This is a genomic window from Arthrobacter sp. MYb227 (assembly GCF_002975435.1).
Classification (GTDB): Bacteria; Actinomycetota; Actinomycetes; order Actinomycetales; family Micrococcaceae; genus Paeniglutamicibacter.
Genome location: NZ_PCPT01000007.1, coordinates 57,672 through 115,342, shown reverse-complemented (window position 1 = coordinate 115,342; position 57,671 = coordinate 57,672). Strand labels below are relative to the sequence as shown.

The 57,671-nt window shown below is 52.7% G+C and carries 43 protein-coding genes and 1 tRNA gene (2 of these 44 cut by a window edge); 6 read left to right on the top strand and 38 right to left on the bottom strand.

Annotated features, from left to right (window positions below):
• Nucleotides 1-700 carry the 3' portion of a Na+/H+ antiporter NhaA gene (nhaA, locus tag CQ018_RS14210; protein ID WP_105550670.1) on the top strand. 629 nt of this gene lie to the left of the window's left edge, so the window shows 700 of its 1,329 coding nt (coding positions 630-1,329); its start codon lies off the left edge, out of view; the stop codon is at nt 698-700.
• A gap of 100 nt (nt 701-800) precedes the next feature.
• On the opposite strand, the gene sufU is transcribed toward nhaA, so the two are convergent.
• From sufU to CQ018_RS14175, 7 genes are all read right to left on the bottom strand, one after another.
• Nucleotides 801-1,250 carry a Fe-S cluster assembly sulfur transfer protein SufU gene (gene sufU, locus CQ018_RS14205; protein ID WP_105550669.1) on the bottom strand — a complete coding sequence of 150 codons (450 nt, stop codon included), beginning with the start codon at nt 1,248-1,250 and terminating at the stop codon, nt 801-803.
• A complete protein-coding gene (locus tag CQ018_RS14200) occupies nt 1,247-2,566 on the bottom strand; it encodes a SufS family cysteine desulfurase (protein ID WP_105550668.1) in 1,320 nt (439 codons plus the stop codon). Before CQ018_RS14200 ends, sufU begins: the two co-directional genes overlap by 4 nt.
• A gap of 371 nt (nt 2,567-2,937) precedes the next feature.
• Nucleotides 2,938-3,519 carry an aminoacyl-tRNA hydrolase gene (gene pth / locus CQ018_RS14195; protein WP_105550667.1) on the bottom strand — a complete coding sequence of 194 codons (582 nt, stop codon included), beginning with the start codon at nt 3,517-3,519 and terminating at the stop codon, nt 2,938-2,940.
• A 21-nt stretch (nt 3,520-3,540) separates the two neighbouring features.
• Nucleotides 3,541-4,116, bottom strand: coding sequence for a 50S ribosomal protein L25/general stress protein Ctc (locus tag CQ018_RS14190; RefSeq protein WP_105550666.1), 576 nt, complete (start codon nt 4,114-4,116; stop codon nt 3,541-3,543).
• 298 nt (nt 4,117-4,414) lie between these two features.
• Nucleotides 4,415-5,395 carry a ribose-phosphate diphosphokinase gene (locus CQ018_RS14185; RefSeq protein WP_105550665.1) on the bottom strand — a complete coding sequence of 327 codons (981 nt, stop codon included), beginning with the start codon at nt 5,393-5,395 and terminating at the stop codon, nt 4,415-4,417.
• A 44-nt stretch (nt 5,396-5,439) separates the two neighbouring features.
• Entirely contained in the window at nt 5,440-6,903 is a 1,464-nt protein-coding gene (gene glmU, locus CQ018_RS14180) for a bifunctional UDP-N-acetylglucosamine diphosphorylase/glucosamine-1-phosphate N-acetyltransferase GlmU (protein WP_374954207.1), read from the bottom strand.
• Nucleotides 6,904-7,000: 97 nt separating this feature from the next.
• Nucleotides 7,001-7,072, bottom strand: a tRNA-Gln gene (locus tag CQ018_RS14175).
• 142 nt (nt 7,073-7,214) lie between these two features.
• Between CQ018_RS14175 and CQ018_RS14170 the strand changes: the two genes are divergently transcribed.
• The 3 genes from CQ018_RS14170 (at nt 7,215) to CQ018_RS14160 (ending at nt 11,038) form a co-directional block, all read left to right on the top strand.
• Nucleotides 7,215-7,871: a TetR/AcrR family transcriptional regulator gene (locus tag CQ018_RS14170; protein WP_258142627.1), complete on the top strand. Its 657-nt coding sequence runs from the start codon at nt 7,215-7,217 to the stop codon at nt 7,869-7,871.
• A gap of 105 nt (nt 7,872-7,976) precedes the next feature.
• The gene (locus CQ018_RS14165; RefSeq protein WP_105550662.1) at nt 7,977-8,561 is read left to right on the top strand and encodes an acyltransferase; all 585 of its coding nucleotides are present in this window, start codon (nt 7,977-7,979) and stop codon (nt 8,559-8,561) included.
• Between the two features lie 869 nt (nt 8,562-9,430).
• Nucleotides 9,431-11,038: a glycoside hydrolase family 16 protein gene (locus CQ018_RS14160; protein ID WP_146111920.1), complete on the top strand. Its 1,608-nt coding sequence runs from the start codon at nt 9,431-9,433 to the stop codon at nt 11,036-11,038.
• 43 nt (nt 11,039-11,081) lie between these two features.
• Here CQ018_RS14160 and CQ018_RS14155 read toward each other — a convergent pair whose 3' ends face one another.
• From CQ018_RS14155 to CQ018_RS14115, 10 genes are all read right to left on the bottom strand, one after another.
• The gene (locus CQ018_RS14155; RefSeq protein WP_181149908.1) at nt 11,082-12,656 is read right to left on the bottom strand and encodes a lipopolysaccharide biosynthesis protein; all 1,575 of its coding nucleotides are present in this window, start codon (nt 12,654-12,656) and stop codon (nt 11,082-11,084) included.
• On the bottom strand, nt 12,653-13,936 hold the full coding sequence (locus tag CQ018_RS19900; RefSeq protein WP_146111919.1) for an O-antigen ligase: 1,284 nt from the start codon (nt 13,934-13,936) through the stop codon (nt 12,653-12,655). The genes CQ018_RS14155 and CQ018_RS19900 overlap by 4 nt, the downstream gene beginning before the upstream one ends.
• Before the next feature lie 23 nt (nt 13,937-13,959).
• On the bottom strand, nt 13,960-14,919 hold the full coding sequence (locus CQ018_RS14150; protein ID WP_105550659.1) for a glycosyltransferase family 2 protein: 960 nt from the start codon (nt 14,917-14,919) through the stop codon (nt 13,960-13,962).
• Nucleotides 14,916-15,677 carry a CDP-alcohol phosphatidyltransferase family protein gene (locus CQ018_RS14145; RefSeq protein ID WP_105550658.1) on the bottom strand — a complete coding sequence of 254 codons (762 nt, stop codon included), beginning with the start codon at nt 15,675-15,677 and terminating at the stop codon, nt 14,916-14,918. The genes CQ018_RS14150 and CQ018_RS14145 overlap by 4 nt, the downstream gene beginning before the upstream one ends.
• Before the next feature lie 76 nt (nt 15,678-15,753).
• Nucleotides 15,754-19,200 (bottom strand): fibrinogen-like YCDxxxxGGGW domain-containing protein, encoded by a 3,447-nt coding sequence (locus CQ018_RS14140; RefSeq protein WP_105550657.1) that lies wholly within the window; start codon nt 19,198-19,200, stop codon nt 15,754-15,756.
• A gap of 21 nt (nt 19,201-19,221) precedes the next feature.
• Nucleotides 19,222-19,992, bottom strand: coding sequence for a hypothetical protein (locus CQ018_RS14135; protein WP_181149907.1), 771 nt, complete (start codon nt 19,990-19,992; stop codon nt 19,222-19,224).
• The gene (locus CQ018_RS14130; RefSeq protein WP_105550655.1) at nt 19,989-20,696 is read right to left on the bottom strand and encodes a glycosyltransferase; all 708 of its coding nucleotides are present in this window, start codon (nt 20,694-20,696) and stop codon (nt 19,989-19,991) included. The genes CQ018_RS14135 and CQ018_RS14130 overlap by 4 nt, the downstream gene beginning before the upstream one ends.
• Complete coding sequence (pssD, locus tag CQ018_RS14125) at nt 20,693-21,142, bottom strand: PssD/Cps14F family polysaccharide biosynthesis glycosyltransferase (protein ID WP_105550654.1); 450 nt, start codon at nt 21,140-21,142, stop codon at nt 20,693-20,695. Before pssD ends, CQ018_RS14130 begins: the two co-directional genes overlap by 4 nt.
• Before the next feature lie 30 nt (nt 21,143-21,172).
• Complete coding sequence (locus CQ018_RS14120; RefSeq protein WP_219844063.1) at nt 21,173-22,390, bottom strand: hypothetical protein; 1,218 nt, start codon at nt 22,388-22,390, stop codon at nt 21,173-21,175.
• A gap of 570 nt (nt 22,391-22,960) precedes the next feature.
• Complete coding sequence (locus CQ018_RS14115) at nt 22,961-23,392, bottom strand: adenylyltransferase/cytidyltransferase family protein (RefSeq protein WP_258142633.1); 432 nt, start codon at nt 23,390-23,392, stop codon at nt 22,961-22,963.
• A gap of 1,065 nt (nt 23,393-24,457) precedes the next feature.
• Here CQ018_RS14115 and CQ018_RS14110 point away from each other — a divergent pair.
• A complete protein-coding gene (locus CQ018_RS14110; protein WP_105550652.1) occupies nt 24,458-24,916 on the top strand; it encodes a VanZ family protein in 459 nt (152 codons plus the stop codon).
• A gap of 73 nt (nt 24,917-24,989) precedes the next feature.
• On the top strand, nt 24,990-27,743 hold the full coding sequence (locus CQ018_RS14105; protein WP_181149905.1) for a WecB/TagA/CpsF family glycosyltransferase: 2,754 nt from the start codon (nt 24,990-24,992) through the stop codon (nt 27,741-27,743).
• Between the two features lie 53 nt (nt 27,744-27,796).
• On the opposite strand, the gene CQ018_RS14100 is transcribed toward CQ018_RS14105, so the two are convergent.
• The 21 genes from CQ018_RS14100 to rsmA all read right to left on the bottom strand — a co-directional run.
• The gene (locus tag CQ018_RS14100; protein ID WP_258142626.1) at nt 27,797-29,185 is read right to left on the bottom strand and encodes a hypothetical protein; all 1,389 of its coding nucleotides are present in this window, start codon (nt 29,183-29,185) and stop codon (nt 27,797-27,799) included.
• 1 nt (nt 29,186) lies between these two features.
• Complete coding sequence (locus tag CQ018_RS14095; RefSeq protein WP_105550650.1) at nt 29,187-29,942, bottom strand: hypothetical protein; 756 nt, start codon at nt 29,940-29,942, stop codon at nt 29,187-29,189.
• 113 nt (nt 29,943-30,055) lie between these two features.
• Nucleotides 30,056-31,438: an O-antigen ligase gene (locus CQ018_RS14090; RefSeq protein WP_105550649.1), complete on the bottom strand. Its 1,383-nt coding sequence runs from the start codon at nt 31,436-31,438 to the stop codon at nt 30,056-30,058.
• A complete protein-coding gene (locus tag CQ018_RS14085) occupies nt 31,435-32,358 on the bottom strand; it encodes a DUF6492 family protein (RefSeq protein WP_105550648.1) in 924 nt (307 codons plus the stop codon). Before CQ018_RS14085 ends, CQ018_RS14090 begins: the two co-directional genes overlap by 4 nt.
• Before the next feature lie 504 nt (nt 32,359-32,862).
• On the bottom strand, nt 32,863-33,873 hold the full coding sequence (locus tag CQ018_RS14080) for a glycosyltransferase family 4 protein (RefSeq protein ID WP_146111918.1): 1,011 nt from the start codon (nt 33,871-33,873) through the stop codon (nt 32,863-32,865).
• Nucleotides 33,874-34,187: 314 nt separating this feature from the next.
• Nucleotides 34,188-35,321 carry a glycosyltransferase family A protein gene (locus tag CQ018_RS14075; protein ID WP_105550646.1) on the bottom strand — a complete coding sequence of 378 codons (1,134 nt, stop codon included), beginning with the start codon at nt 35,319-35,321 and terminating at the stop codon, nt 34,188-34,190.
• A gap of 3 nt (nt 35,322-35,324) precedes the next feature.
• Nucleotides 35,325-36,815: a lipopolysaccharide biosynthesis protein gene (locus tag CQ018_RS14070; RefSeq protein ID WP_105550645.1), complete on the bottom strand. Its 1,491-nt coding sequence runs from the start codon at nt 36,813-36,815 to the stop codon at nt 35,325-35,327.
• Complete coding sequence (locus CQ018_RS14065) at nt 36,815-37,993, bottom strand: glycosyltransferase (protein WP_105550644.1); 1,179 nt, start codon at nt 37,991-37,993, stop codon at nt 36,815-36,817. Before CQ018_RS14065 ends, CQ018_RS14070 begins: the two co-directional genes overlap by 1 nt.
• Nucleotides 37,990-39,147, bottom strand: a complete 1,158-nt coding sequence (locus CQ018_RS14060; protein WP_105550643.1) for a DegT/DnrJ/EryC1/StrS aminotransferase family protein — start codon at nt 39,145-39,147, stop codon at nt 37,990-37,992. The genes CQ018_RS14065 and CQ018_RS14060 overlap by 4 nt, the downstream gene beginning before the upstream one ends.
• The gene (locus tag CQ018_RS14055) at nt 39,144-40,349 is read right to left on the bottom strand and encodes a glycosyltransferase family 4 protein (protein ID WP_105550642.1); all 1,206 of its coding nucleotides are present in this window, start codon (nt 40,347-40,349) and stop codon (nt 39,144-39,146) included. Before CQ018_RS14055 ends, CQ018_RS14060 begins: the two co-directional genes overlap by 4 nt.
• Nucleotides 40,350-40,371: 22 nt before the next feature.
• The gene (locus tag CQ018_RS14050; RefSeq protein WP_105550641.1) at nt 40,372-41,073 is read right to left on the bottom strand and encodes a NeuD/PglB/VioB family sugar acetyltransferase; all 702 of its coding nucleotides are present in this window, start codon (nt 41,071-41,073) and stop codon (nt 40,372-40,374) included.
• A 2-nt stretch (nt 41,074-41,075) separates the two neighbouring features.
• Nucleotides 41,076-42,242, bottom strand: a complete 1,167-nt coding sequence (locus CQ018_RS14045) for a DegT/DnrJ/EryC1/StrS aminotransferase family protein (RefSeq protein ID WP_258142625.1) — start codon at nt 42,240-42,242, stop codon at nt 41,076-41,078.
• Nucleotides 42,239-43,285 carry an NAD-dependent epimerase/dehydratase family protein gene (locus CQ018_RS14040; protein ID WP_105550640.1) on the bottom strand — a complete coding sequence of 349 codons (1,047 nt, stop codon included), beginning with the start codon at nt 43,283-43,285 and terminating at the stop codon, nt 42,239-42,241. Before CQ018_RS14040 ends, CQ018_RS14045 begins: the two co-directional genes overlap by 4 nt.
• 32 nt (nt 43,286-43,317) lie before the next feature.
• A complete protein-coding gene (locus CQ018_RS14035) occupies nt 43,318-44,400 on the bottom strand; it encodes a Gfo/Idh/MocA family protein (RefSeq protein ID WP_105550639.1) in 1,083 nt (360 codons plus the stop codon).
• The gene (locus CQ018_RS14030) at nt 44,400-45,890 is read right to left on the bottom strand and encodes a sugar transferase (protein WP_105550638.1); all 1,491 of its coding nucleotides are present in this window, start codon (nt 45,888-45,890) and stop codon (nt 44,400-44,402) included. Before CQ018_RS14030 ends, CQ018_RS14035 begins: the two co-directional genes overlap by 1 nt.
• A 715-nt stretch (nt 45,891-46,605) precedes the next feature.
• Nucleotides 46,606-48,942, bottom strand: coding sequence for a helix-turn-helix transcriptional regulator (locus CQ018_RS14025; protein ID WP_219844062.1), 2,337 nt, complete (start codon nt 48,940-48,942; stop codon nt 46,606-46,608).
• Between the two features lie 302 nt (nt 48,943-49,244).
• The gene (locus CQ018_RS14020; RefSeq protein ID WP_181149903.1) at nt 49,245-51,263 is read right to left on the bottom strand and encodes a helix-turn-helix transcriptional regulator; all 2,019 of its coding nucleotides are present in this window, start codon (nt 51,261-51,263) and stop codon (nt 49,245-49,247) included.
• Between the two features lie 224 nt (nt 51,264-51,487).
• Complete coding sequence (locus CQ018_RS14015; protein WP_146111917.1) at nt 51,488-54,253, bottom strand: helix-turn-helix transcriptional regulator; 2,766 nt, start codon at nt 54,251-54,253, stop codon at nt 51,488-51,490.
• A 150-nt stretch (nt 54,254-54,403) separates the two neighbouring features.
• Entirely contained in the window at nt 54,404-56,212 is a 1,809-nt protein-coding gene (locus tag CQ018_RS14010) for an ABC-F family ATP-binding cassette domain-containing protein (RefSeq protein WP_105550634.1), read from the bottom strand.
• Between the two features lie 17 nt (nt 56,213-56,229).
• Complete coding sequence (locus CQ018_RS14005; protein WP_105550633.1) at nt 56,230-57,171, bottom strand: 4-(cytidine 5'-diphospho)-2-C-methyl-D-erythritol kinase; 942 nt, start codon at nt 57,169-57,171, stop codon at nt 56,230-56,232.
• Nucleotides 57,168-57,671, bottom strand: partial view of a 16S rRNA (adenine(1518)-N(6)/adenine(1519)-N(6))-dimethyltransferase RsmA gene (gene rsmA, locus CQ018_RS14000; protein WP_105550632.1) — the 3' portion only. The gene runs 378 nt beyond the window's last position; the window shows 504 of its 882 coding nt (coding positions 379-882); its start codon lies beyond the right edge, outside the window; its stop codon occupies nt 57,168-57,170. The genes CQ018_RS14005 and rsmA overlap by 4 nt, the downstream gene beginning before the upstream one ends.

The following is a 57,671-nucleotide window of genomic DNA, read 5'->3' as shown; positions in this document are numbered from 1 at the left end:
GGCACCGATCGCGCTCTACACCTTCCTGACCCACAAGTGGCCCAAGTTCTTCGCCTCCAAGCGTTGGGCACCGTGGCTGATCCTGTTGCCCTTGGGCATCATGACTTGGGCCTTGGTGTTTGGTTCCGGTATTCACGCGACCATCGCCGGTGTTGTGCTTGGCTTCTGTGTTCCGGTCTTGCGCCGTGATGAACCAGAAAAGCCGGGTCTAGCCGAGAAGTTTGAGCACCGTTTCCGCCCACTTTCCAGTGGTTTCTGTGTCCCCGTCTTCGCATTCTTCGCAGCCGGTGTTGCAATTGGTGGTGCCGATGGAATTGCTTCGGCACTCGGTGACCCGGTGCTGTGGGGCATTGTGTTGGGTCTGATCTTCGGTAAGCCGCTGGGCATCATGGGTTCAACGTGGCTGGTCACTCGCAGCGCCAAGGCGAACCTTGACCCGGATGTGAAGTGGGGAGATCTCTTTGGTGTCACCCTGCTCGCGGGTATCGGATTCACCGTCTCGTTGCTAGTTTCCGAGCTTTCGTTCGGTCTTGCCTCACCACACTATGATCACGCCAAGGTAGCTATTCTCATGGGTTCGCTCGCCGCTGCGGTCTTGGGTTCGTTGTGGTTGATCCCGCGTAACCGTCGCTATAAGCAGATCGCACAGCGCAATGCCGTCGATAAAGACCATGACGGCATCCCGGATATCTTCCAATAGGCCTTAGGCACTAAGTATTAAACGTAAGTGTGGCTCCGTACCAAGATTTTCTTGGTACGGAGCCACACTTACGTTGTCAATAAGTCGCTATGTCGGGTTCTTAGCTGTTAGCGGCAAGGAGCGCAGCTTCCGCGGCGACCCAGGCCAACATCGCGCATTTGACCCGAGCCGGGAACTTGGAGACGCCAGCAAAGGCCGCCGCATCTTCAAGAATTTCTTCATCTCCGGCCATGGTGCCGCGTGATCGCATGAGTTCTCGGAATTCTCCAAGCACGTTCAAGAATTCTTCGCGTTCATGCCCGCTGGCAAGTTCGGTAAGCACCGAGGCCGAGGCCATGGAGATCGAACAACCATCTCCTTCCCAGGAAACATCTTTAATGATGCTGCCCTCCATATGGACGCGCAGGCGAATCTGATCGCCGCATACGGGATTGTGCTGCATCGACTCGCCGGTTTGGGTGCCCGGGGCGCCCTCAAGCAGACCATCGCCTTTCCGGGCCTTGGCATGGTCAAGAATGATCTGCTGGTACAGCTGGTCTAGTTCGCTCATGAGCTCACTCCAAAGTATCCGCGCACGTCGGCCACGGCGTTGAGCAACGCGTCGATGTCGCTAGTGGTGTTGTAAAGATAAGTACTTGCCCTGGTGCTCGAGTTCACGCCTAGTGCGCGGTGCAGGGGCTGAGCACAGTGGTGACCTACGCGCACGGCAATGCCGCGCGCATCGAGGAACTGGCCAACATCGTGTGGGTGTACCCCTTGCACGGCAAAGGGAGCGGTACCAATCCGGGTAACCCCGGTTCCGGGGCCCAGAAGCGTAACTCCATCGATGCTCTGCAATCCGCTGATCATGCGTTGGCCCAGGTGTTCTTCCCAGGCTTCGATGCGGTTCATACCGACTTCATCGAGATACCCAACGGCAGTTGCTAGCCCGTGGGCCTGGGCGATGCGCTGGGTACCTGCTTCAAAGCGCATGGGTGAGGGAAGATACTCGGCTTTTTCCATGGTGACCGAGGTGATCATTGAACCACCGGTCAAAAACGGTGGCATGGCATCAAGAAGTTCTGCTCGCCCATAGAGTCCGCCGATTCCTGTGGGGCCGAGCATCTTGTGTCCGGAGAACGCCATGAAATCTATTCCCAGTGCCTTGACGTCGACCGGTAGGTGCGGAACCGATTGACAGCCATCCAAGACTGTTAGCGCGCCAACTGTAGCTGCTAGGGCAACCAACTTGGGAACCTCGGTGATGGTGCCCAAGACGTTCGAGACGTGGGTGAAGGCAAGGATGCGGGTGCGTTCGGTGATGATCTCACCGGCTAATTCCATGCGCAGCACACCATGCTCATCCACTGGAATGTATTTCAGCGTGGCACCGGTGCGGAAAGCCAGTTCCTGCCATGGGATAAGGTTTGCGTGGTGTTCGAGCTCGGTCACGACGATTTCATCCCCCGGGCCCAGCGCAAATTGGCGTGCAGCTTCGCCCCCGAGACCGGCACTGGCATTGGCGAACGAGTAGGTGATGAGGTTTAACGCCTCGGTAGCGTTTGAGGTCCAGACAAGCTCATTGTCTTTGGCACCAATAAAGCGCGCAACCGTGCTGCGGGCTTGTTCAAAGATATCCGTTGCTTCCACCGACAAAGAGTGGGCTCCACGGTGAACTGCCGCGTTAAAGGTCTCGTAGTACTGCTGTTCTGCCTCATAGACGCAGGTGGGCTTCTGTGAGGTAGCACCGGAATCTAGATAGATCAGCGCCGAACCGTTGATAGTACGTTCAAGGATGGGGAAATCGGCACGTAGGCGCGATGCTTCGATGTCGTTGATCGGTTGGATACTGTCATCGTGATTTGGGTGCGTGGCACTAGATGTCATGGAATCCTCCGAAGTCTGCGTTCATGCCGTGCCGAGTGCCGAACTGCTGACAAAGCAGATTTCAACTAGCACTCATTTGTGATTACGGCATCATTTTCTTCGCTAATTATTCCACGTATCACGGTGAGGCCGCACGTAAGCCGTGCCTTACCGACCAATTTTAGGGAACAAAAAAGAGGCCGGAAACAGGTTGGGGGTGGCCCAGTCTCGGAGGCCGCCTGTTACCGGCCCCTTGCTTTGGGACCAAAATGGCACTAGTTCAGTGTATGAGCAACATGATAATCGAACAAATCGATCAGTACCCGGCGAGTCTTCCCACCACAGAGAGGTGCTCGCCCGGAATCTTGTTCACACATTTCGATCATTGGGTATTACGTAGTATTAATTTTCTTCTGTGCAGCATCCCAGCCCGATCGAACAATTTCTTCGACAGCGTCTGCCGAGTTGTCGATCAAAAACGGCAGCGACTTTTTCTCGTCCTTCGAAAAATCTTTCAGAACGTAGTCTGCTGTTTCCATGCGTCCGGGTGGACGTCCCACTCCTACGCGTACACGCAGGTAGTCTTTGGTGCCCAACGCCTTAGAAATATCGCGTAGGCCATTGTGCCCACCTTCACCGCCGCCGAGCTTAAGCTTCACAGCGTCGAAGGGAATATCGATCTCATCATGAACCGCAATCACGTGGTCCGGCGAAACACCAAAGAACTTAGCGAGGTTTCCTACCGGTCCTCCAGAGAGGTTCATATACGTCATGGGCTTAGCCAAAATAAGTTTTGGTCCACCAATCCCCAACCGGCCCTCAAGAATTTGAGCGCGCGAGCTGTGGGTTTTGAATTTTCCACCAATTCTGGTGGCTAATTCATCAACAACCATCTGTCCGACATTGTGCCTGTTATGCATGTAGCCGGGCCCGGGGTTTCCGAGCCCGGCTACAAGCCAGGTATCGCTAGTCATGCGATGAAGAATACCTGAAGACTACTCGGCAGATGCTACTTCTTCATCTTCCGAAGACGACGCTGCTGCATCGATGGTTGCAACAACAACGTCGCCTGGGATGGCAAGTGCGGTGCCCTCAGGGAGGATCAGGTCCGAAGCAAGGATCTGCGAGCCGGCCTTGACGCCAGCGATGTTTGCAACAACGTGCTCCGGGATGGCGATAGCTTCTGCTTCAACTGCGATAACAGCGTGGTCCAGGGACAGTGCAGAGCCAGCGGTGAGTTCGCCTTCGATGCGAACGGAAACCTCAACGATAACCTTCTCGCCCTTCTTGACGATCAGCAGGTCAAGGTGGTCAACGGTCTGACGCAGTGCGTGACGCTGGATGTCCTTCACCAGGGTGATGGTTTCTTCGCCCTCAACCGAGATGTTCAGCAGGGCGTTGGAGCCGCGAACAGCAAGGGTGGTTGCAGCTGCCGGAAGCAGGATGCGAACAGCTTCGGTACCGTGACCGTAGATAACTGCAGGGATCTGGCCTGCGCGGCGGGCCTGTCGTGCGGCACCCTTACCGAAGTCGGTGCGCAGTGAGGCGTCAAGCTTGATGGTGTTAGCCATGATGTTCTCCTAAAGGAAGATGATGAATTGGTTCTTGCCCCGCTCGGGCCTAGAAGCATCACCATCCGATTCCTTTTCAAGGAGAAGGACGCTAGTGCGTTTCTAGCCTCGTCGATAACGGACCCACATTCTCATGTGGTTCCCTCGCCTGGGCACAATCAACTATTTTAGCAGGCTTGGTGCTCCACCAAGAAATCACTGGTCAGCGCCCGGAGCACTGGGCCTCATTTTAACGCCATAGGGGCCCTCCCACGCCGGCGGCGCGGAAGAACCCCATATGAATACGTAACTCTAAACTTTAGGCGTTGCCGTCAAAGAGGCTGGTCACCGAGCCGTCTTCGAATACTTCCTTGATGGCGCGTGCCAGCAATGGAGCAATCGAAAGGACCTTCAGGGTCGGGAATCGCTTGGATTCCGGAATCGGAAGGGTGTTGGTAACAACTACTTCGCGGGCACCACATTCGGCCAGACGCTGAGTTGCCGGATCCGAGAAGACTGCGTGCGTTGCCGCGATGATGACATCCTTGGCTCCGGCGTCCTTCAAAACCTTGACCGCACCGGCAATGGTGCCACCGGTGTCGATCATGTCATCGATCAAGACACAGGTACGACCCTCAACCTGACCAACAACGGTCTTGGATTCGGCTTGGTTCGGAACCGTGAGGTCACGAGACTTGTGGACGAATGCCAGCGGTGCACCGCCAAGACGCTCGGCCCACTGCTCGGCCACGCGTACGCGACCGGTATCCGGGGAGACAACGGTCACCGGCTCGTCGCCCACAGCATCGCGGATGTAGTCGGCGAGTAGCGGGATACCGAAGAGGTGATCAACCGGGCCATCGAAGAAGCCCTGGATTTGCGCGGTGTGCAGATCCACGCTCATGATGCGATCCGCACCGGCAACCTTGAACATATCCGCCACAAGGCGTGCCGAGATCGGCTCGCGGCCACGGCCCTTCTTGTCCTGACGTGCGTAAGGGTAGAACGGTGCAACTACAGTAATGCGGCGGGCGGAGGCGCGCTTCATGGAGTCAACCATGATCAGCTGTTCCATCAACCAGTTATTTAGCGGTGCCGGGTGGGCCTGGATGATGAAGACTTCCTTGCCACGTACAGATTCACCCGAGCGTACGTAGATCTCGCCATTGGCGAAGTCGTAGGCGCTGACCGGAAGCAGTTCGGTACCAAGAGCCGCTGCAACTTCTTCGGCTAGTTCCGGGTGGGCACGCCCTGAAGCTAGTACCAGCTTCTTATCGACGTTATGGCTCAATTCGCTCATGGGATCGCTTTCTCGCTCGAACGGGGATCGAAGGTGATGTTTTTTTACTTCGCCGGTTCCGTTGATTCGCCAGAATCAAGGGCCGACTTGAAGGCAGCTTCTGCGGCGGGGGTGCCTGGGCGCTTGGATAGCGTCCAGCCCTCGGCATTTCGTTGCGGTGCCACGGTGAGGGCAAGTGCCCCCGCCGGAACGTTTTTGCGCACGATCGCGCCGGCCCCCGTGTATGCGCCATCCCCGATGGTAACTGGGGCGACGAATACGGTGTTGGAGGCGGTACGTACGTGCGAGCCAATAACCGTGCGGTGCTTATTAACACCGTCGTAGTTGGCTGTGATGTTGCCACAACCGATGTTTGTGTATTCACCGATTTCGGCATCCCCGGCGTAGCCGAGGTGCGAGAGCTTCGATCCACGACCAACAACGATGTTCTTGGTTTCGTAGAAAGCGCCGATTTTTGCATCGGGGCCAAGGTTCGTCTTCGGGCGCAGGTAAGCAAAGGGGCCTACCGATGCGTTTTCGGCAATCTTTGAATCGGTAACGTCCGAGCGGACTACCTTTGCACCGCGACCCACAAGGGTGTTGGTGATGGTGCTGTCCGGTCCGATGATTGCATCGGTGCCGATAGCAGTGGAACCATGCAGCTGGGTACCGGGCTTGATGGTGACATCACTGGAAAGAGCAACCTCAACATCGATCCAGGTGCTATCCGGGTCAATGATGGAAACTCCGGCGCGCATCCAAGCTTCGAGCGTGCGGCGGTTCATTTCCTTACCCAATGCTGCAAGTTGTACTCGATCGTTGGCGCCTTCAACCTGCCAGGCGTCCTCGGTAACAACTGCTGCCACGCGGCCACCGTTGGTGCGAGCAATGCCCAGCACATCGGTCAGGTACATTTCACCTTGAGCGTTCTCGGTGGTGACCTCGGTAAGCGCCGAGCGTAGAACCTGCGCATCAAATGCGTAGATTCCGGAGTTTACTTCGCGGATGGCATGCTCTGCTGCACTTGCATCCTTGTGTTCGCGAATGCCAAGAACCGTGTCATCATCGGCGCGCAGGATACGGCCGTATCCTGTTGCATCTTCAAGCAAGGCCGTAAGGACTGTTACTGCGTTACCATCACGATCATGGGCAATGACGAGTTCGGAAAGAAGTTCGGTGGTCAGTAGCGGGACATCGCCGTAGGTGACTACTACAGTGCCTTCAAGATTTTCATCGAGCTGTTCCAAGCCCTGCTGAACCGCACGGCCAGTTCCGGGAATCTCGTCCTGGTCGGCAATGAGGAGGTCTGGATTGATCTGCAGCAGGTGCTCAACGACGCGATCACGTTCGTGACGGACCACTGCTACAAGCTTCTGTGGTTCTAGTCCACGGGCCGCGGCGAGCGCGTGGCCCACCATGGAACGTCCGCCGATTTCGTGAAGGATCTTGGGCTTCGCCGATTTCATTCGGGTTCCTGCGCCTGCGGCGAGGACGATGACGGCTGCTGGTGCGTTGGCTTGAACGCTCAAGATTGGTACTCCCATGTACTTTGACTAGCCGGACCGGCCGAGCCTGGCTTCACCAGTCTATCCCGGGAATTAACCGGAAATTCGTTTGTGTGATGCGTTCCGCCCATAGGATTCGAACCTATACTCCACAGCTCCAAAGGCTGGGGTGCTGCCATTACACCAGGGCGGATTGTGCGTGGAGTTACCCTCACTGACACAGTCAACTATTCTGCCACGTCTGACCCCCTTGACGCGACTTGAGGATAACTCGCGTGTCATCGACGCTTTTTATTGGCCCTCACTCCCGCCGTTTCCTGCGTAACATAATGACCATGAGCCCTTCCTCACGCCCGCGCACACGTACCCGCATGACAGGTGTGCAACGCCGTCTGCAGCTTCTGGAAATTTCTAGATCGCTATTTTCATTGCGTGGTGTCGATGGTACAACCATTGAAGAAATTGCTACGGCCGCCGGAGTTTCCAAGCCGGTTGTTTATGAGCACTTTGGTTCCAAAGAAGCCCTCTATATGGAGGTGGTGACAAATGAGTACCGAGAGCTTTTGACACGCATCACCGAGTCTCTCTCCGGAGATGACTCCTCACGAGTCTTCCTAGAGAAGGCAGCCCTGGCGCTGCTCACCTATATTGAGGACAGCACCGAGGGGTTCCGCATCTTGGTCCGGGACGCTCCCCCATCACAACCCGAGGGCACCTACTCGACGCTGCTGACCAAGGTCACCGAACAGGTCGAGCATATTTTGGCTGACGAGTTCTCCCGTCGCGGGTTTAGTGCCGAGGATGGCTCGATTTACGCACAGATGCTCGTTGGGATGGTTGCCATGACGGCACAATGGTGGCTTGATGCAAGAAACCCCGATAAGCGCACGGTTGCCGCGCATGTAGTGAATCTTGCCTGGTACGGATTGACCGGTCTGCGCAAAGAACCGGGGTTACGTGAAGGACAATCCGGTGAACCCGAACAGCTTTAGCCAATAAGATTCCCGCATATAGCCTCTTGCCTCAACACCGCCTCTTGGCCCATGGTTAGGAATAGACGGGATCATTCCGTAACGAACCGCCTGGGGGTAGATAACATGATTCATGTTGAGCCAAGTGCCGATGTTGCCTTTGATGCATTTTTGGGCGCCGGAACAAATATCTGGCACCTGGCACAAGTGAGGGAAAAGGCAGTGCTTGGCGCCGAATGCAATGTTGGGCGCGGAGCCTACATCGGCCCGGGGGTCCACTTAGGTGATCGTTGCAAGATCCAAAACTATGCGCTGGTCTATGAACCAGCGGTCCTTGCTGATGGGGTATTCATTGGCCCAGCCGTTGTCTTGACCAATGACTTATTTCCTCGCGCAATTAATCCCAATGGGACCTTGAAGACCGGGGACGACTGGGACCTGGTGGGTGTAAATATCGAAACAGGAGCCTCCATTGGCGCTAGGGCTGTATGCATTGCCCCGCTTCGCATTGGCAAATGGGCAACGATCGCGGCCGGCGCTGTGGTCACCAAGGATGTGCCGGATTATGCGGTAGTTGCCGGGGTGCCAGCCAAGCGCGTGGGATGGGTTGGTGAAGCTGGCCATCCGCTGGCGTTCGTTGACGGATCGTGGATTTGTCCGGTCACCAAAAACCGATATGTGGAAAGTGATGGCGCCTTGCAGGCGGAGTAAATCGTCAGCCCCCCCCAGTCGCACTGGTGCCGTATTTCCTTAAAGTGCCTCGTCATGGTCGTGGCGCTTACCAAAACTCATATTCGGGGTACCGGACCTCACTGCAGCAATGCGACAGCACCGAAGGCGACCCGGAACGTCACCCCTTTTCGCCGCAGGGGCAATATCAATTCCTAACTGTTTGGACCAAACAGTAAGGATGCCTGGCCGAATCCATCTTTTCGCTGCGCCATCCCGTCATGAATACTTGGTTCCTTTCTGCGAAGAGCAGCCCCGGGTGCTTGAGTACCAGCGGCCGGCTCCAACACAACCGCACCACCGCATGGCCCTAACCCGCAGGCGGAATAATCCAAGTACCCTCCCCAAAACTGCGGTGTGCGATTCCGACCGCCCCACCGATGAAGGCATACACGGTGAATTCGCGTTACGGCGCAAGCACCCACCCTGAGTGAGTTACCTCACCATCCGCGGCGGGGTAGCGAAGTGTTTGGGCATCTCTTCCGCGAATCAGAGCTCGTTGCCCACCAAAATTCACGACGCCCGAATGTCACTTGTCAACATTCTTTTGGCTCCTCGGTACACACCCAGACTTCGCTTGCGTCGAAGCGCTAAAAATTTGAAATGCCCGTAATTTCAATGAACCCTGCTCCAATTACAACGGTTTGCTAACGATATTGGATGCATGTCACCATGTTTGAAGTCCGATGCGGTGAACTGCCCACAGAGCAACACACACCCTCCATATCTTGAGTTTCATGCGTAAGTACGCCCGACGCATCGCTCTCAGATAGTTCTATGATTTGAGACTTTCTTTGACGAAAAACGCTAACCAACCCTCAGCTTTGCAACCCAAAACTTACAAAAAACGCATGGTTCAGGCCGTCGCAGCTACTGCGGCTCTAGCCACAGCAGTAGCTGTCATTGCGCCAGTAATTGGCAAGCCAGCCATTGCGGAAGCTGCCACAAAGTACACGGTCGGCAAAGCTGTTGTATCTGATTCTATGAGCCGCACTCAGGCATCTGGCTGGGGCAAGGCATCTTCTGCCGTCTCGTATATCAGCAACGGTTCAGAGTTTTCCGTCAACGGTTCCCGAGCACTCATCGCGTTGCCAGCCTCAGGCAAAACTAGTGGCGTCAATGCCAGCTATAAACTGCAAGATTTAGTGGCAACGTACAAGGTCTCCACGAATAAGCTTGCCACCAGCGGTGCTGGAATCTACTCTTCACTTCACGCACGCAAATCAACTGCCGGTGATTACCGCGCCACGCTACGAATTTCTCCTCAGGGAGTTAGCTACCTAGAGCTTAACCGCTGGACCAGCAAAGGCATGAAATCGCTGACGAACCCGGTAAAATTGGGATTCAATGTCGCTGCGAACAAGCAGGTAAACATGAAGCTTGAAGTCGCCGGAAAGCCCGCCGTAAGTGTACGGGCGAAGGCATGGCCAGTTGGCACTACCGAGCCAACGGCTTGGACTACTTCGGCCACGGATTCGACTAGTGATGCACTAACCGGCGTTGGCACCGTACAAGTTAGTGCGTTCCGTGGCAGTAATAGCCCAGTCTCGGCGCTTTCATACGACGACTTGGTCATCGCGCCTCTGGCTGCCTCAAGCACATCGACGAAGCCACCAACGACTACTACCCCTAACCCACCGCCGACGACTGCACCTACCCCACCTCCAACAACGGCACCTACTCCGCCGCCATCGGCCTCGGATGGGTACCTAGCTGGTTGGGGGACTCCCGTTTGGCAAGACGAGTTCAGTGGCTCACTTTCAAAGTGGACAGTTCGCGACGATGCAACGCATGGAGTCCTCTCCTATGACCGTGCGATCATCAAAAAGGAAAATGCAGTCACCAAGGATGGCGTCCTGAGCATTCAAGGTAAGCGCATGGCAACGCCGGTCAATAAGGGCGGGTTGCGTGAATTCTCCACCGGATATGTCGACAGCATCGGAAAATTCTCGCAAAAATATGGCCGTTGGGAAATGCGTGCGCAATTGCCGCTAACCAAAGATAATGCCAAGGGGGTCTGGCCGGCATTTTGGCTCCGCCCAGATGGAGCCAAAACTGGCGGAGAAATCGACATCATGGAGGCCTATGGCACTCCGCACACCGCAAACACCAACTTTAACCCGTTCAACCGTAGCGAAGGAACCCTCCACTACGACCAGACTGGCAAGAGTAAGACCAATTCATGGATCCCTGTAACCGACCTCTCCGGCGGATACCATACGTGGGCATTCGAATGGACTCCTAGCGGGATGACGTGGTTGTTTGATGGCAAGCCATACAAGACGGTAAAGCGTGAAGGCAATGCGGCCTACGAAAAGGCTTTCGAAACCGCTGCCAAGTTCCATATTCGGCTGAACATGCAGTACGGATCCCCCTACTGGGGCATGCCGGACTCCACAACTAAGAACACCGCGGATTACAAGATCGACTACGTTCGTGTCTGGGCCTACAAGGGTTAAGACGTACTTCTGAAAACCCGGTTCGGTAGCTGTCATAAGGCAGTTACCGAACCGGGTTTTCCGTTTTTGGCCTAGCTTTGCGAAAAGTCTGCAGCAGCTGCGCCAAGAGTTCTTCAAGCCCCAACCGCTTGCCAAAGCGAATGCAGAGCATCAAGTAGATCGGCATTCCGATGGCCAGTTGTAGACCGGCTGCAAGCAAGGTCGGACCGAGAACAATCCGCCAGGCCAGCCCCCCGGCCCCAAAAACAATCAGACAGATCCCCGCCAGTGGAAGCAACTCGCGCACCGGGGCACCAAAACCCATGACCCGTGCCACCTGCAGTGTCGCCAAGGAACAATCCACGAGTATTGCAACAGACCACGCAGTAACGGCGCCCAGCAATCCCCAGAGTGGAACCAACAATAAATTAAGTATCAAGGCTGCGGATAATGCACAAGCTTTGTTGCCCAACTGCCAGCGGCTTTTGCCTCCCATCAGCAGCATGCTCTGTACTCCCCCGGCCGAAACCGCAAGCATCATAACAATGCTTATGATCGCCAAGGGCACCGCTCCAGCACTGAAACCCGAGCCAAAGAGTGAAAGTACCGTCTGCCCAAAAATTCCAAGCGTGAGGTAAAAAGGCCAGGCACAGCCAACCAGCAGCTTGGCTGTGTCATTGAAAAGACGCCGAGCCTCCGAATGGTTTCCAATAGCTAGGCAAGCACTAAGCATTGGACCTGTCACCAACCGTGCTGTGTGTTCAAGCATTACCCCCATTCTCACGCACCTATTGACCGCACCATAGATTCCTGCCGCAGCAGGTCCCATGAAAACAGCAACAGCGATAACATCGACCCATTCCAGTGTGGTCTCCACTAGTGCACTCATCCCGCGAGCCGAGGAGAACCCCCAGAAGGACCAAAACGATACCTGCGGATCATTGGGCGTACCCGTTCCAACGAGGACGTTTGCGCCGACGGGATGGAACCCCCGAATTGACAGCCAAGTGGCTACGCACGCTAGAGATACTCCCAACAGGACGGGAAGAGTCCATGCCGCAGTGAGCTGCAGCAAAGTTCCACCCAGCAAAATTGCCAGCGCAACTGCACCAAACCGGAGCGTGGGCAACAAGAGGTTCTGGATCGCACTAAAACTTGCCACCTGGCCCAGGCCGCGCATGGCGCCAAACGCCACGTTCATGATTGCCGCAGGAACTAGCAATGGCGCTGCCAGCCTAATGGCGGCCGCCAACCCGGGAACGTGTGCTGACTGTTCCAGGGACTCAGCGTTCACCCACAATACGAGCCCCAGAAGCATAGAGAGAAGCAGTACCGGTAGACCGGCTATGACGATGGTGCGCTGCAAGTTTTTTCTAGTGCCAAGGACCCGTTGTGCCGCGAGGTTCCGCACCAGCCCGGTATCGGCTCCGAAGGTGGATGCCACCACTACTATGGAGAAAAACGCCATGATCTGGAAGAAGATGCCAGCGCCAGCTTCACCAACTTGGTTGCCCAAGTAGAGCGCTGTAGCAAAGGCCAGAACTGCACCACCTAGCACACTGGAAAAAGTCAGCACCGTGGTTCTTGCCGTGCTGGGCTCTCCCTTGGCACGTTTTGCCGCCAACATCGGGTCACTCATTTGTGATCCAGATATCTTTGCCGCAACAACATTGCAAGGACGACGGCCAGAGAAGTTAGTTGCATGGCTGAGAGCCCATAGAACGGTGTCAGTGAAAGCCCCGCGATGAGCGAAGCATGCAACCAAATATCTGCAGTGTTCGCCAAACGCCAGGTACGCAAGATTCCGTTGACAATAAAATAGAGGAACAACGAAAGACCAACAAACCCATAGCAAAACATCAAGGTCCATAAGTAACCCTGGGACCCGAGCGAAACTCCGATGGTGGGGTCAATGCGTGGACTACCATGACCCAAGACCGGTGCTTGCAGGCTTTGTTCCCAGGTCTTTTCATACAGTGCCAATCGCCCACCGGTGGAGTCACTGTAATCCTGCCGGCCCAGAATTCCACTGATTGCTCCGCTGGAAACCAGCATTACTCCAAGAACCACCGCGCCTGCACCAATTATTGCGGCAAGCTGCCAATGTCCGTGCCCCAGATGGCGCATCAGGGCATACCCAATGGCAATGGCCAAGCCAACAAACATTCCTCGATTACTGGTTGCCACGGCAGGGATAAACGACAAAGCCAGCAACACTCCGAGCGAGACTGCCAGCTTTCGGTTGCGCAGTGTAACCATGCGTGAAATGACCACGGGAACCAAGACCGCGAACGCGGCTCCCCAGCTATTTGCATATGGGAACGGCGCGGCGGGACGAATGAACGGTTCGGGGGCGCCCCAAGGTTGTTGAACTTCTGCCAACGGTGGAAAAACTAGATTTCTGACCAATTCATTTGACGTAATTGACTCGGGAAGAAAAGCTCCCAACGGTGTTTTCAAACGCACTTCGGGCATCACCAACGCGAGAAATCCCAGACCCACAATGGCGATCCAAACGAGTACGAGGTAATTAACAATGCGCTTCTTGGGCAAGGAAATCCCAGCGTTTGCTATGTAAAGCATGCTCACACCGACCAGCAGCAATTCCATGGCGCGCATGCCAAAACCTGCAAGGTCTGCGGCACCGTGGACATTGATGGCTGCGGCAAGCACCCAGATTAGGAAAAAGAACCACGGTGCCATGCCGGGAAGCATCCTGACCCCAGTGGAATTCATCAAATAGAAAACCATGATGGTGACCATGACCAGCGGAACCAGAGGTATGACTCCTAGGGCCCACCACAGTGGAAACCCTACGATAAGGACAAAGATTGGCCACCGTGGAAGGACGCTTGCGGGAGCCGCCTCCAGGTTCAGGGAATCTGAGACAAATGTCCCGTGTCGGCTCTCAAACGGCACGGCAAAACGTTGCCCGCTGAGCGTCAAAGTCCCCGCCCCACTTTTTGCATTTGCCGCACCAGCCAGGCTGCATCAACAAATCCTGTTGATACAACTAGGGCTGCGTAAGCTCGCAATTGCCTCCAGTCCCGGTGCATTGAGCTTCTGGCCCACAGTCGTGCGGCGCGGCCGTTTCCCTGGGCGGCGTGCGCGAAAGCCACCTGGCCGGCAATTCTGGAAATTCCCTTGGGGCTACGCTCAAATTCTGGAAACTTGCGAAGAATGTAGGTCAGTCCCGCAGATATGTTCTCCCAGCGGCCGGCAAAAAATGACGGTCTGTCCCACAAGACACCAACGAGAGGTTCTTGAGTCGAGTAAATGTCTCCGAAACGCGTCGCCCGTAAGAGCAAGTCGTAGTCTTCTCCGTAACCTGCTGGAAGTTCCTCATCGACCGGGCCGATTCGTCCTATCAAGTCCTCCCTGCGAAACAACATCGTTGAGGGATGGATAGCCGTGACCCGTGAGCGCAGGAAGTTCTCGAAGGTAACTCGTTGAGGTGGCATACGAATGATGTTCGTCCCGTCGGTGCGGATATTGATACCGCTGGCGACGGCCACCGCATGGGGCGCGTCTTTCCATGTGTTCATTTGTTGCGCGAGCTTTTCTGGATGCCAATCATCGTCGTCATCACAAAAGCCGATGATCTGTCCGCTGGCAGCACGGATCCCGGTGTTTCGTCCGCCGGCCAATCCCGAGGAGCGTGAATTGGCCATGGTGGTGAGTCGACGCCCCGGGGGTACTTCCACGTCTTTTAGTTCATCCACCGAAATCTTGTCGAATACAACAACAACCTCAATTTCTGCCTCATAGTTTTGGTTGAGGATCGATCTAATGGCTTTGCGCAGCAGCTCGGGACGTCCGCAGGTGGTGATGATCGCGCTGACGCTGCTCAACGAGTGGGGTTCTTCGAGGCGCAGCCACGCACCGTTTTCCTGATAGTTCATTTCGCCAGGGCTCCAAGCTGGCGGTATTTACGATGTGCCGAGATACCGGCAAAAACAAGGCCAAAGACAAAGAGGAATACGTAGCATGCAATAAAGGCCACGGGGCTCCCCCAAAATACAAAAACCCAGCACATTACGCCGGTATCTATCGGAAGGATCAGCACCGACCAAAGGTTGCTTTTGAGCGTCTGATCCTGGGGATGCACTTTGACATCGGGTGATCCGGCGCGCAGAGTGTGTTGGCGGGTCAGCTGTTCGGCTAGTATCTGGCTCATGAAATGCCCGATGGCAAGCAAGGCGAAAGCCAACGGCAGGAAATACAGTGCCGTATCGAGTTCGAACCAACGCTGAAATCCCGTAAACACGGCAAGATGAAGTGCCGGGGTCCGAACTGCATCTATCACGTGGTCAAGCCATTCACCTGCAGGACTGCCCGTGCCGGTTACCCTGGCGACCTGGCCATCGGCGGAGTCCATAATGTATCCAAGTGCCAGAAAACATGCGGTGGCAATGCCTGTTCCCCAGCTCGCGGGAAGAAGAACCAACAGAACCAACCCCACAAGGCTCGAGCACGCGCTCAGTAGTGAAACGGTATTGGGTCCAAGCCCGCTGGCCACGGCACCGGCAGCAAAAGCCCTTGCCGCACGCCGGTTGATCCATCGTGTGTAGGCAGGAACGCCGACTCCCGGTTTTTGCGCATGCTCAAGCTCATGCAAGACCTGCACAAACTTCGACTGCCCTCCCTTAGAAATCGACATTTCCTGCGTTCCCACTGTTTCCCCCTGATTCCAATGACATACGATTCATGCCCAAGCCGGATCCAGAACTTGTTAGTCATCCAGCAAGCCCTGCTTTTGTAGTCCTTCCTTCATCATGTTTTGCGCCATGCCCCCCGCTCACCAACTCGGCTTGCAGTTCAAAGCTCACGTTGGGCGATGTACGCCAATTTGAATGCACCTCGGCACCAATGACGTTGGTGCCGGAATGCAGTGCGCTCCCGGGCACCGTGATCTGTAAGGGAGCATTCTGTGCCGATCCGGTTGAGGGTGCCGCGGTTGCGTACGTCAGGTAGCTCAAGATGGAGGTTGGCAGGTTTTTTCTGCCGACCTCCGTGCCATTGACGTAGATGGCTATCCCATCATCGGCTCTCGTCGTAATTTTCATTTCCTGTACCGCGGTTGGATCAGCAACCGTGAAGCTCTTGCGGTAATAACTTGTCAGCGGTTTAGTCCCCGCACTAGCAAGTTCTGTAGCAATTGATGTGCTGCCCCATCCCAGGGGTGCCTTGCCTTGGTCCCATCCCGAATCATTGGTGTTGGTAGCCATCCATGTTGTACCGGGTGCCGCATTTTCGAATTTGTATTTCCATGTGGAACCGGTATCAACAGCCATTGCTGGCTCGGTCTTCGGGGGTGTCACCGGTGGTGTGGGCTGATCCCCAAGCGTCGCTTTGAGCTCAAAATCGAATGAGGAGTTGGGCGTACTTCGATAGTTGGAATGGACTTCCACACTGAGAACATTGTTTCCGTCGTGCACCACCCATCCGGGAACCGTAGCTTTCACGGGATTGGACTGGGCAGTTGCGGTGCTGGGTGCAGTTGTCGCATATGAGTTGTAAGCGATATTTCCCGTACCCATATTGGATCGCAGAACTTCAACTCCGTTAAGGTATGCAACAATCCCATCATCGGCCCGTGTCGAGAATTCTAGGCTGGCAATGTTGCTTGCATCGGTCACGCTGAAGCTCTTGCGCAACTGGTAAGACAACGGTTTGGTGCCCGGGACATTGAGGGTTGTTTGAATACTCGAGGTCCCCCACCCCAGAGGTGCCTTGCCCGAACCCCACGAAGAATCATCAAAGGTAGCGGTAGTCCAGCTCGCCGGTGGTGCACTGTTTACAAATCGATACTTCCAGTTTTCTGCGCTCCCAATGTACTGGAACGTTCCAGCGGGTACCGTGCCCATTGTTGCACGAACAACCTTCGATGAAGCCGACCGGTTTCCCGCTGCATCAACTGCACGAACGAAGTACCGAGCCGCATCTTGGTGGTCAACGGCAATGCTACGGGCGGTGGTCGTGGCGACCACCCGATCATCACGCAGTATCTGGTAGGCAGAGGGCGAACCGCTTGAAGCCGTCCAGGTGAGGGTATCTATAGTTCCGTTGCTTTCAGCCTTGACGGTTCCGGGTATACCCGGTGCGGTCGAATCGTTGAGCGCGAATCTGGCAAACCCTCCAGACCATTGGCCCGAACCGTTCGTACGCACCGAGGAGACGAGGTCTCCTCCGCTCCACAGCACACCGCGGCTGTCAACGAAGTTGCCCCATATTCCGTATCCACCGCGGCCCTTAATTACCGGGTTGAATTGCGGCAAATAGGCTCCTGTGCTTGCATCCCAGATCCCAACGAGGTTGATCTTGTCGGCGATAGTCCAGTTGGGGCCAGGTCCGGGCCAGATCGTTCCATCCGTGTAATTCCAATTTCCGCAATGGCATCCGGCATAAATCAGACCGTTTTGGCCTGTGACGTCTTGGAAGTCTCCACCGGCTCGGGTGATATTGCTCGACAGCCGTTGGAACGAGGAAGGGCTAAAACTAAATAAGCTATGTTCGGAACCACCCAGCCATACTCTGCCGCCTTCATCTGCCACACCAAACTGGAAGTGGGCCGAGGCGCTCGGAGTCCAGCTCCAGGTATCTACCGGGGCATTGACGCTGGTGCGAATTGCAGCGGCAGCATCCGTTGGTGTGCTGTTTGAAGCGGTGAAGTAGCCCGATGCATATAACCGGTTGCCGTCTTTTGACGGCGCAACATCAAGCACGGTTCCGTTGAAGGCCGGATTCCAGTTGCGGTCAACGGTGCCATCGGCGATTGATACTCTGGCTGCGGATCGAGCATATACGGGGCTGGTGTTCGTGCCACCGGTCAAATGCGTGAAGGCACCACCGACGTATAGCCAATTGCCATAGATGCCGAAGGCCCTTACGGAGACCGCACCACCGGAAATCCGGTTCTCCATGTTCACTTTCCAGCTAGAAGATGTAGCACCGGTCGTAGGATTCAATGCGACAATCCCAACCGCGGGTTTGCCGTTCACAACGGTAAACTCGCCACCTGCGATTAGTAGGCCGTTGGGAAGTGCGATGAGCTCTTTGACCTGCCCATTAAAGGTGGGAGCAAACCCCGGCTTAAATTCGCCGGTAACAACGTCAAAGCCGGCGACATAGGATTGTCCGACGCGACTGCCACCACTGGAAGTTTTTTGCACATACTTGAAGTTTCCACCGACAAATACCGTGTTTCCAACTTGTGCAAAAGTTTGGGCTTCGGTGCGTAATTCGCCACTGCCCGAGACAAGCCCATTAACTCCCCAAACGGTTGGCATGGCTCCGGTCTCTTGTACCGAACGCTGCTCATATTTTGGGGTTCCAGTATCTGGAATCGACCCGAACTGAAGATTTGCTTGTAGCAGCTTGGGACGCAAATACATTTGAGTAAATGGTCTGGCATTGCCAACGCCCGAGGTCGCTGACCACAAATAGTTGGTACTGGAGTTCGTACCTGTGATGCTTGAACCAAATGCCCACCCCTGAGTCCATCCTTGGGCCTGCGATTCTCGTGTGTCGATCCTGTTAGCCCCTTGTCCCGAGCCAAAGTTCGAGGTGGCTCCGCCGGCACCTGTCACGCTGTCAAACTTGTAGTTTTTCACCGGAGTTTCCGAGGAAAATGTCCAGGTCCACCGTTCGCGCTTGTTCGTCTGGAAACGGACTTCCTGCCATTGGCTCCCTGCGGTGTTCAATGCCCGGCGAAGTCGAATTCCATCGCTTAGCGATTGAGCAGACTGACCATTAAGCAATTGGTCGATGACACTAGAGGAAAGTTGTTTGGGTGTAAACGCCGCAGTTCCGGTGACTGCAGAACGAACTTGGGCCGTGGTTCCAAGTCCTTCATACATTTCTTTCCACCCTTGACGGCCCCTACCGATCAGGACCCACCCACCGCCGTCAGTAACTTGATCACAGTAGAACTGTGCAGGGGCGGACATAACGGGAGTCTGCAACCAATAAATTCCGGAGTCGGCGGTTGGCCTGACTTTTTTGGCTTCCCAGCATGAGGCAGCAGCGTTCTGTTCGCTCAGTCCGTCGAATACTGCGGTCCCCTCCGCATATGCCGGTTGCATCGTGAAGCTCATACCCGTTGCGATGAAGGCTGTTGCAATGATTGCGCAAAGGATTTTGCTAGTTACACCTGAACGAATCGTGGTTGATGATAATTTCATGGTTTTTCCCCAAGACTTGAATCAACAGTTCGGGTCTTCAGGAAATAGGTGATTGGCAACAACGAGTTGCCCGCTTTGTTCCTGAAGGTCATAGATATTCAGCGCGGTACGCGTTCCTGGCGCCGATTTCGGCGTCACAACAAATCCGTCGGATTCCGTCACCTCAAGACTGCTGGAATCCAAGCAAAGATATACTCTGTGGGTTGTGACTCCGTCTATGACTAAGTCTTCAACCTTTGGTTCACCGACGACTAGAACTTCGCCTGATTGCTTCCAATTGTTGTTTGCATACTCTGCAAATTGAGCCTCGAGTTCGCCCATTGCCACACCTTTGGCGACGTCACTGTAGTCCGGTGGTTTCGGGATCGTGTTTTCGGGAGATTTGATGATCTTACCGAAATTTGGTGATGTCATCTTTTCGGTTTTTTCAACGAACCCTTTAGTGCTTGCTTTTTCCCGACTATCACTTTTGCGAGATTCTTTCGGCCACGTTTTGGGTGGTTTTTGAGCGGTCTGTGAGACCTCAGCGGTCTTCGTCTTTTTCGCCTGTGAATCTTTGCTGCTCGATGTTGGTGTTGAAGGCTTTATGACCAATGATCCGTTTGGAGATGGGTCCGCAGCTGGTTTAGGTGACGGATCAGCCGGCGCGGATGACTGAGCTGAATTTGTTGGTGTTCCTATTTGTGCATGGGGCAATGACTGGGGAGGTTCCGACACACAGCCGGTAGTTCCCGTGACAAGCATCGCGGCAATTGCCAGAGGTGGAACCACAATCCACCATTTCATTTTCATTGTTCTGCTCGATTCTGGATGATGCTTCGTTGTGCTCCTAGTTTCAAGACCGGCTTTTTGACCGGTGGTGGTTCTTGATGCTGCGGAATATTTTCTGGTTTGTTTCGCTGGGTGTTTCTCCTCGCAATCATCAATCGCCAGGCTCGTCGGAGCGCCTCCGGATGCCGCGGTTCTCCGAGCATCTTCTCAATTTCCTCGCCCAAAAAATGGGCAGCCTCCTCGGGATTACCGATACGTGGACTTTTGTGGAACTGTTCTGGAGTTCGAAGTGCTGATTCTAGGCACGTTCGAAGCTCCTGCTCGGTATTAGCCGCAATGGCTTCTCCATGCAGTTCCATGGTTCTTGTAAAGGCAATCTGGTGCCCGTCAACAACTTCTTGGTTCTCTGGCCGGCGTGGAACAGCAATCGGTAGCATTCCGACTTCGCGTGCATCAAGAATCGATCCTGGGCCACCTTGCACGATTACAACCTTCGCGCCTGCGTACAGTCCAAGCAATTCATCACGCGACATTCGAGATACTCCCAGAGCATGGGTAGGTTCGCGGCTAGCCCCATATTGCACCAGGCAAGTAGGGCGTTTCTCTTGCTGAACCAACCAATTGTCCACCCAGTCAATGAGCCGATTGAATAGATGAAAATCTGTACCAACGGATACTACGATTTCAGGTTGGATACCGTCGAGCACTTCTTCCAGGTTCTTCATAGTAAGTGTCCAATGTTGATGGCATCCGGATAGAACTGGATTTGTTCTTCCCACTGCACGCAAAACAGGTCACTTATCGGATAACAAATTCTTCCGCTCAGCGTTGGCAAGGTGATCCGGTCAAAACACTCAACATAGACGGTTCTGATTTTCAAGAACTTGCATACGATAAAGAATGGGACGCTGACTCCGGCACCGTTCGAGATCACCACATCGGGTCGAGTTCTCCGCAATGTTGGCCATGCCAGCCAAAAGTTCTTGATCGCATTTCGGGCATTTCGCGTTGTTGGAAAATGTGCCCATGTAATTTGTTCGCCATCCAGAGCCGAGACCACTTCGGGCTGATGGAACGTCACCCATTCATGGGTGAATTGTTCCCACCATGAGCTCAGCGAAAGCAGTTGGGCCAGGTGTCCACCGGGCGATGTAACAAGTAGGATTTTCATCTGACGCGTCCTTTCCAGTTTGACTAGAAATTAAGTGCTCTCAACTGTTGTAGTTGTATGCATTTTTTCTCCCGCCTGCTCTGTACGAATTACCGGCCAAAGTTCCCTTTCGCGACGTTTCCGGTGCTTTTCTACAAAGACGAGGCACAACGATTCGGGGTCAATCCCGCTGCAGGTTTCGAGTTGGCGTTGCACCGTTAAAAGCGGTGTCGATGCATCGACGAAGATTGCCGCGGCATCCATAAACCTGTCGCACAGCACTGCGACCCTTGCATTTTCAATGCCGGGAGGAATTCCTATGAGTACAGCCCCAGCCTCAGGCCAGACGTTTTGTTCAAATCCTTCTGGCCACCCTCGGTCAATATCACCAGGTGTCACCGAGGCAAGGGATTGGCTATGGCAACGTATGTTTCGTGCTTCTAAAACATGCGCTAATAGCGCCCGAAACCGTGTTTCCGAAGTTTGACCAAGACTCAGAACGCCGATTGCCCTACGGTGTCTTCTCGTTTGGGCCCCTGAGTCAATTTGAAGGGACCTGACTACCCAACGTATCCCTTCCATATCGGTGGGTTCGGTCATGCTGATGATCTTCTTACCCGTGCGCTCTGCCAGACGCTGGGCATTTTCTGTCTTTCGGCTGACCCGGTCTTTGAAAACCGCGGCGAGCAACCCAAGAATGAGTCCGCCTGTGAGACCGGCGGCTAAGTAGATGGTGATTCCTGGGTATGACCCCAAATCGGAGGCATCGGCAAACCCGATGATTCTCCCCGGGTTTTCGGCAACGAGGGCAAGGTCGTTGCGCTGGTTAATGAGATCCGAGAGAACCAAGGAAGAAGCCGATCCGTTTTTCGCGGCCTGATCGAGCTCTGCAATGCGCTTGTCAATTGCCTTAATATAAGTGTTTGCAACTTGGGAAGCACCCTCGGAGCGAAACGCCAAGTAGGCAGTTGCCAAGGCATTGGCTTTTTGGGCGGCCCTCTCCGCATTGCTATCGACTACGGTCACCGTCAAAACCTGTGAGCCTTGGGGTGCCTCGATGCTGGCATTCTGACTCAACAAGGCTGCGCTAATGTCCTCACCCAAACTTTTAGCGGCCATCCGTGCTACTTCGCCGGAACTTAGAATGGCTCGTTCGGTTGCGATGTTGATCTGTTGGTTAGCCGTAGCAGTTGAGAAGGGGTTAATAGTCAGGGGGTTGACAGTCAGGACTGTCTTAGCCGAGTAGTTGGTTCCGTTTACTGTCGCCACTACCAATGCGGATAAGACCGAGATAATGAGAACAATGCATACAGTCTTCCAGCGATATATGATTCGTCGCCATATTTCTGATAACAGCATTGACTGCTTATATTCCTGCACGGTTTGTGCCCCCCCTCGTCACAGGGAGACCTGTAATGGCCAACATCGATCTGCACGTACAACTCTGATACTCCCAGTTGATGTTCAGCCTACGTATGTACTGTCCAACAAGCACGGGAAGCGTCTACTTCATTTGAACCTTATTCATGTGAATTCCGGCCCTGCGGTACTCTAAACATTACTTAGGCACTACTTAAGAAAAGTTAGCCAGACGAGCATTCTTGCAACCGTAGATTTCAAGAATGCTGCACTTGAGACGCATGATTTACTTGGCAAATTAGAACCAACAATGTCGTGGGAACCGCAAGTAAATTTCCAGATACAGGCCTGGCTCGTAGAAGAGGCGACTGAGTAGAGAACCGCAAAATATGGGTAGCCAGAGTCAAAGTCCTATCTATACTCCGATCGTTGGTTTAGACGATAACTTGAGGGTTTGCTGTTCCCTTCTTGTCCTTTTCCCTACTGTCGGTGCGAAAGTCGATCAAAATTTTCAAGCGCGAGCCTGAGCTTTGTAGACGAAGTACGCAACGTATAAGGAAAATACTCAACTTCCACTCCGACACCGTGGAATCGGTTCTCAAGGTCAATACCTCTGGGAGTTTCCCGCCAGTCTTCGCCTTTAAAGAAAACGGTAAATCTAAGCATTTTCCATGTGTCGAGTTTGTCTGGTAAGGATTCAATGACTGCTTCATCAACATAACTAATGCTCCGGACAATCTCTAGGCGCTCGTCTTCCGGGATGAATGGTTTGATGCCTTTGCTCAGCTCACACATTTCGTCAGAGACGACACCAGCAATAAGAAAGTCACAGCGTTGTTTGGCTGCGCGAAGAATATTAAGATGCCCAATATGGAAGAGATCATAGGCACCTGCCGCATAGCCCACCTTCAATGAATTAGGCCAGTTTCTCTCGGTGGTGTCATCATCGATTGGTCCGGAAATCGCTGGCCCGGTTTTGAACCGCACATTTGTTTTCGAATCACCGAACCCAATGTTTGCAATCGTTCCCGCATGTTCAGGGGAATTAGGTTCGGGCAAAGCCTTCGACGCTAGTAAATCACGTACCCTAGCGGAATTACGATCCTGCCCCTGTCGTGTCATTGGTTCTTGTTCCCCCATGAGATGCTGCGCCGATGTTTCGCAGATGCCCCTGTTCCCTACATTAGGTATCGGGCGCGCATGTTTGCATCGGTCACGCGTACTCGAATTTTAGGTATTAAAGTGGGTATTCTCGCTGAATGGTACTCGGACCAAGCATTACTCATACTGGGTTTCAGGTTCTCTCTTGCGCCGAACCGATGTTCTCCCCCATGGTTGGAATGTAGATACGATTGCTCTACTTGAAAAATTCCGGGGGGATTTTCTTGACTCATATTGAACCGACTGCCGTTGTATCCATCGACGAAGTTTTGGAAACTGGAGCTACTATCTGGTGTGCGACCCCAGCTAGAGAAAAGACAACGCTAGTTATTGAACGCAATGTGGGACGTGGTGCCTACATCAGCTCAAGCGTCAAACCGGCAACTGATGCACGATTCAAAACTCAGCACTCGTGTATGCACTTTGGTTCCAAGCGACGGGATATTTTATTGGACTATTCATTGGACCTGCCGTCGTGTTAGGTAACAGTAGCTTTCCGCGCACCAGGGAACTGGCGAGATCGGCTAACTTAAGTGAAGTTTGGGACATAGTTGGGGCGCAGATTTCAACCGGAGTAGAGACTGGGGCACATGCACCGTGTATTGCTCCGGTAAACATCGGAAAATGTACAACAGTTGTGGCTGGCGTTTACATCGTCAAGGACGTGTTCAACTATGCAAAAATTGCTGGCTTCGCTGCCAAATGCGGTGGATGGGTAAGCAATGTAAGTCACCTTTGGATTTTTGCAGATCATTCTCGGAAATGTTCCATGACACTGGATCCCCACGATCTATCAAACGTTAGGGACACTCGAAGGTGAGAAAAACGTTCTTTTCCCGTACTTGGATAGGCGTACTCATACTCGGGTATCTTCTATTGGTCTTTTTTGTCGTCTTCTTTATCAAGATAAACGATTTACATTTACCGGAAGTTATCTCAACGGCCCTTAAATCCATGCAAAAGTACGGTTTTTCAGACAGGGTGCGTTTCGGTCATATCGAAGCTGCCGCAAACATATTGTTCTTCATACCACTAGGAGCATTATTACCACTGTGGTTCAAGACCCGTCAATGGGTCACCGCGTTGTTTACCTGTTTTGCTATTTCGGTGGCGGTTGAATCTGTCCAATTCATTATCCTCAGTAATCGTGTCGGTTCGATTCGCGACGTCATTTGCAACAGCATTGGAGCGGGTTTCGGCGTACTACTTACGTGGATAGTTATAGAAATTAGAGTACGTAAAGTCACTAATGCACCTGTTCAGTACCCCCGCTAAAGCATAGATTGGGTTTATATGGGGAGAACCGTTACCGAGTGATGGTTCCATGTTTACTGCCTTGGGGGGCGCAATGCAACAAGTTGATCTTGTGGGTGTCGTAGTGGATCTGTTGGGGTTGGAAGATGCCTTGGACCGTGTCACTCAGCGAGCCCTCGCTACGCAAGAACATGGGTCCGAGGTCCGGCCGCTCTCTGTTGTGTCGGCAAATCTTGATCATATTGCCCAGTTCGGTCGTCTCGGACGTTGGTATGACACCTTGGACTATTCACTTGGCATGCCCAATGTCAGTTGCGCAGTTCAGCACGGAAGCAACAGCGATGACTGGCTTGTCCTATTAGACGGCGCTCCTCTAGTTGCCGAAGCAACCCGACTCACTGGGAAAACGTGGCCCCGACTTGCTGGAAGTGACATTATCGGGCCGTTGTTGGACCGAGCTGAGACCGAGGGTTTGAGCGTTGGTTTTCTCGGGGGTTCGTACGTTGTGCAGCGAGTGCTTTCTCGCTCGGTCACCAGAACCCGTCCCAGCCTGAAAGTTAGCGGTTATTGGGCACCGGATCGCAAGGAGCTCATCGACCACGAGGCATCGCTTCGGCTCGCCGATTCAATTCGTTCCGCACGCACTCAGATACTCGTGGTGGGCTTGGGAAAACCACGCCAGGAACTCTGGATGGCTAAGTATGGGCCAACCACCGGCGCCAATGTTTTGCTGGCATTCGGCGCGGTAGTCGATTTCCTTGCAGGAAGCATCCAGCGTGCGCCAAGCTGGGCCAGCGAAAATGGCTTGGAGTGGGCTTGGCGTCTGGCTCTTGAGCCACGTCGACTGGCGCGGCGATACCTTGTCGATGACCCGCCCAGCCTGCTGCGGCTACGTCGAGAAAGTCGTTTAATCACTTCGAATTCATTGAACCCACCAAGCGAAAACGAGTTTGTTGCAGCGGCGTTAGACGGATCGACTTCAGAAACACTATCGGAATTGGACCGAAGCCCTCTCGCCAGATGTTTTAGCCCCCATGGTCAACAGGTAGATGTAACAGTTTTGGCGGTGACTTTCAACAATGCTGACACCATTGAGGAACTCATTGCGACCTTACGTGCTGAGACCGAGGCATTATCGTTGCGGGTAGTGGTCGCGGACAACGGTTCCAGCGATTCAACGCTAGAGCTACTGGCCCAACATCCAGATGTCATAACGGTTCGCACCGGAGGAAACCTCGGCTATGCCGGAGGATTGAACACAGTCATGCATTTAGCCAGAGGCTGTGAAGCAGTCCTAGTGCTCAATCCGGACTTGATGGTGCAACCCCAAGCCATATCGCTCTTGTTAGACCGTATGCGACGTTCAGGTGCAGGTATCGTTGTCCCACAACTCTTAGAATCAGACGGTTCAACATATATCTCGCTGCGCCGCGAACCCAGCATTTTTACGGCCATCGGTGATGCCTTGTGCGGCGCCAGGTTCACGGGTCGCCCAAGTTGGGCTTCCGAGCTTGACTACGATGCAGAAAGTTACCAGCATCCGCATCGGATTGATTGGGCGACTGGAGCCGCGTTGCTAATTAATGGTTCCCTGGCACAACGACTTGGTGCCTGGGACGAGCAGTTCTTCCTGTATTCCGAAGAAGTTGACTATTTCCGCCGTGCTAGGGAAGGCGGTGAAAGTATTTGGTACGAGCCTGCGGCTCGGATGACACACCACATGGGCGGGTCAGGGGCGTCGACCGCTTTGAGCGCTTTGATGGCAGTCAACCGGATTCGATACGTACGAAAGTACCACACCAAGAATTATGCTTCGGCATTCCGTTCCGCTGTTCTTTTGGCTGAGGGCCTTCGGGCTTTCAAACCGAACCGTCGTGGGATCTTCAAAACGATCTTGGACGAAAGTAGCTGGGGAGAACTGCCCCGGCCCAGTGTTGTTCCACAAAATCAGGATGCTTTGGCAGATTTCCCCTCAGGGACCATCATCATTCCTGCACACAATGAGGAGTCCGTGATAGCTAGAACTTTGCACCATTTAGCTGTCCTTGCCGCTTCAGGTTCCGTTCAAGTCATTGTGGCCTGTAACGGATGCACGGATCGAACAGCCTCAATCGCTTCTTCATTCCCCGGTGTCAAGGTCATTGAAGTAGAGGAGGCTTCGAAAGTCGCCGCATTGAATGCTGCAGACGAAGTTGCAACCCGATGGCCGCGTGTCTATCTGGACGCGGACATCGAGATGAGCCCTACCGCAGTGAAAATGGTTCTCGACCGGTTGACCCATAGCGGTGCTTTGGCTGCCCGACCAGCCTTCGAATACGACGATTCACGCGCGTCAGCACTGGTGCGAGCCTTTTACCGTGCTCGTCGTCGGATTCCTTCAACTAGCCAAGCTCTGTGGGGAGCCGGGGTATACGGGCTGAGCAAGGAAGGACACGCAAAATTTGGCGCATTCCCAACGCTTACCGCCGATGACTTGTTTGTCGACCAACAATTCGAGACCTGGGAGAAAGTTGTCCTCAACACTCCACCGGTACGCGTCGTGACGCCCCGCACGGTTGCGAGTCTCTCGGCTATCTTGCAACGCAACTACCGTGGTCAGACCGAGTTCACGGAAAATGCCAAGAAGTTACCCCAATCGGTACCTGTACCTACTGCGTTTTTGGGAAGTGGTGACATTGGATCTCGACGTACTACCCGCGAGTTGCTGGGTTCCGTTCGCGGCCCCGGAAGCGCTTTCGATGCAGCTATCTACGCATTTTTCGTTGCAAGCGCCAGGCTCAAGCAGAAACGTCTCTCTGCAAAGATAGCCATCCCCGTATGGGAACGGGATGTCAGCAGCCGTTCGTAGCTCGCACTATTCCTCAGGAATGCACACAACCTGCAGAGTCATGAGATCCAGCTTTACAGCATGCATGAGTTTCCTGCCGATTTATAGATATGGACAGTATTTGAATCGGCAAATTCATCTTTAAAGGAACCGTTTATTACGGGTATACGTCTTTCCTCAAATAGAACTTCGACGTACCCATCCGGCATGCATCTCGAACTAATTTGAGACTCGGTATCGTTTCCGGTTGATACGCCAGCTAAGATATACAGATCGTTTTCGTACACTTTAACTGAAGCGTCTACCGAACCAACAACGTTAACGGCAGTGTCCAAAAAGGGCGCATTTAGTACGGAAGATAGAGCCGTAAGCTCGGAATTTACCTTTCGAACGGCGTCACGCAAATCATCGCCGCATTCTCTAAGTACATGCTGAGACGGACAATCACCCGAGAAGTTGTGGTTGAAATAGATAATTCCACGAGCTCCGTGAATAATGCTGCTCCAAACTGCGGAACGAATTTGAGATCCATTAATCGTCGGAGCATCAGATTCAGTAAATGGATGACCAACTTCGATGAACGACCAAACGGGAAGACTACCAGCAGGTTTGACAAGACCCCGGAGACGCTCAACAGTCCAGCCATAGTTGGACGGATGGCGACATTCGCTTTCAGTCAACGGCCTTGGATTTTCTAGTAATGTTCCGCCCTGAGATTCGCCGCAAATGTCAGGATCTGTAAACCAATAGTTATCGGCGGAAACAATATCTTGAAAATCATTCACAAAGCGTCCTGCTTCTTCGTCAGATTCCCAAAAGGTGACACCTTTCCCATAGTTTGCATAGCGCATGGTCCCGCTCGGCACCGATTGAGATAATTGGCTCTGCACGCTATACCCACATTTAGCATTTGATGGAGAACAGGCTTCGCCTTGCCCAGGCCAATTCCCAGTCCAAACACTTTCACCAGGGCCCGCCCACATGTCGACTTCATCAGCAAGCACTGCGCCAACTTGGCCCGGAACAGGCCAGCTCGCTAGTACGAGTGAATCAGTTCCGGACAACAGCTCAAGATTTGAGTTAGTAGTCAGGTCTACATAAGTATTCAAGCCAACGTCAGAATCCTTTTCAAGATCCGCCGGATCTACAATGCTTTCTAACCAAACTCCTATAGGAAAAAATGATTCTCCGGAGGGCAGTCTAAAATGGAATTTTTCAAGATACTCGGATCCTCCATCAGGTGCCCTAAGCATGGTTTTATCTGATATGCCCAGCTCCGGAATTTCATTTCCGGTAGTTATTCCGTAATCATCCGAAGAGTCGACATCTGGATGGAAGCTGGTCGAACAACTGACAAGTAAACACGCCATAATCCCCGCAAAAAGAGGAACGATAATTGAACGTAAATGTTTGGAAACAATAAATTGATATTCCCAGAATATTCGAAGGAGTTTAGCTAACATTTTAAGATTTCTCGTCCGATTGTTTTGCCGATATAGAACTCCCACCTGAAACTTTCTTACTCCTAGGCACAACGTGTTCGTCTAGTTGCATAGGTTTTAGATTAGTTACAAAAATTTGACCGCTATCTGGCTCAACGATGGGTCTATACCGACTCTTTGCATCGTCAATTTGGTAACCTCCCAAGTTCTCTTGAATATGCACAACTTGAGCGACGGCTACTTGCTCTGCTGCGTCGACCGCACGTCTCTGAACTTTACGGATGGAAATGGACTGAGCAATCGAAACTGCACCAAACAGTAAAACCGCTCCAGCGATGCCCACCATGATCAAAGACCTCAGCCGACTGGAGTATAGTTCCTCAGCGGGACCGGGGCCTTGAACCGGCAATGCAGAATACAAATATGAAGAATCCGCATCATTAACTTCTTGAACCACCTTAATGGTTTCCTGGAATTTCTTGCCAAGTACCCGAGCCGTCTCCACTGCGATATCTGCAGTATTCGCAGTTCCGGTAATTTTCACGAGACCCATCCCAAGATTGGCGACTGGAGCAATCGTGAATTCATTACCAAGACCTGTAGCTTCCAGCTCTTCCGCTACGCTAGGATCCGAAAGCTGGGCAATCACGACTTGTGATAATAGTGAGCTATCCCCCGACCGCAGATATGGATTATCTGAATTTAATTTTGATAGCTCTTTATTCTGTTGAAGTTCATAATCCGATGGAATCTTTGGAGCGGCAAGTGCATAGGACATGCTAGCTTCATAAGTTCGTGGAGCAAACATATACACGTACACACACCCAAGAAGCGTCAGAATGATTATCGGAATTGCTGTCCATTTGTGTCGCCAAAGCGTGTTTAAAACTGTCAACGGATCCATGACGTTCCCCCAACTTTAGATTTTGTGTTCAAATGAAATAATCTTGATTTTTCGATGTAATCTGGATGATTTTTCACAGTTAACCACACGGTTCCTTGAATTCCTATGAAGAATGGGGTAATCAAAGCGAACGTCTGAAATGACATCGCGTCGAACGTACCTGACGATATCGCTGCCACAAACATTGCTCCTGCAATGCTGCCCGCCAAGTACCTTAGTTCTTCAGAAACTGCATACCGAGCTGACATAAGGGCGGCAAAGGCTGGCACCAGCAAATAGAGAAGAAAAGCGACCAATCCGAGACATCCTAGCGTTACCACAGTTAAGAGATATTGGTTGTCAAAGATGTTTTTCTGATCGGTGGGAATCCAAGCACCCGGACCCAATCCAAAGAGCGGGTGATCAAAGAACAACTTCCACGCTAGAGGGTAGTCGTCAGTTCTATAAGTAATAGATGTATCACTTGAACCTGCCGTAGCGGAAGAAAATAGGGTTGTTACCATACCCGGAACCATAAGAAATAGCGCCATAAAGCCAACTGGCACAACTACTACTGCCCATTGTTTAAAAATCTTCGGCATAAATGGAATAGTAATGAGCGCTACCACGGCAAGACCAATCATTCCAGTTCGAGAAACTGTCATGATATTGCCCGCGAACAGGAGAATTGGTGCTAAGACACGAAACCACCTCGGCATTTCCGTGTCGTATTTCGCCCACCAAAGAGAAAGAGGGAGCATCATAGATACGACAACCCCAAGCTCAATGGGATGCATTGTCGCGCCCGCTACGCGAGCAAAAGAACCTCTGTCCTGAAACGGCGTTCCCGAACCAATATCTTGAAACCCTGGCATCAATGTTGCGATCCACTCCATAGGATTCACGCTGAGGGTAAATTGCAATAAAGCAATTACGCAAGAAATTGAGGTGCCAATAATCACCGTGCGCACGATTTCTCTAAGGTCGTGGATACTCCTGACAGACTCTGTAGTCATAAGTGTGATGCCAGCGCCGGCAACAATTAGCAGCAACCAACGGTCTGCTGCAGCCCGTTGGATACTGTCGCTACCACCGCTAAATCCAGAAAATAAAGCAACATAGCTTAGGCATGAGGCAAAGATCCAGACGAGTAATACCGCACGTCCAGGATGTCCATATTTCCATGGATTATGAAGCCCGAAAGCTGCCGCGGATACCCAAACTACGAAAATCATAAGTGACAGTATCTGTCCAACACCGCCGCTGGCGCCAAGCGGCCCAAACACCATGTACGACGGAAGGATTAGGATTGCTATGAGTGTAATTCTTAGAAGCCGCGGGGAACCCGAGGTATTGCTCATTGCTGAGAATGTCGGCAGGATCTCTCTCACGATCGTTGCTCCTCCGACAAATGATTTACGATTCCAGCGATGATCTCTTGCGGTGTTTCAGAATTGGATTGAATATGCACTGCAATATCATTTTTATCGTAGGCTTCGATGAATCGGGAAGCTCCAGACCTGTCTAAAGGAATTGGCGACCAATAACTGTGACACAGAGTATTGGGCTTTACGTAGGACTGCTGTTCTAATGTTCCAAAGTTGCGTACATAGGTACCGTAAAGAATGAACTCGCTAAAGTGCAGCTGTTTGGAAAGTGCACTCGCCCAAGGGATCCCCGACACGGTTTCAACTCGGTGAAGGCAGTCTCTCACAAGAGCTGGATCCCATGAAACAATTCCACCGACATAGTCAGGAAAAGTAGCATCGTCGGTTCCGCATAATCCAAGCATTTCGCGGGCAACGCGCGTCCACACTCGGTGTCGAGCCATCCCCTCGTGGACAACTGCTGGTTGTTCGTAAAGCCGAACGGTAGCACCCGAGTAAAACTGGCTGGCATTCAGTTTCTTAATTAGTACGACGTCCGAATCGATGATGACAATACAGTCGCTCCCCAATTGTGTAGCTGCTGATAGTTTGAGAATCTGTTGCAGTACCCAGCCCCTAAGCGGTGGCCATGGATATCGCAAGTTAATTGCGCTGCAGTTCAACGTCCGTGGCCAAAAAGGCAGCCTTCTTCCCAAAGCAGAAATGCTTCCCGTTGCAACAAACCCAGTTGGAAGAAACTCGTTTTCACTCCAGACTTGTAATCGGTGCGATTTAATGGCCTGAAACGCTTCGAGATCGCGTTTGGGGACGATGACATGATGCATGATCGATTCATCGGCATGACGCAAGACAGAGGCATGAAGTCTCTCGAAGCTGACAATATCTGGGAGAAACGACGGGGTTAATATGACAGCGGTCTTCATGATTTCCTACTTCTCACTATTCGGGAGACTCCAGATATTTGCGAATCCGAATCATTCGTATTTTGTTTTGGCCTCCACACCAAAATCATCAGCGCTAGCTTGCAAGAAATACCTTTCGAATTATGGTTTGACTGAATCTTCAGGAAAGGGCTCTCACTAACAACGTAGGTGTTGTAGGTCCCTATCAAAGTGCAGGAAATTCCCACAACAAGAAGTACCAACAAGGTGCTTCTCTGCATCATCTCCAGCGGACTGACAAGCCAAGTACCTACTAACCCTAGGACTATCGAATAACTTAAATAACAACCAAATGCGTATTGTCCGATAAGAACATGCGGGCGAAAAGATAAGAATCTCGCGGCAGTCCCCAGCTTGCCAACGCCGACTACAGCAACCCAGAAGGCAACGGCTGGTCCCATTTGCAGATTCACCCGAGTGGTCACATAGAGCCCGTCAATGCGTCTTAACGTAGGCGTTGTCGGGGTTAGGCTTTTACCATGTTTGTCATTCAACATGACGCAACGGGCTTTCTTGAGTCTGGGCTACTATCGGCAGGTTTCCGCTAGAAGTATTTTCGCTAGGTGCTCCAGTCTGACTTTCAATGAATTCTGTAACCATCTGTTGGGCTGCCCCCCAGCCAACAGGGGCCCCAGCTCCGGCGCGACGTGCATGCTCTTCGAGCTCGGGTCGGCTGACAGCCTTCACAAGTCCTCGTGCCAGCGCTTCAGGATTCGGCGCAGCCCAAATAACTTCGCTAGATGCTAAATCTCGTTGTACATCGGGGTCAGAGTTTAGAACTGGAACATTTCCGGCGGCCAATAGTTCACCAGGTACAAGGGAAACATTAGTGAATGACATTGCTAATCCAGCAATAGTGCAGTTGTACAAATCATTTAGATCCGATGGTCGCATTGAACCGTGATTAATTACAGGGATTTTCCAGCCACGTATCTTATCTCCGACAATATGGATTTCTTGGTCCGGACACAATTCATGGAAACGTTCCAAAGCGGCTTTAGCCAGTAAGTACCCGCGGCGGTCCACCGACTGCTTCGCGTAATACACGACGCCGTTTCGCTTCAAAGTTCCTGTCGCTCGAGCCTTTATTTGATACACGTCGTTATCACAACCGAAAGGCACCGTCAGTTCAGGATCAATGCTGTTTCGCGTCCGGATCTCATTGGCAACCATCTCACCCAAGGCAATGTTCATGAAACCAAATTCATAGGTCATCTCGGCCAAAGTGTAGAGATATCCACGAGGATAGAAATATGGCTCATAATCTTGAATAAAATAGAATTTATTAATTACGTCCGCGAACCGGCGAGAAACGACATGTGCACTGACCCAAGAGCTGGCTACGATGGCGTCAAACCTCTGATGAGACGTCGTGGCGCTGGCCACCCGCGCTGAAATCTGTGGCCAATTTGCTCGAATGAGTAGTTCATGGCGAGCTGCCTCGTCAGAATCTCGTTCGTACAGCAAAAGAGTACACTCATGGCCTCGCGATTCCATGGCCTCCACCATTCGGAATAGAGTGGTGTGACCACCCGACCCAGCCCCAGGCGGAGCACAAACCCAGGCTACCCGTAGTCTATCGGCGGCTTCACTATGTCCCCGGCTTGTTCGTACTGTTTCCAGTGACTCGATATCTTCAGGCCGAAGCGGGAAACTAAGGTCTGCCCACCCAAATCGTGATTCGGCCCGTTGCGCGGCTTTCATGCCTATCCGGCGTACTACACCCGAGAAGCCAAAATCTTTCAACCTTACTATAAGCGTTTGGAACATATCTTGAGCTGCCATGATTTCCCCTAATTCTCAAAATGAATTCAATACTCGCCATACCGGAGCCATCGCCTTCGAGACAACGCTGCCTGAGCTCTCCCCCAAATTCGGTGAAGAAACCCGACTAATTGATTATGAACAGAGTCAGCACCTTCGATCCGTGCCCGCAGTCGCTCTACTGTTTGAAGGTTTCTCTCATTCGAACCCCGAGCTTCCTTTAACAAAGAATCAAGTAATCCACGGTTTGGAGCTCCGAGATCAAGTTCATGAGAAGCCAAAGACAAACTTGCAGAATCCAATGCCTCCGCGGCAAGGACTTGTAGCTTCGGAACCCACGATTCGGTTGCCGCGATACCGGAAAATAGCATGTCGAATGCCGCTCGCCGTTCTTCAAGGTCTGTGAGGATGTCCACTAATCGAGTCGACAAACTCAATGCGTGTTCACGATGCCAAGCCTGGTCACAGCCTCGAACATAAGCGACATCCGAAAAAGCAGATATTCGAAACCACATTTCCATGTCATGTGTGTGAGCCAGCGGCATTTGTCCCCCCACCATGTCCACTACCGATTTCCTCATTACAACCTCGGGAGAGGTAATGACATTCAATCCATCTCTACAGCGCCGTTCCAACCATGAGAGTCCAGGCCACAACACGACTTTTGTCGCTTTCTGACGAGCAGTTGGCAGGATCGACCCCGAAAAATGTATGGGACGACCATAGACCAGCCCTACGTTTCGATGATCCAGAAATACTCGAACTGCTCGTTGTAATGCACCAGGTGTTAGTAGATCGTCAGCATCGAGGCGAACTAAAAATTCCCCCGTTGCAAGAGCTAACCCGTCGTTGAATGTCTTTACAGGGCCTAAGTTTGTCTCGTGAAGAACAACTTGAACACATGCATAATTCGCGGCAAGATCGTTGGCAATTTCCTGACTACCATCAGTTGAACAGTCATCAACAATAATTATTTCTATCTCGACACCAGCTTGAGAGAGCACACTTTGTACGGCATCGGATAAGTATCGTCCGTAGTTGAAACAAGGTATTACGACGCTAACAAGCGCTGGCTTCAATACCTCTTTGTTGAATTTTATGACCAGAGATTCATCTAAAGTTCCAACGCTCCGGAGACACTGAGCAGTTTGCTTCGACGGCAGAAATTCTCGTTTGTTCATCGGTTAAACACCACCCTTGCGTGTTGAAGTCTTATTAAGAACCGTTGGCACCGAAACTCCAACAGATTCATTGACGGCCCCATACTTCGTGATCACCTTTAGCTTTCGTTTGAACCAACTTCCGATGCAAATAACGTAAACAAGGCACCCGACACTCCCCCCAAGAACTAAGCGGATAGATAGCGAGTCGGTCATAGAAGAAGCAAGAACAGTAGCTAGCGCAGTGGGAACCGCCGCGATAAGAGGTGGCCAAAAAGCCGCCCAAAGCGCATTCAAACTAGCGCCGATACGTGAAAGTCCCCAGCAGTAACTGGGAAGAACGAAAAGTACCGCGCAAGCTAAATGAGCAGCGGCTGCCCCAACGATCCCAGCTAAGTTTGTTCCTACTATCATGAGCGGTACGAGGCATACCAACCAGATCATTTGGATTATGAGTACGACAGATGACCGCCCATTTGCGAGCAGAAATGCTGCTGCCATATCAAAAATTGTTCGAAGCGCGCCGAAGATTCCTAAGATGGCAAGTACTGGAACTGCCAGAAGCCATTTTCTTCCGTAGACAAGTTCGATCACCGGAGCCGCCAACAGTCCAAGCATCAGTCCTGCAAACAAAATGATCGTCCATGCTGGCGCAATCGAATCGCTAAGTATGCGTTGTGGTGAGGTATTCGCTCGCGAAAAAGCAGGTAGCGAAATTGACCTAATAACCTGGCCAATAGCGTTCATCGGCCAGCTAGAAATATTGAACGCCAAGAAGTAGAACCCTAATGCTGTCGGCCCAGCCATTCGTGACACCACTACGTTGTCAGCGTTCAAGAGAACCCACGAAAGGAGGTTTGCCCCCGCTACAGGGAGTCCAAAGCCCAGTACTTGGCGAGTAAGCGTACGATTAAAGCCAAATTTCGGACGTTCCCCTGCAAATATGTACTGAAGCATCAGCGTCACGAACTGTGCAGTGACCCTTGAAATGGCCAACGCCATGACACCCCAGCCACTCATGAGTAGCAAAACGGTAATCGCAGTTCCAACGAAGAAATCAACCAGACTAATAATGAAGAGCTGCTTCTGCATGAAGTTTCTCTGGAGCTTTGCATAAGGTACAACGCCGCATCCGGCCAGAAGGAGTGTGCCAGACATAACCGCAATTACGGGCCCGGCTTCAGGACTTCCCAAAAGCTGTGCCATGCTTTGGGCCGAAATAACCATCAAAATAGTTAGAGAAGTACCTGTGACAACTCCCATCGTCGCTACCGTTGGAGCCTTGCGTGCATGGTCCTGAGATCTGATGAGATCCGTGCTTAGACCGAAATCTGCCAACGTCATAAGCACGGCTTGAACCGTCAACGCGATAGCAAAAACACCGAATTGTTCGGGTGATAGCAACCGTGCTAAGAAAATACCGACGCCGAAGGTCCCGATACGAAGCACTAGAGCGTTGATTGAGCTCCAGGCGAGACCCCTGCTGATTCCAACACGAACACTGATTTCCGACATCAGATGGCCGCTCTGTCTTTGAGCGATTTCGTCATTTTCAACATTCTGAACTTAGTTAAACCTGCGATTGAGCGAAGAATCGATAACAAAATTGCTCCTTTTCGACGTGGTTCAAACTGGGCATCCTTGTATATCCTTTCCAACCTGTCTGCAGCCGAAACTAGACTAAATTTGGACTCAACTAGCTCTCTATTCCACGATCCGAGAGAAGAATTTGTAGCAGGATTTGATACTAAATCTTTCAAAATTGATAGCAAGGCTGACGCCCCCGCGCCACCATTTCCAAAGAAACCTACATCTAGGAATGTATCCAGTGTGTCCGGTGTCAGCAGCTCCCAATATCCATCTGAGCCCTGCACCACAACTGGTTTGCCATAGGCCATGCCTCGTAAGATCGAACTTCCCATACCAAGCACCACGTCCGACCCTTCATAAAAAACCCCAGGATCTAAGACACTCCCCGTTATCTCAATAACGGTTCTGCCGAGTTTAGTGTTGACTGCATCTGCTTGATTAGAAATTCTTGTCAATTCCGGTCCATCGCCGACAACAAGTAATCGGATTGACATATACTGCGCAAGGTATTCAATTGCTTCGATGGCGTTCAGGACCCCATTGGCTTTATCTAGTTCATTAGTCATTCGGCAGATAATTGAAACCACGAACTCTTCATTGCTTGCTCGAATCTGACGCCGTGCTGTGCACAAGTCAACGGTTCTGTTCGCTTGCGTATCGATAGGTGGTTCAATAACATGCACGGCTATGTTCCGCTTCATTGATTCTGCAAGCTGGCGAGTGCCAACTGTTAGATGAAGATGCGTCGGCAAGAACTTGGGAACGTCCATAGATAAGACCGTGATCACCTGACACGCATTTCGAATTGACCGGAATCCACATGCTGCATTCATGCTTGGTGCCCATTCATAGGTATGAACGATGTCCGGGTCAAATTCTTGCGCAAGGAGTCTGAGCCCTCGAGCCCACGCTAGCGAAAGCTCTATTCCGCTCGGCGAAAGAACCAATTTAAGTCCAAGATTGGATATTTTCTGGGACAGTTCCCCTGCCGGTGCATAGATTATGACTTCGTTGCCACGATCTCGAATTGCAGCAGCTAACTCAATGGCATTAATTTGGCTTCCACCCATAGCCAGCTCATGTGGACATACGATGATTCTCATGTATCTGCCCACATGGAACTAGTTGAATCTGAGCCGAGTATCTTTCGAAGTTGTTCAATAACACGGTGTTGTTCTTCGGCGGTGATGTGCGGGTGCAGGGGAAGAGACAAAATCCGAGTTGCTGCTTGTTCCGCCACCGGGAAGCTACCGGTCTGTTGCCCCAGAGAGGCGAAGGCCTTAGTCAGGTGCAACGGGTAGGGGTAGTGAATCCCTGCTCCGATACCTGCCTGGTTCAACGCCCTAAGTACTCGATCACGTGTGGGGACTTGAATGACATATAGATGCCAGACGTCCTCGTTGCCCGGTGCACTCTGTGGAACTACAACGTCTGGCAGCTCGGCCAACAGCTGCCCATACAGATCGGCGGCTTGCCGCCGCTTCGCATTCCATCCGGCCAATCGCTTAAGTTTTGCATTGAGAACAACTGCCTGAAGCGTATCCATCCGAGCGTTAAAGCCCACCACGTCATGCTCATATTTGGTGGAGCTTCCGTGTGCACCAAGGATCCGTGCACGTTCGGCGAGCGCAGGGTCATTGGTAATCACTGCCCCAGCGTCTCCTGCCGCACCAAGGTTTTTGCCCGGGTAGAAGCTGGTGCCCGCTGCAACTCCAATGGTTCCGGCAGCTCTGCCGTGCCGTGTGGCACCTTGAGACTGTGCCGCATCTTCGATGATTGCAAGTTCATGCACTGCGGCTAGGGGTTCTAGCTGTTCTATGAAGGCGCTTTGCCCATAAAGGTGAACCGGCATGATTGCCCTGGTTTTTTTCGTCACCGCGCGTTCCACTGCTTGTGGGTCGATGAGTAGGTATTGAGGGTCAACATCTACAAGCACCGGGATGGCGCCAATGCGGCAGACGGCCTCGGCTGTAGCGATGAATGTGTTCGCCGGCAGGATGACTTCATCTCCTGCGTGGATGTCAGCGGCTCGTAAGGCTAGTTCTAGTGCATCGGTTCCGTTGCTGGTACCAATGCAGTGTTTGGCACCTAAGAATTCTGCATAGCTGCTCTCGAATTCGGTTACCGGGGCCCCACCAATGAAGGAAGTTGTGGCAAAGACTTCGGCCAGTCCACTGGTTACTTCCGCGCTTATTTCTTCCTGCTGTGCCCGCAGGTCAACTAGCGGAATGTTCAGCATACTGGTTTCGGTTTTCATAGTTCTACCCCGCTGTGGCTCCATTTTTCACGTTCTGTTGGTGCTCCCGATTTCATTGAGGAACGAAATCGCGAGACTTCGATGGCCGAGCGCAGAAGCGAACGTGCGCGAGAACTGCGTGAGCTGTGGTTGCGGTGGGCAAGCAGATCAAAGTAGATCTTGGTCAGTTCGTTTGCGCTGCGTTCAAGGTTGTAGCGGGATTCGACAAGTTCACGGCCAAAAAGACCCATCCGTCTGCGTAGGGCCGCATCATTGAGTAATTTCACTAATGCGTCGTCAAGATCGGCTACGCCGCGCCCTTCATAGCCAAACCATCCATTGGATAGGAATTCCTCGGCGTTTTCTTCACTGAGCATCTGCCAGTAGCCGGCTTCGCCCTGGACGATCAGTGCTTTGGAGTGGGCAAGTCCCTTGATGGCCGAGGTCCCCATGCCCAAGACGATATCGGCGGCAGCGTATGCCAGTCGTGGGTCCTGCAGAAATCCTCGCACGTCTATCACGGTGCGCTGGTGCAGTGCGTTAATGCTCTCGGCACGGCTTTGGACTTGTGCTTTGCCTTCCCCATCTCCAGCAATCAGCAAACGCACCGGGTATTCGGCTGCCAGGCGATCCACCAACGCCATAGCGCTGAGAATACCTTGAAGCTTTTCCAGGTCCGTGCTCAACATGGAGACAATCGAAACAACAAGTTCGTGTTCAGCTATGCCAAGTTCTTGACGGGCAGCTGCTGCATCCAGGGTGCGGTTCGCTTCCATATCCACCGGCGGTTCAAGTAGGAAGGCGGTGCGGTGCGCCCATGCTTGCACACTGGCCAGAGCGGGGGTACCAACAATAATTGGTACGTGGCGGGGCAAGAATTCGGGTACTTTCATTGACATGACCGAGGCGACCACCGGGGTGCTGTTGCGAATCCCCGCGGAAAAACTTGCGGCAAGGCTTGGACCCCATTCGTAGGCGTGTACCAAGTCGATCCGGTACTGCTCAATGACTCGGTTCAGTCCTGCTCGCCATGCCCTGTTGTTGCCGTCTTCGGGAGCTCTCTCATAGCCGATCCCCAAGTCCTTGACCATCGCCACAAGCGTCCCCTCGGGTGCGTAGATGGTGACCTCATGTCCAAGGTCCCTGACCTTTGCGGCTAACTCGATGGCATTAAGCTGCGAGCCTCCCATGCCCATTTGGTGTGGGCAAACCAGTATTCTCATTTATTTCACTCCCCAAGAGCGTTTAGGAAACACATTGTGTGTCTTCAATCGTTGTTTTTGATGATGTAGATTTTCCGGTAGTTGATTGATCCGGGTGATGTTTTAGCATTCGTGCCGGATTTCCGGCCCAGATGCTATGTGCTGGTTGGTCTTGCAATAGCACCGAGCCCATGCCCAAAGTCGCCCCATCGCCAATCACCAGTCCTTGGCGCACACTTGCCTGCATCCCCACGTAGGACAGAGCACCAATTTGAGTACTGCCACCGAGGGTTACCCCTGCGGCCAGCGTTGCGTAATCCCCCAACCAGTTATCGTGGGTGAGTACAACATTTGGCATGAGCACCACGTGGCGGCCCACTTCGATGTCACACGTCAAAACGCAGCCGGGCAGAATAATGCTGCCCCGTCCTAGCGTTGTTCGCGCGCCGAGCTGAGCGGCATCACTGACATGGGTGGCATACCGCGTGTTTTCTACTCCCAGACGAGCAAGGGAAGCAACAATGCTTTGCCGTGCTGCGCCGGATCCGGCGCAGATCAAGAGCTGAGCATCAATAGTTGTGGCCTGTTCTATGCCGCCCAGAACTTCGAGTCCGGCAACAAACTGGCCATGGAGCGTCGGCGAATCATCAAGCATGCCAAGGATCTGGTGGTCCCCGGTTGCGGCAATCGAAGATGCTGTCTCGCGGGCCAGCCCCCCAGCGGCAAGCAGCAACACCCTTGACATTTCTATCCCCCCGGATTCGAAAGTGCGTCTATGACGCGTTGTTGTTCGGCAGCCCCGAGCTGATGAAATAACGGAAGAATCAGCGTGTTGTTGGTCAAGGACTCGGTCACCGGTAAACCAATATTCTTCAGGCCCGAATACGCGGGCTGGAGGTGCGCTGCCATGATGCCGCGGCGTGCAGAGATTCCGCGGTGCCCCAGATGTTCAAGAAGCTCTTCGCGATCCAATCCATACTCTGGAAGCACCTTGATCCAACATGATTGGAAGTTTGAGGTTCCATAGTCCGGATCTGCTACTAGTTCCAATCCTTTAATATCGTCGATCGCTCTGCGGTAGATTTCCACAAGCTCGCGACGTCTGGCGACCATCGCATCAAGCTTTCCAAGCTGTACCAACCCCATGGCCGCCTGCAAATCGGTCATCCGGAAGTTATAACCAATCTCCGCATAACTTTCCGGTGGTGCCACAAGTGCGGAGTGACGCTCCGCCGCAGAAATACCCATTGCATGTTCGCGAAGTGTGCGAGCCCGATCCGCCCACTGTTGGTTATTGGTGGTCAGCATCCCGCCTTCACCGGTTGTCAGCAATTTTCGCGGGTGAAATGACCAGGCACTGACATCTGCGCCATGACCCACCGGGTGCCCCCGGTAGGTTGAACCTGCACCGCATGCTGCATCTTCAATGAGTTTTAGGCCATGTAGATCGCACCATTGACGAATAGGGGCCAGATCTACAGGAATCCCACCCTGATCCACGACTATTACCGCTGTGGTGGCAACCGTCAGTCCACGGTCCAGAGTTTGCGCCGTGACGTTTCCGGTGGCTTCATCGACATCAACGAATATGGGGTGCGCACCAACATAAGTTGGTGCGTTGGCGGTTGCAATAAACGAGAAGGACGGGACCAATACATCATCCCCAGGTTTGACTCCGGCGACCAATAACGCCAATTGCAGTGCGGTGGTGCAACTTGAGGTTGCTACTGCGTGTTCCACCTGTTGATGCTGTGCAAATGCTTGTTCAAAGGCAGCGGTCTTCGGTCCCTGAGCAACCCAGCCCGAGGCAACAACTTCGGCAATGGCTTGGGCTTCTTCTTCGCCTAGCCAAGGCTTCATCACATTGACACGTTCAAGGGTTGGTGTCTCCCCGTTCGTGCTAACCAAACTCATTTCAGCCCCACCCCACTTTTAATGTCGGTCAGACGTCCTGCAGCGACTTCCTCGCGCAGTGGCTCCCACCAGGTCACCAGCCGAGCCAGCCCTTCTTCAAGTCCTACCCGGGAGCTAAAACCCAGTTCTCGCTGCGCAGTAGAAGTGTCGGCAAGTCGACGCGCCACACCGTTGACCGCGCGTTCTGGACCGTGTTCAACCGACAGCTCGGATCCCATGACTTTCAAAAGTGCTTGGGCAAGTTCTAACAGACTCGTCTCGGTTCCGCTTGCAACGTTGTATATTCCTTCATTGATGTTTCCGGCAGCGGCAAGCAGGTTAGCCCTGGCAATATCTTCGGTAAAGACAAAGTCCATGGTCTGCTCACCATTCCCGAAAATAAGTGGGGGTAAGCCATCTGCTATGCGTTCCATCCAACGCACCAATACCTCGGTGTAGGCACCGTGCACGTCCATCCGAGGACCGTAAACATTGAAGTAGCGCAATGCCACGTAGTTCAATCCGGTCATGGCACGGAATGAGCGCAGCATTCCTTCATTAAAGCTTTTTGCTGCCCCATAGAAGGTGTCGTTATTCAGGTGGTGGTGTCGTTCGGTGGTGGGAAATTCTTCCGCTTGCCCATAGACCGAGGCACTAGAAGCTGCCACTACTTTGGACACGTTTGCCGCTGCCGAAGCTTCAAGAACGTTAAAGGTTCCATTAACCAATACGTCAAGGGCCAGACGGGGTTCTTCGGCACACTGAGTAATCCGGATTGCCGCCTGATGGAAGACTATGTTTTTGCCGCGAACAAGTTTGGCAACAAGTGCCCTATCCCCGATATCACCCTCAACAAGAGTGCATTTACCACTAGTCAGAGCCGAATCGAGATTCGCCTTCCTGCCACGAACCAAGTTGTCCAGAACTTGTACTTCCGCGGCGCCCGCGGCAAGCAGCTGATCTACGATTTCAGATCCGATAGTTCCGGCCCCACCCGTAACCAAATACTTTCCACCTGCCAGTGCGGCCGAGATGTTGCTCCGGCCGTTGCTATTTTCCTGCATGATGCCCCCAGCTTTCTTTGTGTACTGCTAAATTAATTTGCTTCGGCTAGTCTCAAACTTTCGCCTATGACTCGTGCTCGACGCCCACCCTTGGCCAACGATCGGCTTGTGGCTTCCAGTACCGAGAGCACTCGCATTGCCGAGCGCCCGTCGGTGGGAGATTCCTGAGCATTTTGAATGCTTGAATGGAATTGAGTGACCATACGCCCCAACGGTTCAAATTCTTCCAACGCCGGAGACCAGGTATCGCCCAACCTGTAGGAAATCGAGGCATTGCGTCGATCCGAGGTGTCTTCGTTAGTTAGTTCTTGGCATTGCAGATCAACACCTCGGTCATAGATGCTCAAACGCTGCTGCGGATTCAAATCGTCCCAAACCAGAGTTCGCTTGGAGCCACCAATGACCATGGAACGGATCTTGGTGGGGCTAAGCCAATTCACATGAATATGTGCCAAGGCACCCCCAGGTAGTGGTATCGACAGATAGCCCACGCAAGCTTTACCGGATCCCAACGGATCGGCTGCTTGAGCGGTAACGGTCAAAGGGCTCAGTCCCTCGGGAAGAATGAAATCAAGGATCGATAAGTCATGCGGAGCCAGGTCCCAAAAAACATCAACATCCGGCTGAACAAGCCCTAGGTTAATCCGTACCGAGTCGATATAGAGGATCTCTCCCAAATCTCCTGACTGAATCAATTCACGAATCTTGAGCACTGCAGGGGTATAGCAATAGGTGTGATCTGCCATCAGAACCAGCCCTGAGGTCGCTGCGGTATCGACCATTTCTTGCCCGGCTTTCGTGGTATCTGCCAACGGCTTTTCCACGAGAACATGTTTTCCTGCAGCCATAGCGGCCATGGCAATGCCATGGTGGGTGCGGGCGGGAGTGGCAATGGCAACTGCATCAATCTCGTAATCATTGAACAATTGATCAATGTTTGGAACAACAGCGGGGTGACCTACTTTGGCTGCCAATGCTGACGCGCGTTGAATATCCAAGTCACAGATGGCCACGAGTTCCCATAAATCTGAGGTAGCGAAATTCCTCGCGAGATTTGGCCCCCAATAACCGGCTCCAATGACAGCTACTTTCAGCGGTTGCGTTGTATTTGACATTAGTAGGCACCTTCCGGCTTAATCATGATTTTCAGGGTTCGCCACATGATCATGAGATCTCCGGTCACCGACCAATTTTCTACATAGTAGAGATCAAGTCGGATGCTCTCATCCATGGGTAGTTCGGAACGGCCACGTGTCTGCCACAAACCTGTAACACCTGGTTTGATGTAGAGGCGGCGCTGAGTCGGACCCTCGTATTGGGCTACTTCACTTGCTAATGGCGGGCGCGGTCCAACCAAGGACATATCACCCTTGAACACGTTATATAGCTGGGGCAGTTCGTCTAGTGAATATTTACGCAGCCAGCGACCAGAAGTAGTGATCCTTGGGTCTTCTTTCATTTTGAAAAGATGCCCATGTCCCTCATTGAGTTCACGTAGTTCTTCAAGTTGTGCTTCCGCATCAACCACCATGGAACGAAACTTGTACATCTTGAATAGTTCGCCGTCCCGTCCCACCCTCTGCTGTGAGAAGAAAGCCTGCCCCGTGCTGTCCTGCTTGACGATTAATGCCAGCACCACGAATACCGGGGATAAAGCAATAAGAGCCACGGCAGAAAGAACTACATCCATGCCACGCTTGATTACATGATGGCCGCCTTCAAAATTAGGCAAATCAACATGCATCAGTGGCAGTCCTTCTACCGGACGCATACGAATCCGTGGACCTGCAACATTTGTCAGACTAGAAACCAAAATGATCTGCGTACGAGATTCTTCAAGGCGCCACCCAAGATTTCTTATGGCTTGGTTTCCCTCACGCAGGCTTCCTGCAACTATCACTGCGTCGGCACCGGTACCGGCAACAACGCTTTCAAGCGTTGCCAGTCCCGCACGTTGCGGGTAGCTAGCATTTGTACCAGACACTGTTGCTTCGTCGAAAACTACACCGACAACTTTGTAGGCCGGCCCGGAATGTTGAGCGAGCCTATTAGTTACATAGTCAATGTCGGTTTTCTGTCCCACTACAACAACCCGGGATAGGTAGTGACCCGACTTCATACTCTGCCTGTTTAGCCATCCGCGCCACAACCAGCGGGCCAGCAGTAAAGCGGCAAGTCCAACCGGGAATACCACAACGAGCATCCACCGAACTTGAAAAGAACCGGTGAAAACCACAAGTATCGCTGTCCAGCCGGCGGCAACCGCCGTGGCATCAACGACTCGTTTGTATTCCATGGCGCCAACGCCAATTCGCTGGAGTGAGCGAGTTCTGTAAAGAGCTAGAAGCACGATCCAAAATAGTGAAACTCCGAGCGCTTCAAACATCAAGGTGCGTGAAGATTCTTGTGCCAAGAACAGTGCGGAAAGACAAACCGTCACGATGATGGCCACATCGGTGGCTATCAGTCGCCACGTAAATCTTCTGCGCCATTCGCGTGCCGGGAACTCAACTGCGGTCGTTTTCCGTTGGCCACGGGTAGTACTTCGAACCGGAAGCCAATTTGTGTTGGTCTCAAATTCGAATGGATCATTTATCTCGGTCATCTGTTCTGCCTCTTGTCTAGGCACAGATGAAATACTGCCAAAGACGCATAAGCGCCCAATGCGAAATTCATTGTTCCCCAAATCCCCAAGTGGTTAGCGGCTTTCCCCAACCGCTTCACTTTGAGCCTAGTTCCGCGTGATGCGGCGAACACGCGTAACCGAACACTCGAATACTGTCTTTCTTGCGCAAGTAGGTACTCGAACCAAAAAACGCATACTCATGATGCAGCCGAGTATGGGAATAAATCCCGTACTGAAAAGGCATTTACCTCCCGCGCAGACAAACTAACAGGGGAGCAAAGTGAGGGCACTGATCCATGAGTATCCAAGCAGAGTTTCGCGCCGCAACTGTTTGGGAAAAACACGAGCCCCCAAGTAGTACTTCCCTTGGGGCTGTGGAAGGAGCCGGCGGCTGCTGGGGGGTCGATCGCGCGCTGGGGCGCAAATCGCCAACCGCCGACTCCAGTCCTTTGCGGTCAAGTGGAATCGTAGAACAAACCACTTGTTGCCCGGAGGTCCCCCGAGCCTAGTCACGAATCAAGTGCACTTAATTGATTCCGAGCTCTATGAAGGCCCAAACCGGGCTACTTCAAACATTAGGCGGGGTCCCTCACCCAGCTCACGCGTAGGAACTACCTGATTGTTCGATTGCCAATACGTGTATCGACGTAGAATTCACTCGCACTATAGATTCACGGCGTATTTGGTGGTTCATTTAGGGAAGTGAATCAAGCTCAGCTCGCCCGGCTATCCCCAGTTTTGCAAATACCCGGTACAAATGTCCTTCAACTGTGCGTTGTGAAACCGTCAGCAACTTGGCAATTTCCTTATTGCTCATTCCTTGCTGGACCAGATCGATAATCTCTTTTTCCCGGGCGGTCAGATTTCTTTCGCTTAGCACACCGGATAAGGAACCCCAAGGAACCCCACCCAATTCGTCGATCCAGGCAGCGAGTCTGCGCAGTAGAACTCCTCGTTGGCGTTCATCTCCATCATGGGTCAAGGTTCCGAGAATGTTTGCCAGCAGTTCGGCGCCCAACCCCGTTTCACCGTGGTTGAACAGTTCTTCCGCAACTACAACTAATTCTTCGGTCTGCGTTTTGTCTCCGCTGCGGGTAAGCAATAGAACAGCGGGAGTTTTTCGACCGACCGGTGGCGCACATAGCGTTTCTAAACCTCGTAAGGCAGGGCCGCGTTCGCCGACGTTAGTTGTACTCCGCCATAACATTAGTGACAGCTGCAACTCCGTGTGACGGCATATGGAAGCACTAGCACGGTCAATGAGTTCGGCAAGCTGTCCTTGTGCTTTTTGAGCTCCGGCTAACGCCAGATAGCCCCGAGCCAGGAGGATCGCATCTGTGTTTTCTCCGGCTGCCCACCCGCGCCGCAGATGCTTTTCAGAGGAAAAACTGGGGGACGCTGACGTTTGGCCCGAGACCTGCTGTTGCTCGAATGAGCACAGAGCTTGGCAAAGTTCTAGTAACTTATCTGGATCATGAAATGTAAGTTCGGCTCGTGCCTCATACAGTTGAGTCCTTGCCAGTGACCAGCGGCCTTCTTGGACCGCAGCAAGGGCCGACCACAAGTGCATAGTTCCCGCCCATTGCATATAAACCTTAGTATTCTTGGGCATACCAGAGGCAACTATTGACCGTACCTTTGCATATTCCCCCACTGCGAATAACACTCTCAGCGCGGTAGCCATGATCTGAAAGCCAATATATGACTCCAGGTCCGAGTCTTCTTCAATATTCTTCAGATTTTCCAAGGCACTATCGGAAGCTTCAACAAATTTCCCGAGCCTCAAGAGCGTCAGACACTTTGCATCTACCGCTAAAAGCCCTTCCAAGCTACCTTTTGGGGAACCAATCTCAATGGATCGGGCTTGTTCTAGAGTCGTTTCAAGATCCTCGCTCTGAGCAACGGCTATCCACAAGCGTAATAATGTTATTGCTCTAGAGTTGCGTTGAATTTCTGTTTGATCCCGGGACTTTGGATCTTCTCCCCAGGTTTTGCATTGGTTATTCCAATCATCGAGAAGTTTTTCGATTCCGTCACCAGAGTCTCCCGTGCGCCACAGCGCCGTAGCTGCAAGGGAACGAAGTCTCAAAACTTCGCGTGGATCATCTTCGGTTTCCAGCGCCTCGGCAATTTCCCGTAAGGCTAACTGGTATTGCCCCAGTCCAAGTAGCGCGCGGGCACCTTGCTGAGCATTTTGAAGATTCTTATTCAAGGTTTTTGCCAGTTGGTATAGTTTCCAGGCCCCAACCTCGTCATTGTGATTCAGGGCTGTTTCAATTGCTTCATAGAATTGGTCATCGGTGGCACTTGCACCACTGCTCAGCGCCCACAACAAACTATTAGGTAATGCTCCACGATGTTCTCGGTCCGCGGAGAGCTTCAACCACAGGTGTTTGCTTCGCCCCGGTGGCACCAGCTCCCGCAACACCTGGGAATATAGCGGGGAGCTAATGCACAAACGTGTTTCATCTAGGTGACCAACTAGTCCCGTTCCTATGAGGCGCGCGGTATCTGTGGCACAAACTCTAACTAATACTGCCGAATCCTCCGCACCATTGAGCGCAAGAATTTCTAGAGCTTCGGCATCGGATTCGCTGAGCCGTTTCTGTATACCGGCGACAACAGCATGAAGCGCCTCATCATTTTCGACGTATGGCTGAGTCAAGCAGTACCATCCCTGACTTTCGCGAAGAACATTCTGCGAAAGTGACGAGGCTATGAAGGCTTCGACCAGTACCGGATTTCCTGAGCAAGCCGCTGTGATTACTTGGTTCGTCGAATCAGAGGTTGGATTCCCAAGGATCATCCTTGAGAAACTTGCGACTTCAGCGGGGGTGAGCGCAGCAATGGCTACATGCCCCAGCAATGCCCCAAGTTCGGTGCTCGCCACTACCTGTTCGTTTCGACCAATGCCGACGGTGAGTAAGACAAGTTTGATTTTCTTAGCCAGTGCCAACTGAGAAAGGACAAATGCGCTTGCAACATCAAGAAACTGGGCTTCCTCGATGAGCACCAGGTGTCGCTTGGTCACGGTTGCGGTTTCAAATCGGTGCGTTAGAAACCGCAGCACATTAAGCTCATGCAACGGCTGAACCATATCGATCAGCATCGGTGCCAAAGCTCCAAAAGGAATCTCTGCTGAGACCGGAGAACATAGCAAGTGAACCGTGGAAGCAAAATCAGAGTTAATACAGGAAATCAAGAACTCCGACTTTCGACTTCCAATCGGACCCGAAATAACCACGCCATTACTTGAATCACTCTGCAGAATTTCTGTGATTTCCCTCTGTGCCACGCTATGGTCTGGAATATGAGTAGCTGCAACCCGGGAACTCATATACGTGCTTCGCTACCCGCTTGAAGCGTGGCTACCAGTGTACTGAGATCCCGTCGACCGGTGAGCGCAAGCTTAGAATAAATCTGGTAAAGGTGTCCCTCAACAGTCCTGACAGAAACTCCAGCGTCATTAGCAATTTGTTGATTGTTCAGTCCTTGAGCCGCTGCCGAAGCCACAAATTTTTCGCGTTTGGTCAGGACCTCCAAAACCGGAAAGTCGTATTCTTGAAGGTTTTCGGGCAATGGATTCACGACAAGTTGTCCCTCGCGCTTGCGTCGCTTGATCCGGTTCGTCAAGGTAGTGCGTTCGATCTCCGAAAGTAGATCAAAGGCGTTATTGCTCCAAGGACTGGCGAAGATCACGAATCCTGCGTCAAGGAGTACTTCCAACCCAATTGCAGTCTTGTTCTCCGATAATGTCCCGTTAGAACACAGCATCAGATCCAGCGCCTTCATAACGTTAGAGCCAGCAAGAAGCGGTTCTACGTGTTCTAAGGCTGGAATGGGTGTGTAGCCATGGCGAACGCCCACAAGGATTTCTAGCAATGCAGAACGTCCCGAAAGCACCCCACGATTTTCCGCCAGACCGTGGTGAAGTAATGTACTTTCACGTGAGGCTAGCAGCTCGCTGAACCACCATCTGCCGTTGTCCCAGTCCCGTTCAAAGGCCATCGGTGCGTGTTTCGCTGGGTCGTCGTCTTCAAGCAGAAAATTTCTCATTGATTGAACTAACCAACGGTCATAGGCCGTGCCGGAGATTTCTAGTTGTGCACCGAGCGCCTCAAGAGCTGGTAGTGCCGCTCCCGTAGAAACCTCAATAACGTCTAGGACAGCTTGGGCGAGCACTACTACTTGGACCAATTCCGCAGGAAGCGTCCCATGATAGCTTCCCAGCAAGCTCGTGGTGCATTCTCTGGCACGACCAAGCTCGCCTTCGAGAAGACCGGTGCGTAATTCCTTAAGAATCTTGTGTGCGTCGAGGGATTCGAGATCTTGATTTAGCTTCAACGCTTGCTCGAGGCTTGAGCGCGCGACAATAAAATCGTAGAAATGTCCGTTGCTCGTGCGTTGAGCTTCTAGTTCGCGTAAATCCCGTGCTGCGAATCCGGTATCGAGCTCTGTTGCCAAAAGGCTCGAACTCACTTCGATAGTTTCATCGCTGAGGTTGTTCCGGCGAATGAAGCCCCAGCTAATGAGCCGGTCCAGAGCGTCTAGCTCGGAACTGCTGAGGGTTTCGAGTGGTACCTGCCGGTTCTTAGCTATGGAAAGCAACAGCTCCCGTTCACTTTTTTCTAAGACAACGGTTTGCGATAATGCCATGGCTTCAAGTCGTCCACCCGTGGGCCATGCGCCGGCACCTAGAACCAAATGGCCATCTCGAATGATGAGTTTTCCATTGGCCAGGGCGTCATGTGTCAGTGCCGTGAGCCAGCCCGGATTCCCTTGGCTTCGTTGCCACAAGGCCACCACGGCAAGTGGTGTGGGTGTAGCCGCATAGTCCTGTGCCAATCGTTGGTGGGCTTCATCCAATGACAGCGGTTTGATCCGTAGTTCGTGGTGGTCATTGCTCCGAAGAATGGGGGCAAAAGCCGCCGGAAGAACTCCCGGATGTTCGGCAAGAACTACCAACAAAATCGCGCGATTATAGGCAAGCTGTGCCAGTACAGTTCGTGAATGGACATCAAGAAGTTGCGGGTATTGCAAAACCACAATGCCACCGGTGCTGTGCCCAACACTTCGGGATATCGCCTTCATGACCTGGGCAGGAGCCGGTGTCTCCGAAGGCTCCAAATCTGCAAGCAAAAATGCTAACGCCCCATACTGCAAATTCTGGGCATAGGTTGTACCAACAATATGGACAATTTTCCCGGGCCCCGCCACACGTCGGTGAGCCTCGGTAATAAGTTCTACTCGATCATCGCCGTGTTCCCCCAAAAGAACTATCGGCTTACTCGAATTTTCGCGTAGTGCTGCAACTATTGTTTCTAAATAGTTCTCGCGAGTTTCTCCCCCCAAGGATTCTCCGTGCAGTTTCCCCCGTATATCAATGCGTACCTCAGAAAATTTTGGACGCCACGTCTTACAACGCATTTTTCACCCGTTCCCCAATACCGGCTAAGTCGGTCACGGGCTACCCCCAAGATAGCCCCTCACCATCTGTTCAAGATCTTATGCCTTGTTCTCTGGCCTAACATCAGTAGTTCGCTTACTTGCTCTACTCGTTTGTCTTTCCCGCATACTTAAGTACCTCCTCTAAGAGTCGTTTCTGGCCTCTGCATGGCTGCTCGTGCATCGAGGTACAGCTGAAGAAGTTCGGCTCGATTACCGACGTTTACCCGCTGATAGATCTGATACAAATGTCCCTCAACTGTGCGTACCCTAATGTGTAGGCGTGCCGATATTTCCCGGCTGCTTGCTCCGGTGGCCGCTTCTGCAACGATTCTTTGTTGTCTGGCGGTCAGAGAGGAGAACAATGCGAGTGCAGCACTACTTGGTTGTTGAGAATCTTGCTCTGGGATTTCCTGCCGAGCCGTATGTGAAGTGATCTTGTGAGATCCAAGTGCATGAGTATCAATCAATTCAGCGGTGGAGTAGCCCTGTACGCTTTGATTTCGATGCTCCATTGACCAGTTGTCGGCAATATGTTGTGAAGGCCTCTCACCGTTAGTTTTGGTACTTCCCCCGATGTTAGCCAGAACCTTTTCTGCGATCGAACTATCGCAGCGCTGGGCACAGGCATAGAGCTTGGCGCTGCCCTCGGTATCCCCGAATCGAGCCATCATCAAGCGGATTGATAGTTCAAGATTGACGATGCCTCGTTCGGCATTAATCTCGGCAGCCTGTCGTAACTGTTCTAGGGCTTCTTCCTTGCGACCCAGCTCGAATTTTGTCCCAGCATGGAGAATCGTTGCCCCTTGGGAAATTTCCCAATCCGTAGAAATGTCGAGGGATTCAAACTGGGCTAGGAGTTGTCCCGCATCGGGAGTCTTCAGCCGGGCCGCTGCCAATGCAGCAGCTGCCGCAGCCAATGTCAGATGGCCGTAAGGATCATAAAGGCGAAGCTGCTCAATTTCGACGCTCAGAAGTTCCATGGCGGCGACTGGGTCGGCTTCGAAAAGTTGTGCCACCGCCGAATACAGTCCATCAATTTCTGTCAGGCGTGGAGACTCTTCTCCACCCACCCAGGCAGAGTTAAGCACTCCGAGGGCTTCCTGCCATTCCCCCGAGATCAGGTACAGATCTGCTAGTTCCTGTTTTACTTGCTGGCTTGCGGTCTTGGAGAGACGCTCTTGTTGCAAGAGCATCACCAGTTCACGGCCACGTTTGAGCCCCAACCGAGTTTTTCCTGACCGAATGCTTTGCCTATTGTGCAAAAACTGCCAACGCAGTAGCTCTTCCCCGGCCAATTGCGGATGGTTGTACGGTTTCTCTCTGCGTGGGAGTTCACCATAGCGGTGACAAATTTCGGCTTCGAGAAGATCGAGATGCCCCGCAAGCTCTGTCAGAACAGGTGTGCGTTCGCTATGTTCCTTGGACCATTTTTCATAATCGCGACGAACGTCGTCAAGTTTAGTTTCGAGTGTCTCCCAGACGGTGGCAGGTTGCCTAGAAAGCATCAAAACTTCGATGAAATCGAGCCGAAAAATGCTTGCCACTTCGTCTGTATTTAGTCCACCAAATTCTTCACTGTGCCTTGACCCTAGGGAAAGCCTCAGTACACGAACACTGTCCTTCGCTCGTTCTAGGTAGCCCGCTCGTAACAACGCTTCAAGATAAATAAGTTCAATTTCGGGACCGGATTTTTCAGCGTTACCCAATAATTCTAGACAAAGCTGTAGTTGTCCGTTGGCTAGTGCTTCCTTCGCAGCAGCATCAACTAATTCTTGGGTGGGCCGAATCCCGGAACTCTGCTCCCACACCATCTGAGTCAGGGAAGGAAGTGTGTAGCCGGAGTTTGTTAGAGACCGAAACTTCTCCAATAAGGAGCGGGCCCGGCCAGGCGGTGTCATCTCCATCGCGACCCTCGAATGATAGGTACTAATTACCCTCACCGTGCGAGAGTATTTTCCGCGGCTCTCTATTAGCCCCCGGGCAAAGACTGCGTCAACGGCTTCGGCATCGCATAATGTCATCAACACATTTAGCGGAATTTCCGTTGCCATGGCCAATACCTCAAGAACTTCTCGTTCCGCTTCATTTAGTGCGTCAAGAACTGAGGTAACTAAATGTCTGCTGCGTATTCCGATGGGGCCAGCTTCCCCTCCGACAACCCAAGAATCGGACTTATGTAATAGGTAGTTTCGTTCTTGCCAGTCTTGGATGAGTCCGCGTAGTACTTGAATTTGACCGCCGGAAGCTATCCACAGCTGATGCGCGGCGCGACGACTAACCGCACTTCCCAGATGTAAGGACAGGACTCTTTGAGTGGCTTTCAGATCTAAGGGATGCAACTGAATTCGGTGCAAATGCACGGCAGCCGTCAGTTCATCATGTACCTGATGTCCGGTACTTGGCGTAATCGTACCGGTGCACAATAGCGAAAGAGCAGTAGCTAGACTCAGCGAGGCGAGCATTGCTACAGCTTCGGGCACCAATTTGAAATGTTCCGGAACGAACACGATGATGGGTAGCCCCATCGATTCATCTTGCAGAAGTGCGTGTACGGTACCCAACGCCATGAAGCGCGTTGAAGCGTCCTGCGTGACGCAATCATCTAAAATCTTGCTGAAAGCTAGAGCTGCCGAGTTACTTCCCGGGAATCCCAAGTCAATGATCAACGCGCGGCCATGCAACTGGCGCATGATCGTGGTAACAAGTGTCCGTTTTCCGGCGCCAGGCTGACCACTGATGAAAACACCAGGACCCTTAAGCAACGCTTCAATGGCTTCTTGAACGAGCTCCTCGCGGGCAACTATATCTAGTTCAAACCCGCCACCTGTGACATTTTCCTCTCGCTGTGCCACGGGCATGGCTTGGTATCCAGCACTCGAATCGAGTCGCTCCACACTTATCCACCTGTCTCTCCCCTTAGCGCTATCTTGTCACTTGGGTGGCCAGTTGGGTAGAGGGATATCATCTATAGGATATTTTTGGTGGAGAATTCGCTATTTGACGGTGCCCTGAATGAGGTAGCTGAGCGGATTTGAAACTCTTATTTATTCACCCAAAATTTCGGCGGCCTCCAGCCACGTCATCTCGAGTTCTTCCTTTTCAGATTCGATTTCCTGCAGTTTTGCATTAAGAGTAGCTACCTCATCAAACTTCATGGCTTCCGAGGCTGTAGCCATCTGAGTATGAAGCTTGGCGATCTGCGTATCAAGCTTGCTCATTTGGCGTTCAACACGGTTCAATTCCTTGCGAGCCTCACGCTTTTCGGCTTCGGTTGGACCTGTGCTTCCCACAACCGGGCTACTACCGCTCTTATCCGTCGGTGCACCTGTATTGCCACCGCTTTGGACACCTTCACGTAGCTCAAGGTACTGGTCAACACCGCCGGGCAAACCACGGATCTTACCGTCGCCAAGCAATGCAATCTGATGATCGGTGACGCGTTCGAGCAGGTAACGGTCGTGGCTGACCACCACGAGGGTTCCGGGCCAACCATCGAGCATGTCTTCGATTGCCGCCAAGGTATCGGTGTCAAGGTCGTTGGTGGGCTCATCAAGCATCAACACGTTCGGTTCGCCAATGAGTAGACGTAGCAGCTGCAATCTGCGGCGTTCACCACCGGAGAGTTCCTTGACCGGGGTCCATTGCTTATCGGTCCCAAAACCAAGCTGTTCGGCAAGCTGGCCGGCGGAGATTTCTTTGCCGCCAACTTCGAAGGACACGCGCTCGGATTTGATGACCTCGATCAGGCGCATGTCGGCGACCTCATCGAGTTCCTTGACCTCCTGGGTCAGGATCGCGGTCTTGACCGTCTTGCCGCGCTTGATCACACCGCTGGTGGGTTCGACCTCACCATTGAGCAGGCGCATCAGCGTCGATTTGCCGGCTCCGTTGACACCGACGATGCCGATACGCTCGCCCGGTGCCAGACGCAGGGTGATGTTGTTGAATAGGGGTTTACCGGTGCCGAAATCAAGGCTCACATGTTCAAGATCCAACACGTCCTTGCCCAAGCGAGCTGTTGCCATTTTGTTCAGGGCCACGGAGTCACGCGGTTGCGGTACATCCGCAATCAGCGTATTTGCTGCCTCGATACGAAATTTAGGTTTTGCTGTACGTGCGGGTGCTCCACGGCGCAACCAAGCAAGTTCCTTCTTGACCAGTTGTGCCCGCTTATTCTCTACGACGGCCGCGGTGCGGTCACGCTCCGCGCGGGCCAAGACATAGGCGGCATAACCACCGTCAAACGGATCAACGGTTCCGTCGTGGACTTCCCAGGTGCGAGTACAGATTTCATCGAGGAACCAACGGTCGTGAGTCACCACCAGCAAACCATTCTGGTTTGCACGCCAACGATTCTTGAGGTGTTTTGCAAGCCAGGCAACACCCTCAACATCAAGGTGGTTGGTTGGTTCATCGAGCATGATGACCTCATGGTCACCGATCAACAGCTTGGCCAAAGCTACTCGGCGTTTCTGTCCACCGGAGAGTGAGGAAACTTCGGCGTGCCAGTCAACCTCACCGACAAGACCGCCCATAACCTCACGAACCAATGGGTTTGATGCCCATTCGTGGTCCGCTGCTTCTCCAACGATGGCTTCACCGACCGTCAGTTGCCCATCAAGCACATCTGTTTGGTCAAGGTAGGCAACGCGTACGTCTCCACGTTTGGTCACGCGTCCCGAATCCGCGGTGATGCGTCCTGCAAGTAGGCGCATCAGCGTTGATTTACCATCGCCGTTGCGCCCGACCATGCCTATGCGATCCCCGTCCTCGAGCCCCAAGGAAAGGGAATCAAGAACGGTACGGGTGCCGAAGGCCATTGAAACGTTTTCGGCGCCAAGCAGGTGTGCCACGGGTGGGGTGCTCCTAGCTAGAGGGTTGAATCGGTGGAAGGTAAAATGCTGGCACCGCTTACCGGGCCATGGACGGCAATGGTTGCAACACCTGGTTCGTCCGCGAGTTGGTTCATGATTTCTGAACCATGGGCCACATTGCGGGCCAAAAGTGCAAGGGTGGGACCGGAACCTGATACCAAAGCATGGAGTGCTCCGGCAGCTTCACCAAGGTCACGGACCACACCAAGTTCTGGTGCCAAGGCCAGCGCTGCACGTGTCATGTCATTGACAAGCAGCCCGGATAACACCTCAAGATCCGCATCCATGAGTGCGCCAACCATTGCCGGGTTAACTTCTGTGGGGGTGCTGACGTCCTCGTTGGCACGAAGCCTGTCAAGCATTCCGTAAACACGTGGTGTTGAGAGCCCATAAGATGCCGGGACCAGCACCCAATCGGTGCGCTCGCGCAAGAGTAGTGGGGCAAGTTCGTCTCCTACCCCAAGTCCTACTGCAGCGCCTCCATGTAGAGCGAAGGGAACATCGGCGCCTAGTCGAGCACCGAGCCTTGCTAGTTCTTCACGGTTCAGTCCTGTCCCCCACAGCGCATTGCAGGCCACAAGGGTGGCAGCCGCATCAGCTGATCCGCCGCCCATGCCCCCGGCAATCGGGACGCGCTTGGTAATGCAAAGATCTACCCCGGCAAAGTGGCCGGTGTGTTCGCGCAGCATCATTGCCGCCTTGACCACTAGGTTATCTGGCCCCAAGGGGAAGGATTCGGGGTCAGAAACGGCCGTTGAATCTTGGTGTAGTGAGACATGGATTTCGTCGTCAACGCGCGCAGTTGCGGCAACATCCTCATAGAGGGAAACCGCAAGATAAAGGCTGGCAACCGAATGGTAGCCATCTTCCCGGGGTGGACCAACTTTGAAATAGCAGTTGATCTTTCCCGGTGCCCGGGCCGTGATGGTACGAGTCATTGCGAACCGTTTTCCAGCTTTTGTTTGGCTTCCGCAATAGCAGTAAATTCGAGAATTCCAAGCTTTTCACCACGTGCTTGTGGGTCAATGCCGGCTGCTACCAGCGCTGCTTCGGCCAAAACCGGGGAGCCTGCCCATCCGGCCAGGGCAGCACGCAGGGTCTTGCGACGCTGGGCAAATGCGGCATCGATGACTGCAAAGACTTCTTCGCGGCTTGCCGTGGTCACGGGTGGTTCGCTGCGTTCAAAGCCAACAAGACCAGAGTTAATCTTGGGTGCTGGCCAGAAGACGTTCATCCCAATGACGCCAGCTTTACGCATGGTGCCGTACCAGGCACCCTTGACGCTGGGCACTCCGTAGGTCTTATTGCCAGGTCCTGCCGCCATGCGGTCTGCAACTTCATCTTGCACCATGACCAGCCCGCGCTGAAGGGACGGGAAATGCTCCAGCAGGTGTAACACCACGGGAACTGCAACGTTGTAAGGCAAATTTGCCACAAG

Excerpts from the sequence above, each read along its gene's own strand:
- sufU (WP_105550669.1), bottom strand. The coding sequence starts at position 1,250 with ATGAGCGAACTAGACCAGCTGTACCAGCAGATCATTCTTGACCATGCC.
- CQ018_RS14200 (WP_105550668.1), bottom strand. The coding sequence starts at position 2,566 with ATGACATCTAGTGCCACGCACCCAAATCACGATGACAGTATCCAACCG.
- pth (WP_105550667.1), bottom strand. The coding sequence starts at position 3,519 with ATGACTAGCGATACCTGGCTTGTAGCCGGGCTCGGAAACCCCGGGCCC.
- CQ018_RS14190 (WP_105550666.1), bottom strand. The coding sequence starts at position 4,116 with ATGGCTAACACCATCAAGCTTGACGCCTCACTGCGCACCGACTTCGGT.
- CQ018_RS14185 (WP_105550665.1), bottom strand. The coding sequence starts at position 5,395 with ATGAGCGAATTGAGCCATAACGTCGATAAGAAGCTGGTACTAGCTTCA.
- CQ018_RS14170 (WP_258142627.1), top strand. The coding sequence starts at position 7,215 with ATGAGCCCTTCCTCACGCCCGCGCACACGTACCCGCATGACAGGTGTG.
- CQ018_RS14165 (WP_105550662.1), top strand. The coding sequence starts at position 7,977 with ATGATTCATGTTGAGCCAAGTGCCGATGTTGCCTTTGATGCATTTTTG.
- CQ018_RS14160 (WP_146111920.1), top strand. The coding sequence starts at position 9,431 with ATGGTTCAGGCCGTCGCAGCTACTGCGGCTCTAGCCACAGCAGTAGCT.
- CQ018_RS14155 (WP_181149908.1), bottom strand. The coding sequence starts at position 12,656 with ATGAGTGACCCGATGTTGGCGGCAAAACGTGCCAAGGGAGAGCCCAGC.
- CQ018_RS14150 (WP_105550659.1), bottom strand. The coding sequence starts at position 14,919 with ATGAACTATCAGGAAAACGGTGCGTGGCTGCGCCTCGAAGAACCCCAC.
- CQ018_RS14145 (WP_105550658.1), bottom strand. The coding sequence starts at position 15,677 with ATGTCGATTTCTAAGGGAGGGCAGTCGAAGTTTGTGCAGGTCTTGCAT.
- CQ018_RS14140 (WP_105550657.1), bottom strand. The coding sequence starts at position 19,200 with ATGAAATTATCATCAACCACGATTCGTTCAGGTGTAACTAGCAAAATC.
- CQ018_RS14135 (WP_181149907.1), bottom strand. The coding sequence starts at position 19,992 with ATGAAAATGAAATGGTGGATTGTGGTTCCACCTCTGGCAATTGCCGCG.
- CQ018_RS14130 (WP_105550655.1), bottom strand. The coding sequence starts at position 20,696 with ATGAAGAACCTGGAAGAAGTGCTCGACGGTATCCAACCTGAAATCGTA.
- pssD (WP_105550654.1), bottom strand. The coding sequence starts at position 21,142 with ATGAAAATCCTACTTGTTACATCGCCCGGTGGACACCTGGCCCAACTG.
- CQ018_RS14105 (WP_181149905.1), top strand. The coding sequence starts at position 24,990 with ATGCAACAAGTTGATCTTGTGGGTGTCGTAGTGGATCTGTTGGGGTTG.
- CQ018_RS14100 (WP_258142626.1), bottom strand. The coding sequence starts at position 29,185 with ATGTTAGCTAAACTCCTTCGAATATTCTGGGAATATCAATTTATTGTT.
- CQ018_RS14095 (WP_105550650.1), bottom strand. The coding sequence starts at position 29,942 with ATGTCCTATGCACTTGCCGCTCCAAAGATTCCATCGGATTATGAACTT.
- CQ018_RS14085 (WP_105550648.1), bottom strand. The coding sequence starts at position 32,358 with ATGAAGACCGCTGTCATATTAACCCCGTCGTTTCTCCCAGATATTGTC.
- CQ018_RS14080 (WP_146111918.1), bottom strand. The coding sequence starts at position 33,873 with ATGGAATCGCGAGGCCATGAGTGTACTCTTTTGCTGTACGAACGAGAT.
- CQ018_RS14075 (WP_105550646.1), bottom strand. The coding sequence starts at position 35,321 with ATGAACAAACGAGAATTTCTGCCGTCGAAGCAAACTGCTCAGTGTCTC.
- CQ018_RS14070 (WP_105550645.1), bottom strand. The coding sequence starts at position 36,815 with ATGTCGGAAATCAGTGTTCGTGTTGGAATCAGCAGGGGTCTCGCCTGG.
- CQ018_RS14065 (WP_105550644.1), bottom strand. The coding sequence starts at position 37,993 with ATGAGAATCATCGTATGTCCACATGAGCTGGCTATGGGTGGAAGCCAA.
- CQ018_RS14060 (WP_105550643.1), bottom strand. The coding sequence starts at position 39,147 with ATGAAAACCGAAACCAGTATGCTGAACATTCCGCTAGTTGACCTGCGG.
- CQ018_RS14055 (WP_105550642.1), bottom strand. The coding sequence starts at position 40,349 with ATGAGAATACTGGTTTGCCCACACCAAATGGGCATGGGAGGCTCGCAG.
- CQ018_RS14050 (WP_105550641.1), bottom strand. The coding sequence starts at position 41,073 with ATGTCAAGGGTGTTGCTGCTTGCCGCTGGGGGGCTGGCCCGCGAGACA.
- CQ018_RS14045 (WP_258142625.1), bottom strand. The coding sequence starts at position 42,242 with ATGAGTTTGGTTAGCACGAACGGGGAGACACCAACCCTTGAACGTGTC.
- CQ018_RS14040 (WP_105550640.1), bottom strand. The coding sequence starts at position 43,285 with ATGCAGGAAAATAGCAACGGCCGGAGCAACATCTCGGCCGCACTGGCA.
- CQ018_RS14035 (WP_105550639.1), bottom strand. The coding sequence starts at position 44,400 with ATGTCAAATACAACGCAACCGCTGAAAGTAGCTGTCATTGGAGCCGGT.
- CQ018_RS14030 (WP_105550638.1), bottom strand. The coding sequence starts at position 45,890 with ATGACCGAGATAAATGATCCATTCGAATTTGAGACCAACACAAATTGG.
- CQ018_RS14005 (WP_105550633.1), bottom strand. The coding sequence starts at position 57,171 with ATGACTCGTACCATCACGGCCCGGGCACCGGGAAAGATCAACTGCTAT.